Below are 43,025 nucleotides of genomic sequence, written 5' to 3' on the forward strand. Positions count from 1 at the left end.
CGTTACCAGTGTATTTCACTTGCTCACGGATCGCTTTTTCTACAGTAGAAGCTGCTGCGATAACCTCAGAGCCGTTAGCCGCGATAACCTGTGCGTACACGTGACGAGGAGTACGGTGTACAACTAGGCGAGTCGCACCCAGTTCTGCAATCTTACGACGTGCACGTGTAGCACGACGGATGCGAGATGCTTTCTTATCCATAGTGTTACCTTACTTCTTCTTAGCTTCTTTAGTACGCACATTTTCATCTGCGTAACGAACACCTTTGCCTTTGTATGGCTCAGGCTCACGGTAAGAACGAATGTCAGCCGCAACTTGACCAACTAGCTGCTTGTCAGCACCAGTGATCACGATTTCAGTTTGGCTTGGACATTCAGCTTTAATACCCGCTGGCAACTCGTGCTCAACTGGGTGTGAGAAGCCTAGTGTTAGACCTACAGCGTTGCCTTTGATAGCAGCACGGTAACCTACACCTTTAAGAGTTAGCTTCTTAGTAAAGCCTTCAGTAACACCAACAACCATGTTGTTAACTAGAGCGCGAGCAGTACCTGCTTGAGCCCATGCGTTAGCAACACCTTCTTTAGGACCGAAAGTCAGGTTATTTTCTTCCTGAGCGATTACAACTGCGTTGTTAAGAACGCGAGTTAGTTCGCCTTTCGCACCTTTTACAGTGATTTCTTGGCCGTTTAGTTTCACCTCTACGCCAGCTGGAATAGCGACAGGTGCTTTTGCAACACGAGACATAGTCTACTCCTTATTAAGCTACGTAAGCGATGATTTCACCACCAAGACCTGCTTTACGTGCAGCGCGGTCTGACATAAGACCCTTGGAAGTAGAAACGATAGCAATACCAAGACCACCCATTACAGAAGGAAGTTCATCTTTCTTCTTGTAAACACGTAGACCTGGACGAGAAACACGTTTAAGTTGCTCGATTACTGGTTTAGCTTGGAAGTACTTAAGTGTAACTTCTAGCTCAGGTTTTGCTTCGCCTTCAACAGCGAAGTCAACGATGTAACCTTCAGCTTTTAGTAGTGCAGCAATTGCAACTTTAAGCTTTGAAGAAGGCATTTTTACAGCAACTTTGTTTGCTGCCTGACCGTTACGAACGCGGGTCAGCATATCCGAAATCGGATCTTGCATGCTCATATGATTTACTCCAAATGATTAAGTGGCAATTACCAGCTAGCCTTACGAAGACCCGGAATCTCGCCTTTCATGCAAGCTTCACGAACCTTAATACGGCTTAGACCGAACTTACGTAGGTAACCGTGTGGACGACCAGTTTGGTTGCAACGGTTGCGCTGACGTGATGCACTTGAATCACGTGGAAGAGATTGCAGTGTAAGAACCGCGTTCCAACGATCTTCTTCAGATGCGTTTACATCGCTGATGATAGCTTTTAGCGCTGCACGCTTTTCAGCGAACTTAGCTACTAGCTTCGCACGTTTTGCTTCACGTGCTTTCATTGAATTTTTAGCCATAACAGTAACCCTTCACCTTACTTACGGAATGGGAAGTTAAAGGCAGCCAGCAGAGCACGGCCTTCCTCATCAGTACCAGCAGACGTCGTAATAGTGATGTCTAGACCGCGTACTCGATCAACTTTATCAAAGTCGATTTCCGGGAAGATGATTTGCTCGCGAACGCCCATGCTGTAGTTACCGCGACCGTCAAAAGACTTAGCGCTAACACCACGGAAGTCACGTACACGTGGAAGAGCGATGTTAATTAAACGCTCAAGAAAATCCCACATACGTTCGCCACGCAAGGTTACTTTACAACCGATAGGGTAGCCTTCACGGATTTTGAAACCTGCAACAGATTTGCGCGCTTTTGTGATAAGTGGCTTTTGACCAGAGATCGTTGCCATATCAGACGCTGCATTTTCTAGCAGTTTCTTATCGTTGATTGCTTCACCAACACCCATGTTTAGGGTGATTTTCTCGATTCTAGGGACTTGCATGACGCTTGTGTAACCGAACTGTTTGGTCAGTTCAGCGACTACAGACGACTTGTAGTAATCATGCAGTTTCGCCATAGTAGAACTCCAAATTACTTCTATTAGTTAGAAACGGTTTCGCCGTTAGACTTGAAGAAACGAACTTTTTTGCCGTCTTCAAAACGGAAACCGATACGGTCAGCTTTACCAGTAGCTGCGTTAAAGATAGCCACGTTAGAAACGTCGATAGCTGCTTCTTGCTCTACGATACCGCCTTGGATACCCATAGCTGGAACAGGTTTCTGATGTTTCTTAACTAGGTTGATACCTTCAACGATAACTTTACCAGTTGCTAGAACCTTAGTTACTTTACCTTTCTTGCCTTTGTCTTTACCAGCAAGAACGATTACTTCGTCATTACGACGGATTTTAGCTGCCATTTCTACGTGCTCCTTACAGAACTTCTGGAGCCAGTGAAACGATCTTCATGAACTTATCGCCACGAAGTTCGCGTGTCACAGGACCAAAGATACGTGTACCGATTGGTTGCTCAGTATTGTCGTTTAGCAATACGCAAGCATTTCGGTCGAAGCGAATGACAGAACCGTCAGGACGACGTACGCCTTTACGGGTGCGCACTACCACCGCCTTCAGAACATCACCTTTTTTAACTTTACCGCGAGGGATTGCTTCCTTCACAGTAACTTTGATGACGTCACCGATATGTGCATAACGGCGGTGAGAGCCACCCAGAACCTTAATACACATTACGCTGCGTGCGCCTGAGTTATCAGCTGCGTCCAGCATACTTTGCATTTGGATCATGTTAGTGCTCCGCTAAATATTAATAACTAGACCCATCACGGGTCGGGCTGCCTCTTTAAAAGGGACGCGAATTGTACCACCCTTTTTTGTGATTGGGTAGTCAAAAAATAAACGGCTCCAAAAATATTTTGGAGCCGCTTTAGTTTCATAGAATTAACGAGATTAAATCTTCGCCTTTTCTAGAACTTTTACCAAAGTCCAAGACTTAGTCTTAGACAGTGGACGACACTCTGCGATTTCAACTGTGTCGCCTAGGCCACACTCGTTGTTCTCGTCATGTGCGTGTACTTTAGTCGTACGTTTTACGTATTTACCGTAGATTGGGTGTTTTACGAAACGTTCGATAGCAACAGTGATAGACTTGTCCATCTTGTCGCTAACAACACGACCTTGTTGAGTACGTTTTACTTCGCTCATTATGCGCCTGCCTTCTCAGTCAAAACAGTTTTCACACGTGCGATATCACGGCGTACAGCTTTCAGAGTATGAGTTTGCTGTAGTTGACCAGTCGCAGCTTGCATGCGCAAGTTGAACTGTTCGCGTAGCAAATTCATTAGCTCAGCGTTAAGCTCTTCAACGCTTTTCTCGCGTAGATCTTGTGCTTTCATCACATCACCTGCTTAGTTACAAATGTAGTTTTGAAAGGCAGTTTACGTGCCGCAAGACGGAACGCTTCACGTGCCAATTCTTCAGGTACACCACCCATTTCGTACATAACCTTACCAGGTTGGATTTGGGCTACCCAGTACTCAACGTTACCTTTACCCTTACCTTGACGAACTTCAAGTGGTTTTTCTGTGATTGGTTTGTCTGGGAACACACGGATCCAGATTTTACCTTGACGCTTAACGTGACGTGTCATTGCACGACGTGCCGCTTCGATTTGACGAGCAGTTAGACGACCACGGCCAACAGCTTTAAGACCGAATTCGCCGAAGCTTACATCAGTACCTTTAGCTAGACCACGGTTACGACCAGTCTGAACCTTACGGAACTTAGTACGTTTAGGTTGTAGCATCTGTCGACTCCTTACTTACGGCCTTTACGCTGCTTCTTAGGCTTGTCGCCTTTAGGCTCTACAGCGTTAGCTGCTGGCATACCACCTAGGATTTCACCTTTGAAGATCCAAGTTTTAATGCCGATCACACCGTATTGAGTGTGAGCCGAAGAAGTTGCGTAATCAATGTCAGCACGTAGAGTGTGTAGAGGCACACGGCCTTCACGGTACCACTCTGAACGTGCGATTTCAGCGCCGCCTAGACGACCGCTTACTTCCACTTTGATACCTTTAGCGCCTAGGCGCATTGCGTTTTGTACTGCGCGCTTCATAGCACGACGGAACATAACACGACGCTCTAGCTGAGACGCGATGCTGTCACCAACAAGTTGCGCATCTAGTTCAGGCTTACGTACTTCAGCGATGTTAATTTGCGCTGGTACACCTGCAATTTTAGCTACAGCTGCGCGTAGCTTCTCAACGTCTTCACCTTTCTTACCGATAACAACGCCTGGACGAGCAGTGTGAATAGTCACACGGATGCTCTTAGCAGGACGCTCGATAACGATACGTGATAGAGACGCTTTTTTCAGTTCACTTGTAAGGAACTGACGTACCTTGAAGTCGCCGTCTAGGTTGTCAGCGAAATCTTTGGTGTTAGCAAACCATGTAGCATTCCAAGGCTTAACGATGCCTAGACGAATACCATTTGGATGTACTTTTTGACCCATTGCTTACTCTCCTAGTCTCTAGCGATCTGCTACAACAACAGTGATGTGGCTTGAACGCTTCAAGATACGATCCGCACGACCTTTAGCACGAGGCATAATACGCTTCATGGTTGGGCCTTCATCTACAAAGATTTTTGCGACATTCAGATCGTCAATATCTGCACCTTCGTTGTGCTCCGCGTTAGCGATAGCAGACTCTAGAACTTTCTTAACTAGTGCAGCAGCTTTTTTGTTGCTGAACGTTAGGATTTCTAGAGCTTGGTCAACAGATTTACCACGGATTAGATCCGCAACTAAGCGAGCTTTCTGAGGCGAAATGCGAGCAAAGTTATGTTTAGCAATTGCTTCCATTATCTACTCCTTAGCGCTTCTTAGCTTTCTTATCCGCAGCGTGACCGCGGTAAGTGCGTGTTGGTGCGAATTCACCCAGTTTGTGACCGATCATTTCATCAGTTACAAATACTGGTACGTGCTGACGACCATTATGGACAGCGATGGTCAAACCGATCATCGTAGGGATGATCATTGAACGACGGGACCAAGTCTTAATAGGCTTTTTGTCTCCGCTTTCCACCGCTTTCTCTACCTTCTTCAGCAAGTGTAGGTCAATAAAAGGACCTTTCTTGAGAGAACGTGGCATGGCGATTCCTCTTTATATAGATTACTTGTTACGACGACGTACGATGTACTTGTCAGTGCGTTTGTTCTTACGAGTCTTGAAGCCTTTAGTAGGCATACCCCAAGGAGATACTGGGTGACGACCACCAGAAGTACGGCCTTCACCACCACCATGTGGGTGGTCAATCGGGTTCATTACAACACCACGAACCGTTGGACGGATACCGCGATGACGTGATGCACCTGCTTTACCAAGTTCACGTAGCATGTGCTCAGAGTTACCAACTTCACCGATTGTTGCACGGCCTTCAGAAAGAACTTTGCGCATCTCGCCAGAACGTAGACGGATAGTTACGTACGCACCGTCGCGAGCAACGATTTGAGCGTAAGCACCAGCCGAACGAGCTAGCTGACCACCTTTACTAGGCTTAAGTTCAACGTTATGTACTGTTGAACCTACTGGGATATTACGCATTGGTAGAGTGTTACCAGCTTTGATTGGTGCATCAACACCAGACTGAATAACATCACCAGCTACAACACCTTTAGGTGCTAGGATGTAGCGACGCTCACCGTCTTTGTAAAGAACTAGAGCAATGTTTGCGCTACGGTTTGGATCGTATTCAAGACGCTCAACTGTCGCTGGAATACCATCTTTAGTACGTTTGAAGTCAACTACACGGTAGTGGTGCTTGTGACCACCGCCGATGTGACGTACTGTGATACGACCCTTGTTGTTACGACCACCGTTCTTAGAGTTTTTCTCTAGAAGAGGTGCGTATGGCTTGCCCTTGTGTAGGTCAGCGTTAACAACTTTAACAACGTGACGACGACCAGGGGAAGTCGGCTTACATTTAACAATAGCCATTTTTAACTACTCCTGTTATTCCGCGCCGCCAACGAAGTCAAGATCTTGACCTTCTTTCAAAGTAACGTACGCTTTCTTAACGTCGCTGCGGCGACCTTGGCGTAGACCTTGACGTTTGGTCTTACCCTTAGTGATAAGAGTATTTACAGACTTAACTTCAACTTCAAATAGCTTTTCTACAGCTGCTTTGATCTCTTTTTTAGTCGCATCTTTAGCTACTTTGAAAACGATAGTGTTAGCTTTCTCAGCTGCCATAGTTGCTTTTTCAGAGATGTGCGGTGCACGTAGAACTTTTAGGATACGCTCTTCAGTGATCATGCTAGCATTTCCTCTACTTGCTTAACTGCTTCTGCAGTCATTACAACTTTGTCAAACGCGATTAGAGATACTGGATCGATACCAGCAACATCACGTGCGTCAACTTTGTATAGGTTACGAGCAGCTAGGAATAGATTCTCATCTACTTCGCTAGTCACGATTAGAGCGTCAGTTAGCTCAAGCTCTTTAAGCTTAGCAACTAGCTCTTTAGTCTTTGGTGCTTCAACTGAGAAGTTATCAACAACGATTAGACGCTCTTGACGAACAAGCTCAGAAAGAATGCTCTTCATAGCACCACGGTACATTTTTTTGTTTACTTTTTGGCTGTGATCTTGTGGTTTCGCAGCAAAAGTAACACCACCTGTACGCCAGATTGGGCTACGGATTGTACCAGCACGCGCACGGCCAGTACCTTTTTGACGCCATGGCTTAGCGCCACCGCCAGAAACTTCTGAACGTGTTTTTTGAGCACGAGTACCTTGACGAGCACCTGCTGCGTACGCAACAACTACTTGGTGTACAAGAGCTTCGTTAAACTCACGTCCGAAAGTAGTTTCGGAAACAGTTAGTGCATCGGCACCTTTAACCATTAGTTCCATTACTTACTCCTGAGACGTTATGCTTTAACAGCTGGTTTAACGATCACGTTGCCGCCAGTTGCGCCTGGGACTGCACCTTTAATAAGAAGCAGGTTGCGCTCAGCGTCAACACGTACGATCTCTAGGTTTTGAGTCGTTACACGCTCAGCACCCATGTGACCTGCCATTTTCTTGCCTTTAAATACGCGACCTGGAGTCTGACATTGACCGATAGAACCAGGAGCACGGTGAGACAATGAGTTACCGTGAGTCATATCTTGAGTACGGAAGTTCCAACGCTTAACAGCGCCTTGGAAACCTTTACCCTTAGATGTACCAGTAACGTCTACTTTCTTAGTTTCGTTGAATAGTTCAACAGTTAGTTCTGAACCAACTTCGAACTCTTCGCCGTTTTCTAAACGGAATTCCCAAAGACCGCGACCAGCTTCAACGCCAGCTTTAGCAAAGTGACCTGCTTCAGCTTTGTTTACACGGTTAGCTTTCTTAGAACCAGCTGTAACCTGGATTGCTGCGTAGCCGTCAGTTTCAAGAGTTTTCACTTGAGAAACACGGTTAGCTTCAACCTCAACAACTGTTACTGGGATAGAAACGCCTTCTTCAGTAAATACGCGGGTCATGCCCACTTTACGACCGATTAGACCAATCATACTTCTAATCTCCCTTAACCTAGGCTAATTTGAACGTCAACGCCCGCAGCAAGGTCTAGACGCATTAGAGCATCAACAGTCTTGTCTGTTGGCTCAACGATGTCGATTAGACGCTTGTGAGTACGGATTTCGTACTGGTCACGTGCTTTCTTGTTAACGTGTGGAGAGATAAGAACTGTGAAACGCTCTTTACGAGTTGGCAGTGGGATTGGACCACGAACCTGTGCGCCAGTGCGCTTAGCTGTTTCAACGATTTCCGCTGTAGAAGCATCGATTAGTTTGTAATCGAAAGCTTTTAGGCGGATACGGATACGTTGGTTCTGCATGAGACAGAGCTCCAAATTTAATAAATTACACAAACAATATCGCCACTCAAACTCGTCAAGACGAGAGAATGCCGATTGATTTATGTGAAACCGTAGCATCCAAGATTAGGACGCATTGTCAGTTAATTTTCGATTAACTATCCCTATATGCCAAAGTCACCTTTGAGGATAGTTTTTCCGAAGAAAAGATAGCTAATTGTATTAACCGCGAACATAAGCTGAGTATACATTACCTCACAAATCCTTAGATTTGCTCGCTCCTCACTGCTCATTGGTTCACAACTGGCTTAACCAGTGCGCTGCATTATACAGATCACACTTTAGGTTGCAAGCACTGAGTGAAAAATAATCGGGAATATTTCAAACCCTATACATCCCTCTTCGCTTGGTAACCATTAAAGTAAATTACCACCTTCTAAAGAAGGTGGCTTTGTGTGAGCCCCCTAAAAGGGGGCCTTTGTTTAGTCCAGCGCCAATTGCTGCTGCTCTACTCGCTCTTGCTTCTCTTGATGTCTTACATATCGGCGTATTATTTCTTCATTGATTCCAACACTATCGACAAAATAGCCTCTTTGCCAAAAGTGATTACCCCAAAGCCTGTTCTTCCTAAGGTGAGGAAACTTGATTGTATCTACTCATGTTATTTGTCCTCTTTGACTTCTGGAAAAATCAAAGATGCATTTAGCATGAGTAGATTTACAGGCAAAGCCGAGGCGGATGATAACCACCTACTGAAGTAGGTGGTTTAGGGCTGAAAACAAAAAGGACGCCGAAGCGTCCTTTTCTAAACTGTAATCGTAATAGCGGCTGCTATTATTTCTTACCGCTTGATAGTGCACCGAAACGCTTGTTGAAGCGATCAACACGGCCGCCTGTATCAACGATACGTTGCTTACCAGTGTAGAATGGGTGACACTTGTCACATACGTCTAGGTGGATAGACTCTTTACCTAGAGTAGAGTTGAACTCAAAAGAGTTGCCGCAAGAACAAGTCGCTTTTACTGCTTTGTATTCTGGGTGGATACCAGCTTTCATGGGATAACCTCAATAGTAGGCCGTGTCGCTATACGAATCTAAGCCGCACACCACACGCAATTAATAATAAAATGGGATACCGCATCAACTAATTGCCGAAGCCATATCTCAAGGCGCGATATAGTAAAGAATCACATTGCTCGGATCAACACATTTGACAACTTTTTCGCCACTTTTTTAGCCAGACTAATCATAGAGGCACGATTCACGCTGAATCATATTGCTTTACTCGAATTTCCATACCGATTTTAATAGACTCTCATTTCCTTTCCCTCTTTTTAATAGCTAAAAATTTATGCGCCCAACCATTGCTAGAGTGGCATTACCCGTTCCGCTCGACAAACAATTTGATTACGCCATTCCGGGGCACCTGTTTCCGATCATTGGCGGGCGCGTATCCGTACCTTTTGGACGTCAAACGTTAGTTGGCATCGTCACCGCAATGGTAAACCACTCCGACTTTCCTAAAGATCAGCTTAAGCCAATCAAAGCGGTATTAGACTCCCAACCGATATGGCCAGAGACGCTTTATTCTCTGCTAAATTGGTGCAGCCAGTTCTACCAATACCCACTTGGAGATACGCTACACAATGCGATGCCAGCAGCTCTACGTAAAGGAAAGCCTGCAGATTTTGCGACGCTACAAGAGTGGCAAATTACCGAATCCGGTAAAGACAAGCTGATGCAAGGGCTTGATCGTCGGGCCGTGAAGCAACAAAAAGTTCTGCAAATCCTGGTAGACGGAGCCGTACCGCACCAAGAATTTGTAGAGCAAGAGATCGCCTCAACAGTGCTGAAATCGGTCGAAGAGAAAGGTTGGATTGAGCGAATTGAGAAAATGCCAACGATTTCAAACTGGCCTCAGCAAGTCGAAAACGACGTCGACAAACCCAAACTTAACCATGAGCAGGCGTTAGCCATCGCCAGCGTCAATAGCCAAAGTGGTTTTGCCTGCTATTTATTAGAGGGCGTAACAGGTTCTGGTAAGACCGAGGTTTACCTCAATCTGATCAAGCCAGTGTTGGAAAAAGGACGACAAGCGTTAGTTCTGGTGCCAGAGATAGGCCTGACACCACAAACTATCAACCGCTTTAAGCACCGCTTTAACGTGCCGGTTGATGTTATCCACTCAGGATTGAATGATACCGAACGTTTAAACGCTTGGTTATCGGCTCGTGATAAAGCGGCTGGAATTATCATCGGGACACGCTCCGCCCTACTGACGCCATTTGCCGATCTCGGCATTATTATTGTCGACGAAGAACACGACTCTTCATATAAACAACAAGACAGTTTGCGCTACCACGCTCGTGATGTTGCTGTAATGCGTGCGCACAAAGAGCAAGTGCCTATTGTGTTGGGTTCTGCGACTCCGGCTCTTGAAACGCTGCACAATGCGTTGACGGGTAAATATCATCACCTGACACTAACTCAGCGTGCAGGCTCAGCGGTGCCGACCACCAATAAAGTACTCGACGTAAAAGGTCAGTATTTAGAAAGTGGATTGTCTGCGCCACTGATTGCCGAAATGCGTAAACACCTAAAAGCGGGCAATCAGGTGATGCTGTTTCTTAACCGCCGAGGTTTCTCCCCAGCCCTAATGTGTCATGAATGTGGCTGGATAGCCGAGTGTAAGCGCTGTGATGCCTACTACACCTTTCATCAATACAGTAACGAAATACGCTGCCATCATTGCGGATCTCAGCAACCTGTAATTCATCAGTGTCAGGGATGTGGTTCCACTCAGTTAGTAACAGTCGGTGTCGGCACAGAGCAGTTAGAGCATCAATTGATGCAACTCTTCCCAGAATACAAAGCCATTCGTATCGACAGAGACAGCACCCGCCGCAAGGGCAGCTTAGAAGATGCCCTTGAATCGATTCGTAAAGGTGAGTTCCAGATTTTAATTGGTACCCAGATGCTTGCTAAAGGACACCACTTCCCCAACGTAACGCTGGTTGCCTTGTTGGATGTGGATGGCTCTTTATACAGCAGTGATTTCCGGGCATCTGAACGCCTCGCGCAGCTTTTTATTCAGGTTGCGGGGCGGGCTGGTCGTGCGAGTAAGCCTGGAGAAGTAATTTTGCAGACTCACCACCCCGAGCACAGTTTGTTACAAGCACTGCTGCAAAAAGATTACCGCCACTTTGCCATGACCGCATTAGAGGAGCGGAAATTAGCGCAACTGCCTCCCTACAGTTACCTGACTCTATTTAAAGCAGAGGCAAACCAAAGTGAGGTAGTCGAAGACTTCCTGCGCCAAGTTCGTTTTACGCTGGAGTCTCACCCACTGTTTGACGACACTTGTATGGTACTTGGCCCGACCCCCTCACCTTTGGCTAAACGGGCGGGCAAATATCGCTGGCAACTCTTGCTGCAAACCCAACACCGGTCATTAATGCAAAAGTTATTAACCAGTGCCAAACCTGCTATTGAGTTGTTACCTAATGCCAAGAAAGTACGTTGGAATTTAGACATAGAACCACAGGATCTCAGCTAGCAAACGTTTAGCTATGTAATGAATTACCTTTTAATGTGATACATATCACGTTGTCATTGTGGATTTTGTTAAACAGACCGTAACTTTCGCTATAGAAATGAATAGACTATCCCAATTAGTAAAGTCTTAAGTGCTTTGCAGAAAAAGACTTTAAATGAACACCATAGCGATTCCCCAAATTTGAAGTGTTGTTCTGGTAATAAAGACGTACTTTACTCGGCAAATAAACACCAGAAATGTGATGGTAAAGTGCGAATTTATCTGTACTCAATAACAGTAATTTCACTACAGGGAATAACGTCACCTTGGCGAACAATTTGAGAGGTTAAAAAACTATGGCGACAATGAAGGATGTTGCCCAGCTTGCGGGAGTGTCTACCGCGACGGTATCTCGAGCATTAATGAATCCGGAGAAAGTCTCCTCTTCAACCAGAAAAAGAGTTGAAGACGCGGTACTCGAAGCAGGTTATTCACCAAATTCATTAGCGCGTAATTTACGACGAAACGAATCGAAAACCATTGTTACGATCGTTCCTGACATCTGCGACCCTTACTTTTCCGAAATCATCCGTGGTATCGAAGATGCAGCGATGGAGCACGGCTACCTGGTTTTACTTGGAGACAGTGGCCAGCAGAAGAAACGCGAAAGCTCATTCGTAAACTTGGTATTTACAAAGCAAGCAGACGGGATGCTGCTACTTGGTACTGACTTACCGTTTGATGTGAGTAAGCCAGAGCAGAAAAACCTGCCACCAATGGTCATGGCGTGTGAATTTGCGCCTGAGCTGGAACTGCCAACCGTTCATATCGATAACCTGACTTCTGCCTTTGAAGCGGTCAATTATCTGACTCAGCTTGGCCACAAACGTATTGCGCAAATTTCAGGTCCTGATACCGCGGTATTGTGCCAATTCCGTCAGCAAGGCTACCAGCAAGCGCTGCGTCGTGCAGGGATCAATAAAGACCCACAATACAGTATTGTCACCGAGTTCTCTTTTGACGGCGGAGCAAAAGCAGTGCGTAAACTGCTGGAACTAGCGGAACCACCAACCGCGATTTTCTGCCACTGTGACACGATGGCAATCGGCGCCATTCAAGAAGCGAAAAAACTCGGCTTCCGTGTACCACAAGATCTATCGGTCGTAGGTTTTGATGACATCAATTTCGCGCAGTACTGTGATCCACCGTTAACGACTATCTCTCAGCCTCGCTACGAGATTGGCCGACAAGCGATGCTAATGATGTTAGAGCTTTTAAAAGGCCACGATGTGCATTCTGGATCTCGTCTTCTGGAGACTAACCTGATTGTGCGCGGAAGTGCGGCGCCTCCTCAGCGAGCGTAAGCTTTTCTCGCTAAGAGCAGTTAAGTTTCTGTCCATTAAAAGCAGCACTCATTTGGTGCTGCTTTTTTATATGTATCTATCAAGATTAGAGAAACAGGGTGTTTTCTCAACTCGTTCTGGATTAACATATTTGGAAGAATTCTTGATGACCAGAAATGACCGTGGCAAACAAAGATTATGTAAGAAGGGGGCGTGGTACCCCAAAAAAGTCGACAAAAAAACAGCCTTCAAGAAAGAAACCTTGGCGTAGTGGTCTACTGGCAATCGTGCTAGTGGGTGGTTTTGGCTATGGGCTATATTTGCTAAACAATGATCCAGAGCCCCAGCCACAAGTTGTGCAGCAATCAACGGCTCCAGTCAGCAAGCCTAAGGCAAAGACAGATTTACCTCCCCCACCCGAAGAAAAATGGGAATACGTAGAATCTCTCCCAAATCGCGAAGTGGAAGTGGTCGCCAAAGAGATTCAAGTCTCGAAAATCCCTTACATCATGCAGTGTGGCGCTTATAAGACCCAGGCACAGGCAGAAGAGCGTAAGCTCGCCATCGCTTTCCAGGGCTTAACCAGCAAAATTGTTAAGAAAGAAGGCAGCTCTTGGTACCGGATTATTCTAGGCCCATACAAATTTAAGCGCGATGCAGAGAAAGATCGCCATAAATTGCAACGCGCTAAAATCGAGCCGTGTGCGATTTGGAAAGAGAATTTCTAGCGATAAAGTACAACCTGGGGCCAGTTTAATCGGCCCTAGGTCACTAGAAACCTACTCCACCGAAACCCCATCCTTTAATTTCCCCTTGAATCCCCTTTTCCTATCCCCCATATACAATATTACTTCCAAAGAGAAATAATTAAGAGGTCGACTGTGACTACCATTGTATCTGTACGTCGAAATAATAAAGTCGTCATCGCGGGTGATGGCCAGGTATCTCTAGGCAATACCGTAATGAAAGGTAACGCGCGTAAAGTTCGCCGCCTTTACAACAATAAAGTACTGGCTGGTTTTGCCGGCGGTACTGCGGACGCCTTCACCCTTTTCGAGCGCTTCGAAAGCAAACTGCAAATGCACCAAGGCCATTTGACCAAAGCCGCTGTAGAGCTGGCGAAAGACTGGCGTAGTGATCGCGCGCTTCGTAAGCTAGAAGCACTACTTGCTGTTGCAGACGAAACTGCATCTTTAATTATCACCGGTAATGGTGATGTGGTTCAGCCAGAAAATGACTTGATTGCGATCGGTTCTGGTGGTGCATACGCACAAGCAGCAGCAACGGCACTGTTAGAGAACACAGATCTGGATGCTCGTGAAATCGCAGAAAAAGCATTGAACATTGCGGGCGATATTTGTGTATTCACCAACCACAATCACACTGTAGAAGAGCTAGAATCAACTGCAGAGCTGGCCGCTCCAGCCGAGTAATCGTAACGAAGTAAGGAAAGAATATGTCTGAAATGACCCCTCGCGAAATCGTTCATGAACTGAACCGCCATATTATTGGTCAAGACAAAGCAAAACGTTCGGTTGCGATTGCTCTTCGTAACCGCTGGCGTCGTATGCAGCTTGAAGAAAGCCTACGTGTCGAAGTTACACCTAAAAACATCCTAATGATCGGTCCAACTGGTGTTGGTAAAACTGAAATTGCACGCCGCCTCGCGAAGCTTGCAAATGCGCCGTTCATTAAAGTAGAAGCGACTAAATTCACTGAAGTAGGTTACGTTGGTAAAGAAGTAGAAACCATCATCCGTGATCTTACCGATGTTGCAGTGAAGCTCACTCATCAACAAGCGATGGAAAAAGTAAAATTCCGCGCTGAAGAGCAAGCTGAAGAGCGTATTCTTGATGCACTACTGCCACCAGCTCGTGACAGCTGGGGACAAGCAGAACAGAGCGATGATAGCTCACACACTCGCCAGATTTTCCGTAAAAAATTACGTGAAGGTCAGCTGGACGATAAAGAGATTGAAATCGATGTCGCCGCGCCGCAAATGGGTGTCGAGATCATGGCGCCTCCTGGTATGGAAGAGATGACCAACCAACTTCAAGGTATGTTCCAGAACCTAGCGGGCGATACCAAGAAGAAGCGCAAGCTGAAAATCAAAGATGCGATGAAAGCCCTTGCCGAGGAAGAAGCAGCGAAGCTTGTGAACCAGGAAGAGCTGAAAGAAGCAGCGATTTACAACGTTGAAAACAACGGTATCGTCTTCATTGATGAGATCGACAAGATCTGTAAACGTGGTGAAAGCTCTGGCCCTGACGTTTCTCGTGAAGGTGTTCAGCGTGACCTGCTACCTCTGATTGAAGGCAGCACTGTTTCAACCAAACACGGCATGGTAAAAACAGACCATATCTTGTTTGTGGCTTCTGGTGCATTCCAGGTCGCGAAGCCTTCTGACCTTATCCCAGAGCTGCAAGGCCGTTTGCCAATTCGTGTTGAACTTGAAGCACTAAGCAGTAACGACTTCAAACGTATTCTGACCGAACCTAAAGCGTCATTGACTGAGCAATACATCGCGTTGATGAAGACAGAAGATGTAGACATTGAATTTACTGAAGACGGTATCACGCGAATTGCTGAAGCCGCATGGACAGTAAATGAAACCACCGAAAACATCGGTGCTCGTCGTCTGCATACCGTTATGGAACGTCTGATGGACGAAATCTCTTACGATGCAGCAGAGCAATCTGGCGCTAAGTTTGTGATTGACGCTGCCTACGTGCAAGCTCGTCTGGGCGATACAATTGAAGATGAAGATCTAAGCCGCTTTATTCTTTAATAAGCACGCTAATCAACAAAGCCCAGAGATTTCACTCTCTGGGCTTTTTAGTTCTGCGGAGACAATTCAACATCAGTGTATTTGTGCAATCGCCGGCACTCGTGCTTGAAATGCTATTCTCATACTTCAAAATCCAGAACCTCGCTTTTCAACCAACCCTTAACTTCCTGACTCTCTTTGACTTGCTTTAGGTCAATAGCGCATCTGCTTCTTTATGCTTATACTGGACACATCGGTTACTAGCACGAAATATCCATGAAACAATCTCTACAGATCTGGCTCGACGCCGCTCGTCCCAAAACATTACCACTGGCATTAGTCTCTATTCTTACTGGTAGTGTGCTTGCGTATGCTGCGGGTCAATTTTCTCTGCCTATTTCCTTGATGGCGTTTATCACCGCGACTCTGTTACAGATCCTTTCCAATCTGGCCAACGATTATGGCGACGCAGTAAAAGGAACCGACAATGAAAAACGCCTTGGTCCACTGCGTGCTTTACAGTCTGGCGCGGTAACTAAAGAGCAAATGAAGCAGGCAATTGGCTTCAACATCGTGCTAACCGTCATTTCCGGCCTGATCTTAGTGTTTTACTCTTTGAGCTCTCTTGAAAGTATTCTCACCTTCATCGGATTGGGTATTCTTGCCATCCTCGCCGCCATCGCCTACACAATGGGCAGCAAACCGTACGGTTATGTCGGACTGGGTGATATTTCTGTCTTTCTGTTTTTTGGCTTGCTTGGCGTATCCGGTACCTATTTCCTGCATACCGGACATGTCGATACCACCCTATTCTTACCCGCTTTAGGGTGCGGCTTACTGGCCGTCGCCGTTCTTAATATCAATAACATGCGTGATATTGATAACGACCGTGAGTGTGGAAAACGGACCGTAGCCGTGCGCTTAGGACAACAGAAAGCCAAGCAGTACCATTTCATCTTATTAGGTGGTGCTATTCTCGCTTTCGCTGTTTACCTGCTTATTCAGGACAAACCGGTTTGGATCAGTCTGCCATTCTTATTAAGCATTTATTTTGTCGCCCATCATGGCAAAGCCGTTTGGGAAACCGAAAAGCCTGCACAGATCGCACCTATGATGCCAGTGATCGTAAAATGCTCGCTGGTTACCAACGTTTTATTTGCAACAATTGTGGTAGCTCAAACTCTGGTAAGTTAAAAAAGGATTGTCATTGCATTGACTTAATGCCCAGATATACTCAAAGACAACCAGTTTCTGTTTAGAAAGGTACGCTATGGAATACAATACCTCAGCACTCTGTGATATTTACCTCGAGCAGGTAGATGTGGTTGAACCAATGTTCAGTAATTTTGGCGGTCGCGCTTCCTTTGCCGGACAAATCACCACCATCAAGTGTTTTGAAGACAATTCTCTGATCCGTGAAACGTTAGAGCAAGATGGCTTAGGTCGCGTGCTGCTAATTGACGGCGGTGGTTCCTTACGCAAAGCCCTTGTCGACGCAGAAATCGCAACCATCGCAGAAGAAAATGAGTGGGAAGGCATTGTCGTATACGGCTGCGTTCGTGAAGTCGACGAACTGGAAGATATGAACCTTGGCATTCAGGCTCTCGCCTCTATTCCTGTCGGCGCATCTAGCCAGGGTATAGGTGAACTCGACGTACCGGTGAACTTTGGCGGCGTTAGCTTTCTACCAGAAGACTACATTTACGCGGACAGCACTGGCATCATTCTGTCTCCAGAACCGCTCAATATCGACCTAGAACTGGACGAGGAAGTTGAGGAAGAAGAGTTAGAGGAACAAGATCCTAGGCTTTAGCGCTTTTCCCTACACCAAATACACAAACACCCGCTTATAGCGGGTGTTTTCAATTCTGGACAGAAAAGTAGAATTATTCCACTTCTTCCATTTTGCCAAGTAGTGCACGAATGCGCTCTTGCCACTGCGCGTGCTCTTGCTGTGCTTGCTCAGCTTTTTGCTCAAGCTCTTCACGTTGCGTGCGAAGCTCGTTTGCTTGTGCTTCTAGCTTTACTTTATCTTCTTTCAGCTCTTCAACTTCCATTTGAAGAAGAGTGATTGTGTCAACTGCAGTTTGAATTTTAGATTCTAGTTGTGCTAATACTTCAAAAGACATCTTGGCCTACCTATGTTGTTCCGTTGGGATGATGCACGAGACAGGCGCGCACCTTACCTATATGAGGTTCATTCTACTCAGCGTTGCGACGAGAAACACTCACTATATTCGATATTTTGCATCATTCGGTTAAAAAACCGGCGCAATCTCACTAAATGCTGACTTTTCTGATCACCGAAGCATTTTTGAGCAAGGTATTTGCCTCTCGCCACGAGAAAAACGCACTCAGTATTGATCAAATTCAACTTAACCAAAGTAAAAGCTCGGCAAAAACGCAAACGTTTAACACTCGTTATGGTAAAATCGCCGCGCAAATTCTTCTTCCCTCTTGCTTACTTGGAGACATCATGAAACGTGATTTAGCAATGGCATTTTCCCGTGTTACTGAAGGTGCAGCACTGGCTGGTTATAAATGGCTTGGTCGCGGCGATAAAAACGCAGCGGACGGTGCAGCCGTTGAGGTTATGCGCACACTACTGAACAAAACAGAAATCAGCGGTGAAATTGTTATTGGCGAAGGTGAAATCGATGATGCACCAATGCTGTACATCGGTGAGCAAGTGGGTATTGGTGGCGATGAAGTCGATATTGCAGTCGATCCTATCGAAGGCACACGCATGACGGCCATGGGTCAATCAAATGCTTTAGCGGTTCTCGCGGCCGGTGAAAAAGGCAGCTTCCTTAAAGCACCTGACATGTACATGGAAAAACTCGTGGTTGGCCCAGGTGCAAAAGGCGTTATCGATTTGGAGAAGCCTCTAAAAGAAAACCTAGAGAACATCGCCAAGGCCCTGAACAAAACTCTAGACACTTTAGTTGTGATCACGCTGGCTAAGCCTCGTCACGACAAAGTGATCGCAGAAATGCAGGCAATGGGCGTACGTGTATTTGCTGTGCCAGACGGTGACGTGGCTGCTTCAATCCTGACTTGTATGCCAGACAGCGAAGTCGACGTCATGTACTGCATTGGCGGCGCACCAGAAGGCGTAGTTTCTGCGGCGGTCATTCGTGCACTAGATGGTGACATGCTTGGCCGTCTACTTCCTCGTCATGAAGTAAAAGGTAATACAGAAGAAAACCGCATCTACGGCGCAGCAGAACTAAAACGCTGTGAAGAGATGGGTGTGAAAGCAAACGTCGTGTTGAAACTGGAAGACATGGCATGCAGCGACAACGTTGTTTTCTCCGCGACAGGCATCACCAAAGGTGATCTGTTAGAAGGCATTACTCGCCAGGGCAATATCGCGACAACAGAAACCTTACTCATTCGTGGTCGCTGCCGCACCATCCGTCGCATCAAGTCGATCCATTACTTAGAGCGTAAAGACCAAGAAGTGCGCGATATTATTCTTTAATAAATATCAGAGATTTTAGGGCCTGGATAAACGGCCCTAGAATCTCGCTTATCTCACCAAAACTAAGTCAACACTTTTCTTTACAAAACCTATCGCGCATAATATGTCATGACATATAAATGGTGGGAATATGAAAACCGTAGATAGGATATTGCAAATCGTTAAGCGTGACGGCTCTGTCACGGCAAAACTACTCTCTTCTGAACTTGGAATGACCACCATGGGTGCTCGCCAGCATCTGCAAGGTTTAGAAGATGATGGCATCCTGTCTATCTACGACGTCAAAGTCAAAGTCGGTCGCCCGACCAGACACTGGGCTCTCACTCAAAAAGGCCATGAGCAATTTGCCGACCGCCATGGTGAACTCACCGTACAATTCATCGAAGCGGTCGAACACATCTTTGGTAAAGATGGCCTCGAGAAAGTGACCTCTGAACGCGAAAAGCTCACGTTACAAAACTATCGCCTACATCTTGAGCAATGTGACACGCTGGAAAGCAAATTGAAAACGCTCGTCTCATTACGAGAACAAGAAGGCTACATGGCAGAACTAGAGCAAGATGAGCACGGTTTTATCTTAATTGAGAACCACTGCCCTATTTGTAAAGCTGCTACACGTTGTCCTAGTCTCTGCCAGTCAGAGCTAAGTGTGTTCCAAGCACTACTTGGCGATGAAACTCGTGTGGAACGCACTGAGCATATCATTAGCGGCCAGCGACGTTGCGTATACCGTATTCAAGCGTAGGTAATGATTAGAAACACGCTGCTCCTGCCTACAACTCACCTATGAAAATGCTCTCTTATATCTGAGACTACAGAGTCATTTCGCCGTTCTCCCCTTCTCCGTGATATACGCTTTTAATATCGAAGTGTAACTATCCGTATGGATTGGGAGACAAACGATGGCCAATCTGCGTACTCACAAACCGCAACCTCTGCCCTCTTTCGACGAACTGATGCAAATGGCACAAGATGACCCGGAAGCTTTTGAGCAATTCCGACAAGATAAGGCCCGCGAAATGATAGAAGGCGCATCGAAAAGCATGCAGCCACGACTTTGGGCGCAGCAGAGCCATATAGACAGAGTGATCAACAACTGTAAAAACCCAAATCATGTCAACGTGGTATTGATGAATGAACTACAGAAACAAGTGATGAAGTTCAGAGAAGCGTTGCAAGGAACACCACAACCTGAAAAGACACGTAATGTGGTTCAATTCAGGTCAATGAGGGACAATGACGATTATTGTTGATGACTCTCGGATCCTGTAATAATCGCCCTTAAACTTACCAATACGCTCACTCGTCGTCCTAGCGAGCAGCATCATTTATCCAACCGGATCAGGACCGTACTTATTAGGGCCTTTCGTTCCTTTTAATAAACCACATTCAACCAAAATCCATACGCCACAAATTAAAGATATAGAAGCAATGAACAGTTGCGGCGTAGCCGACTCTTGTGAAACTGGACTCGTCATTGGTGTAGCGAGTCGGCCCAAAACCAAAGGAATATTCAGCGCTAACCAATAAATCGATTTATCACGGTCATGCCAGCGCTTTGTGGTAATTGCGAGATCAGGAATAAGCATGACCAAGAGAAAAATAGGCAGCAGAAGGTGAGAAAAAGCCGGAAACAGCTGATTGATACCCACACCAAAACCTAAGATAGAAACGTAATAGATAATGTTCCATATCCAAAACGTTTTACGCCCGATGCGTCCTCGAAAAGAAAACAGTAGCTCTTTAGTCAACATTCACAATTACCCCGAAAATAAAAACTCTAGATTAGCCGAGCCCGTTCACTTTAGGAAGGAACAACGTAAAACTAAAGACACGAGAAACAAGCTGTTTCTATCAATTCACTACTTTTTGAAAACTCTCCACATCCATATCGCGAATGTTCACCGTTAAGCTATGAACATGGCTGGCTTGCTCTTGAAGTACAACCATTAAGTCTCGGGATAACGCACGTTTTTGTTCTGACGTTCTCCCTGCCAGTAACTCAAAGTTTACATGGATAAAATCCAGACTGTCGCCTTCTTCACCTATTAGCCAGTTATGACAGCGGAGTGTTCTTGACTTCACTGATGCCAATTCAAAAAGCCCGCAATCCAACGCTGCTCTATGTAAATCTTCTAGTAAACCTTGAACGTTGACGCGCTCTTCCACTGAGTTCGAATACTCTAAAACCAAATTTGGCATTTTGATTCCTTTCTACAACATTAAAATCCAGTGCGTAGTAATACCAATCCAAGCTGCAATTTCCGAGGAATGAACTATCATTCTGTCTACGTGATCACCAATCGATTGCTTTTGATAAAACTGACAGAAACAAGTGCTACGCTGACCAGATGTACAAAGCCGAACAAGACATGATACCAATCATGATCTGTTCAAATTATTCTGTTATATTCTTTCGTAGATTTTTTACATTAATCATTAATAGATAATACGGAGATATTCCTATGCGTCGTCCTGTAGTTATGGGTAACTGGAAACTAAACGGCAGCAAAGCGATGGTAACTGAGCTGCTAACTGGTCTTAACGCTGAGCTTGAAGGCGTTGAAGGTGTTGACGTAGCAGTAGCTCCACCAGCACTTTACATCGATCTAGCAGAGCGCGTAATCGCAGAAGGCGGTAACAAGATCATTCTAGGTGCGCAAAACACTGACCTAAACAACAGCGGTGCTTTCACTGGCGACATGTCTCCAGAAATGTTGAAAGATTTCGGTGCTACTCACATCATCATCGGCCACTCTGAGCGTCGTGATTACCACAACGAATCAGACGAGTTCATCGCGAAGAAATTTAACTTCCTTAAAGAAAACGGCCTAACACCAGTTTTCTGTATCGGTGAATCAGAAGCTCAAAACGAAGCTGGTGAAACTGAAGCAGTATGTGCTCGTCAAATCAACGCAGTTATCGACGCTTACGGCGTTGAAGCTCTAAACGGCGCAATCATTGCTTACGAACCAATCTGGGCAATCGGTACTGGTAAAGCAGCAACAGCTGAAGATGCACAACGCATCCACGCTTCTATCCGTGCACTAATCGCAGCGAAAGACGAAGCAGTTGCTGAGCAAGTAATCATCCAATACGGCGGTTCTGTTAAACCAGAAAACGCAGAAGCATACTTCTCACAACCAGACATCGATGGTGCTCTAGTTGGTGGTGCTTCTCTAGACGCGAAGAGCTTCGCAGCAATCGCTAAAGCAGCGGCAGCAGCAAAAGCTTAATCTTGTTTTAAACAAGACAAATAACAAAGGGATGCTCAATGCATCCCTTTCTCTATCTCGGTTCAAAACCTTCACGCACCAACATCAAACTACCAAATAAAACACCTTCAAAGGTACAGGGCTTCAAACTTATCGATTTTTTTACCGTAAGCCTCTAACTCTTCAACTGTTTTTTTTCTTCTTGATGAAGACGTGCAAGTTTTTCCTTAGAAATTTCTTAAACTTACGATTAATCTTCTTATGCATTAGGTAAGGGATAAAGTCCGATACCGGAATAAACTCTGTATTACCAAATCCATCAATCAAATAGAGTGTAATAGCCCCTTCAGACTGCCGCACCAACAAGTTCGTCAACACTAAATCGCTTGGTATAACTCGGTTCTCGATCAAGTAATCTTTTAGAATTCGAATCTCCAGCAGCAAATGATCGATATCGAGTTCATTCCCTTGCTGCACAATATATTGTGTAAGGTTTAATGAAACTGACAGGTCCTCGTCCAAAACCACTTGCTGCTTAAAGCCAACTTGAGTCTCTGTTGTCACCTTCCCCAAAAATTCTGGGATATGCGTGAACTGAACGCTTTTCTTTTTTAGTCGCTCAAAAAACTCAATTTCTCGATAGGTTTGCTTCGCGGCGTCTTTCTGGCTCAACTTAACACATTGAGCAGGATTGGAAGGGTTTTGAAAACAAACTCGCTCTGCACCTTTACCGATAACCGTCCAGTTTTGGAATTCATGATCTGATTGCATCTTTAACCTTTACATGTTTTCTCTTGTAATCGACAGCAGGAAAGCGCTTACGTTGTATTTACGAGAGGAACTCTTTGAACTTAATACTAATTGTACCACGAACTTGAAAAACTGTGACGAGTCGCTCGCGTCTTGGTAAGATAAGCCTCGACCTAGCTCATCTCCTCAACACCGTCATTCCGAGAAGTTCCTGCAACATCAGGAATATCCAAACAGAAAGTAAACTAATGCAAATACACTTAACAACAGCTAACTATTTCCGTATATCCTAAACTCTCCTTATTAGCCCTTTAAGGTGGCAATGTTTTTCGGTGCTAACCTCATCGCATTTCGTTACTTTTCCAACTTATTACATCTAATCTACGGAAGCATAAGCCTTACTCTTTCACTGCCTGCTCGCCTATGCTGAATAGTTAAGGAGAAAGCATGACGACACCAATATCAGACATCGCCAGTGTGATCCATCATGGCGGAAAGCATACCGTTACTGGCTCCTGTCATGAGCTTAAGCTCGCCAATGGCAGTATTTTGATTGATTGTGGACTATTTCAAGGCAAGGACTTCAGCTTTGGTGGACGCAATGCCTCACTGAATATCGAGTTTCCTATCGAGCAGATAAAAGCTCTCGTTCTCACTCACGCTCATATAGATCATATTGGCCGACTGCCTTGGTTACTGGCTGCTGGATTTAAAGGGCCAATCTATTGCACGCAAGCCACAGCGGAACTCGTTCCCTTAATGCTTGAAGACGGCTTGAAACTGCAACTCGGTTTAAACTACCACCAGCGAAAACAAGTCCTCAATATCATCAAGAAACAACTCAAACCTTTTGATTATCAGCAGTGGATAGAACTCCCTGTTCTCGCAGATGTTCGCTTTCAGCCCGCAGGTCATATTCTGGGTTCCGCCTATGTTGAGTTTAAACTGTCAAATGGTGAAATCGTCGTTTTCTCTGGAGATTTAGGACCATCGAATACGCCACTTTTACCCGATCCACACCCTCCTAAAAGAGCTGATTACCTATTTATAGAGTCAACCTACGGCGATAAACAACATGAAGACATTGCGACACGTACAAAGCGTTTAAACAACATCATTGATCATGCGTTAAAAGACGGTGGTGTAATTTTGATTCCTGCCTTTAGTGTCGGTCGAACGCAGGAACTGCTGTTTGACATTGAGCAACTGATTAACCAGCATGATTTGGCATCTTCCTTGCCGATCATCTTAGACTCCCCTCTAGCAAAAGAAGTGACAAAAACGTATCGACGTTTTAAAACCTTATGGAGTCAGGAAGCAAAACAAAGATTAGACAATCAACGCCATCCACTTGCTTTCGAACAGTGTATTACAGTTGAAAGTCACACCGAGCATAAAGCCTTAGTAAACCGACTCGCTTCAACTGATGAACCCGCCATTGTTGTGGCCGCTTCCGGAATGTGTGAAGGCGGTAGAATCGTCAACTATTTAAAAGCACTACTCCCTGATAAGAAAAATGATGTGCTATTCGCAGGTTATCAAGCTCAAGGCACGTTAGGTGAGGCGATACAAGCAGGCAATTCAGAGATTGAGATAGATGATCAAGAAGTCCAAGTTAATGCTCAGATTCATACTATTTCTGGTTATTCCGCCCATGCAGACAAAAGTGATTTACTCAAGTTTATTACTGGCATTCCCACACAACCAAAAGCCATTCATTTGATTCATGGGGAAGATGAAGCCCAACAAGTATTGGGGAAGGAGTTAGAGAAGAAAGGATTTACGGTGGTTTATTGATGTATGAGGTTATAGGGCCTAGGACTTAAGTACCTAGGCCCCAACGTAATTAAGCTACCTTCTCGGCAGGCACTTCTTCAACCTGGTTTTTCGAAGGTTTGTTGTAAATATTCTCGAAGCAGTAATTTGTCGCCTCAATATAACCTTCTACGCTACCACAATCGAAACGCTGACCTTTAAACTTGTACGCCAATACGCAGCCGTTCTGTGCCTGCTGCATCAGCGCATCCGTGATTTGAATTTCGCCACCTTTGCCCGGCTCAGTATTTTCAATTAATTCGAATATATCCGGAGTCAAAATATAGCGACCAATGATCGCCAGATTACTTGGTGCGGTGCCCGGCTCTGGCTTTTCAACCATATTGTCGATGCGGAAGATGTCATCTTTGATCATCTCACCCGCAATCACACCGTATTTATGCGTCTCTGTTTCTGGGACTTCTTGTACGGCGACAATCGAACAGCGGAACTGCTTGTACAACTCAACCATCTGCGCCAGCACACCTTTGTCTTCGTTAACACACAGGTCATCGGCCAATACCACGGCGAACGGTTCATCTCCCACAAGCTCACGCCCGGTCAGAATAGCATGACCTAAGCCTTTCATTTCGCGCTGACGGATATAGGTGTAGCTCGCTGAATCAATCAAACTACGAATATCATCTAGCAGCACTTCTTTGCTGCTGCCGCTGATTTGATGCTCTAATTCGTAGTTTTTATCGAAATGATCCATCAGTGAATGCTTGCCACGACCCGTCACAATACACATGCCGTCCATGCCTGCTTCAATAGCTTCTTCGACGCCATACTCGATGAGTGGTTTGTTGACCACTGGCATCATTTCTTTTGGCATGGATTTAGTCGCAGGCAAGAAACGCGTACCGTAACCCGCTGCTGGGAATAGACATTTTTTTATCATTTTTAATTACCAACTGAAAAAAAGCTCCACGGAAGGAGCCTTTAGCTTTAAGAAAATTGAAATTAATCGCTACCAAACAGGTCACGTGTATAGACTTTATCAGCGACGTCAGCCAGTTCTTCTACCATGCGGTTTGAAACGATCACATCAGCAGTCTGTTTAAACTCATTGAAGTCTTTAACCACACGGGAGTTGAAGAACTCCTCTTCTTGAAGAACAGGCTCATACACCAAGACTTCAATGCCTTTTGCTTTGATGCGCTTCATGATGCCCTGGATAGAAGATGCGCGGAAGTTATCGGAGCCGGCTTTCATGATCAGGCGGTAGATACCGACTACCTTAGGCTGACGTTTGATGACCGACTCTGCAATGAAGTCTTTTCGTGTGCGGTTTGCATCTACAATCGCACCAATGATGTTGTTGGGTACATCTTGATAGTTCGCCAGTAGTTGCTTGCTATCTTTTGGTAAGCAGTAACCACCATAACCGAATGATGGATTATTGTAGTGATTACCTATACGAGGGTCTAAACCAACCCCTTCAATGATTTGACGAGCATCTAGGCCATGCGCTTCCGCATAGGAATCGAGTTCATTAAAGTACGCAACGCGCATCGCCAGGTAGGTATTTGAAAACAGCTTAACCGCTTCAGCTTCTGTTGAATCCGTAAACAGGACTTGAATATCTTCCTTTACTGCCCCTTCAACTAACAAACCTGCGAAGGTCTCAGCACGCTCACTACGCTCACCAACAATAATACGAGATGGATGAAGGTTGTCGTAAAGCGCTTTACCTTCACGCAGAAACTCTGGTGAGAAGATGATATTTTCGCAACCTAGTTCTTGCTTGATACGAGCGGTATAACCGACCGGTACCGTTGACTTAATGACCATTACCGCATCGGGATTAATGGTCATCACATCGTTGATCACCGCTTCGACTGAAGAGGTATTAAAATAGTTAGTCGTCGGATCATAGTCGGTGGGTGTCGCGATAACAACGTACTTGGCTTCGCGATATGCCGATTCTTTGTCTGTCGTGGCAACAAAGTTGAGTGGCTTATTCGCGAGAAAATCTTCGATTTCCGCATCCACGATTGGGGATTGCTTGTTGTTTAGCAACTCAACCTTTTCGGCAATGATATCGAGCGCTACAACTTCGTGGTTCTGCGCTAACAGCATGGCGTTCGACAAGCCAACATAACCGGTACCTGCTACTGCTATTTTCATCGTTTAATCCTTACGTAATCTCTACTTAGAGCATATCAGAATCGGCAAAGTGCGACTAGCGTTTGCGTCCGCAAAGCCGCGGTGGTCTCGCGGGGGGTGAGGTTTTTGCAAAAAGAGCCCCCAAAGGCTTGGGTACATTAGCCCCCTTTCAAAGGCCACTCAACAACAGCCTTTAAATTCAACTACTTAACAAAAATCCCATTTTACCCTGAGACAACTTTCTGCCTCAAAATGGCCAATTGAGACAGGTCTTGTTGACCAAACACTGAGATGAAAACCCGCCTTTTACCCCGCGTCACTCGCGTTTACCACACGCCTGCCCGCGGCGTATCCACCGGAAAAAGCGCCAGAGCGACCGCGCTCAGAGTGAGAAGTGAGAAGTGAGCGTCATCGAACTTTTCTTGACAATCGTAGTTCATTGTTTATTCTGGATAAATGGGCAATCGTTTACCGTTTGCTCTGTCAAAAGAAACACATAAGACAAAACGGCGGGCAATAACCGCTCGCCCTAAAAAACAAAATGGCTGGCATTAACTGCCGCCCTAAAAAACAAAATGGCTGGCATTAACTGCCGCCCTAAAAAACAAAGCGGCTGGCATTAACTGCCGCCCTAAAAAACAAAACGGCTGGCATTAACTGCCGCCCTAAAAAACAAAATGGCTGGCATTAACTGCCGCCCTAAAAAACAAAACGGCTGGCATTAACTGTCGCCCTAAAAAACAAAATGGCTGGCATTAACTGCCGCCCTAAAAAACAAAACGGCTGGCATTAACTGCCGCCCTAAAAAACAAAATGGCTGGCATTAACTGCCGCCCTCAAAACAAAACGGCTGGCATTAACTGCCACCCTAAAAAAATAAAGCCTGCTATCAGGCTAAAACTTGTTGTCGGTGGCGGTTTGAGTGATCAAACAGAGCCGTCAGCACTTGGTGATTATGCTCATGGCATACCAAGTCGGAGGGGAGTCCAGGCTCCAGGAGGACGATGGTCGCGTCATGTCGTTTTCATCAATGAATAAATAATGAATCGTGATCCGCACTCTTGCGACGTTCTCTCACAAGAACGGTGCCACGTCGGAGACGATATCAACCCACCCCCTTGCCTATTCAGGTCGGCGTTTTCGACGCTGAACGCCGTCTTGGCACGAGTGGGGGCATGAAATCATTAAATTCGGATTGTCGTCCTAAAGGTCAGCCGCAACATAGATGTTGAACGGTGTGCTGCGCCTATGGAATGACAGTCAATGAAAACGCCAATTCTTTGGCGCTTGCCAACAGAAACGCCTAACAGCTCGCGCTCACGGCCTACAGAGGCTTCAAGAAATTGAGGTTTCGACTCAACGAATTCAGCGCCAATGCCGCTGAACCTAACTCTAATCAAGTTGATGAAAACTTGAACCTTCAGCCGCCTCATAAGATGGCGGTCTGCAAGCGATCCGGGCACTTGTGAACCCTTCACTTCACAACACACGCTCGAACTCGGAACTGAGCTGCCGCCTTTGACGGCAGACGATAGCGTTCCTCACTCACACTACGACTGTATTTTTTGATCGCCTTTCGCGAGGCTTCGCATTGCCTGTCGCAATGTCCGTCCGCGTATGGGTTTCGATCGCCTTTTTGTCATTAAGGAACCGATATGTCATATCAACAACATGAAAAAAAACGTCATCGGGCCGCCAATTCAGGCGGCGTGCCAATTGACGCCTATCGCGCGAGCCTGACACTGGCCACCGCGATGAATGAACTTCGCCCCAAAGCGCGAGGCAAACGCCCTCATTCAAGCACCGAATTGACCCTGTTCCACCTGTACTTTATCTACCTATGGATCACAGGCAGCCTCGAAGGGTTAACGGATGCAAAAGATATTCCAACGCTGGAATTAGTCACTGCGGCCGCTGACTGCCATGCGCATTGCCTGCGCCGAATTCGAACAAATGGCATTTCGTGGATCGAGTACGCCGTTGCCTATCCCTGTCAGGCCGGCACGCAATACCTCTGGCAACCGTTCCCAAGCGCGCTCAATCCCCTGTTTAGTTATTGGCTGACTCACCATGACGATGACTTGGCATTAACCCAAGAGCAAAAACAAGCACTGTTTGGGACACTCAAGGGGCGAAAGTGGCGGGCTCCAGCCCCCCTTCGCCACCACCACATGCTGCGCAAAGACCGCTTATTCTCGTACTTATCTCACGAAGCCAGCATCGACCCGTTTTTATCCACCCCGGCCAAAACCATATTGATCGGCCAGGCACACCATGGCAGTGCGATTGCCTATCAAAAACTGAGCAGCAATCACATTCGTTATGAGATTTTTTGCGCGCACAATCGATATTTAGGCCGTTTGGCCAGTGCCATCAATGAAAACCAACTTAGCCCGTATTGTGAATTAACCACCCCAGGCCGGCACTCCGCACACCCACTATTGAGTCAGACGATGACATTACCGGCCTACCTACAGCAAACGGGTGCGATCTGTGCCTATCACATGGAAATCACCGAGGGGACGCGCACTTATATCGAGATCCCCGCGACCTATTTTGGCTCTCATAAAGCGCTGGCGATGTCCGATCTCAACGTGTTTTTTCACTACCTACACACACAAGTGGCATCGCTCGCCCCGTTGAACCGTCACGATGACGAAGCGCTGCGACATTACCACAATGCAAAAGCATTGGAGCTGTCACTGCTCTTCGTTCTGCTGACGGGCACACGCCCGACCCACCACATCTCCATCAAACGCCAACACTGTTTTGATCTGCGCTTTGCGCTGATCAAAGACAAGGGGCGTTATCGCAGTATTGAGCTGTGTGATCACCTTAAAGAGAAAATTCAGCAATACCAAGTGCTGCAGCGTCGCACCCTAGACGCCCTTGAGCCGACGTCGTCCAACGCCAATCGACTGCTCTGGTATTGGATTAATGACGCCAACTGCACTCAACCTTGCCGCGCCAAACAACTGCGTCAGTTTATGGTGCAACACTGGCAGGCGTGCTTTGCCCAAACCCCGTCAATGACCGCGGCCAAATCGGTCGTTCCCTACCAGCTGCGCCACTCCTTTGCACAGCACGCGCTATTGGCCACCAACCCAAGACTGACCACGCAGCAAGTGGATAGCCTGATGGGACACAGCAACGTTGGCGAGCATTTGGGTGATCACTACAGTTTCTCTGCGGTTCATCACGTACTTAGCCATCATCTGGCGCAGTGGGCTCAGGCGTTGCAGCTTGACTCTGGCTCATCGATGGCACAACAGGAGAATTGAACATGGCCCATCCCGCTTTAAAGCACACCGGCGCAAAGCCGCTACATTCAGAGACGCACACGGTCGCGCAATTTTACGCGCAGCAATCGCTCAACCACGCACCATTAGACGAGCTCAGTGAGATCTTAAACAAAATAGACACATACAGCACGCACACCAGAGTACTTGAACAGTCTGAGTTAGCCGCAATGAATCACGACATTCACCTCATCCCCTCGGGGAGGCAAAGCGTGCTTAAGCAAGCGAGAGATGAAGTCTTACTGTATCTCCAGCAGCTTTGTGGTTGGCGTCTACCCGAAACCAAAACAAAGCAGTTTATTGACCACCAACACAATTCAATGGTGGCGATTTATCAACACAGTGAAATCGCCCACCTCATCTATCGTGCATATTGCCAAGCGCTGCCATTGCACGTCATGCAGCGCTCAGACATTAACGTTGCTTGGGTAGCGATCACATTAATGATGGACGTGGCACCGCTTCCCTTACACTATTGGGGCGAGCGTCTTATGGACCCAGAACCACTGGAGTGGGTGGACGGCATGCTGACCATCAGAATTACGCACCCCAAAAAGCTGTCCTATTTTGACGATGATGAACCGGTAAGTTTTACGCGCTACGCCATCCCCCCATTGGCAGCGAGAGCTTTTACCCACTGGCAGACACACGCACCACTCAACACCACAGAACACAAAGAGAAGAAACTGCTCGACGCCTTAAACCAGTGGCTGGTTGGTTACTATCCTGACCAACGTCCACTGAGTGCCCTCAACTGGCATCGAGCTTTACAAGCGTTATGGCTCCATCGCTACCGCTTACCCCCAGAAGTGCTCAACGACTTTTCCGATCCGCTGCGCCATGTCAGCCCCAGATCCCATGGCATTGCCGCATTGAATCGTCAGCAAATGGAGCACATCTTTGCTGAGCACGATCTGTGTTCAAACGAGATGGAGGGGGAACATCGAGCCAAGCGATCATTTCGACATTGGCCACATAAGACGCTGCTTAAATTCATTGACGGCCGCCGCGCAACGAGGCCCGCCCAGCCGCCATTCGATCGCCACAACCTTCTGCCTCGACTGGTGTATGACTATGTAGAAGAGCTGCACCGACTGGGCGGCGTAAAAAAAGGCACCCTGGCGGCGAGCAGCATTACACGCTATGCCAATGTGGCCACAGACCTTGTCTCACACCCGCTCTCCTATGAGGTTGCCACGCAAAAAAATACGCTTCAGGCGTGGGCGAACACCGTATATGGCGCATTACGAGACGAGCAATCCCAATGGTTTATGTATCGCTTTTTCCGATTTTTGACCCAGCAGGCGCTCACCTCTGAGCTGGATCTTCGAGTCTTTGACAAACCAGTTCGGCCAACAAAAGTGGATGCGTTGTCGCTGGGCGCAGAGGACGTTCACAGTCTGACGACAACCCTGTTGTCTGGCGGCGGCTCTCCATTGCAACGGCTATTCAGCAGTGTGGCCACGTTACTCGGTTATTATGGTGGCTTACGGCGAGGCGAAGTCCTGCGGCTCAGGATGAAAGATATTCGCTGTACTACCAGCAAAGGGGCCCATTTTGATGTTCGGATCACCCGTACCAGCGAAGGAGGTCCCAAAGGGGGGAAACCTCGTTGGGTGTACATGGTGCTCCCCGAGGCCGCGGCCAAGCTCATTCGATTGGTGATGTCACTCAAGCAAACCTGTCAGCCCAAAACGCCCTTTCTTGGTTTCATTGGTGAAAGCAAAAGTTCTCGTGAACGCCATTACCTTAAGCCGATATCCAAAGCCCTCAAAGCACGGTTTGGTAAACGCGCCCGATTTCATCACTTGCGCCATGCAGGGGCCACACTACTCTATCGCCAAGGGCTTCACCTTGCATGTGGACGTTTCAGCGAAGCCTCGATGAAAGGCGTTGAGCAGTCCATTACCACCCATTTGCTCGCAGAGTCCATGGTGAACGCCAGATTTCAATACTGGTTACAAGGCCGAGAATTTGGGCAAGTGAATAATGCGCTGCTGTTTGATGAAATTGGTCGCCAGTTGGGACACCAATATTATGCAACGACCCGACTGCATTATCTGCATGGCATGGAGTGGGTCACCCCATTTTTTGTGCCTCAACAGCGCCGCTATAGTCGTGCTGAGCTGCGCTATATCTTAGGTCTGTCCCCCCTCTCCAATGATGTTTCCCGCATCCTCACATCATTGGTGCCTGAATATGCCACCCTCTCGGTACCAGAGAAAAAGTCGTATCACCCAATACTGACTCATGAGCAACTCAACGGATTATTGATGGGACGGCTGAATGTCAGCAGGGTCTCCATGCCTCACCCCAACACCGACACGCAGTTCAATGATAACGATTGGATAACCCTATGGAATCACACCACTGAGCAACAAGCATTACGTTGCGCCAATCCGCAGCATGCCGAATTTATGTGGCAGACTCAGGCTTGCCTGCACATGTTGCACACTGGCCAACAGACGTTTGCCGCCATTAGCAAGGTGTGGCAAACATTCGGACAGCACAAACCGTTTCTCATCGAGAAAACCGCCCTCTCCGCGCTCAAAACACTGGGGCCTTTAATGCTGACACAGGCGCACACCTTCATCTTTGAAAGTCCGTGTAATCAGAAAACACAAAAAGCGCTGAATGCGCTTCGTTCAATCGGTATTGATGCTCCGCTCCATATGACGCTTCATCAAAACCGAAAACGCCTGGACAGTAAAAAGTGGGCGTTCATCCAACATCAGCTACTTAACTCCGGCGACACGGCAGAAAAACGCATCCACAACACAGGGAAAACCTACCTCACTTTGACGTTATCTGTGCCCAATCTCCCACTCGCTGCGCGACATGAATTTCGCCAGTGGTGGACACGTCATACTCAACCAAACTTATAAGGATAGCCGCATGAAAACATTAACTTTCCAACCTGAAACCCATGAAAGCATCACACACTTCACTCAACGCATCAGACATGGCGATCCCAACCCCTTTATTACGCTGGTGATCAGCCATCATGCTGACATTTCGATGATTGGCGGACCGAGCAGTGATCTCTGCCAAGTCACGATCCCCAAAGAAGACAATCCGGAACTTCCCGCAGGCTTCTGGTCGTTCAGCGCGACCGCCTTTCGCCAATACTGGCAAGGACAAGCAACAAAATTGCAGAAAAAAGAGCCCATCACACTCAAGGTCATAGATACACGCACTCCCTCCCACCTGACGCTCGAGGGGATCACTGACCTGAACTCGTTTCGCTATGCCGAGTCGCAACCTGCGTGTGAGCACCACCTCGCGTTTTATAACGCCATCAACACCAAATCCACGCGTACCTTAAAAACGGACCAAGCCATTGCAATCCTCAACACCGCTGAAACCTATGTGCCCTATCAAGTGTTTGAACTCAGTAAAGAAGACCGTATGGTACGCATTGAACGTGACAATGACATCTTGCCTTTTCCACTGCCTGACACGTTAGACGTGGACTTCAATATGACGTTAACCCCCGAGGCCATGGCATCAATGGCGTATTTGGCCCACTCGACCCACAAACCGACGCTGTCGATGTATTTAGATGATGAACAAGCCATTTTTAGCGATGGGATCACGACGCTGAGCCACTCACTGGCACCACTGCGCGCCTATCGTGAGAAACAGCAACAACACTACGAGCTGGAAGCAAAAATAGTGATCAATATCTTTGAGTTCAAAAAGGAGCTTCAAGACTTTAAAAACATTGAAGAAGTAAGTAAGGCTAATCAGGCGCTTCTTTATATTGCTTCTGAGAACGTTTATCTAGGCGCACTCTCAAGTGCGGGCAGCGTTATGCGTCTGCACACAGCGGATATTAGCGTCACCCACCCACACGTTTATGCCGTGAACCTCAATGCCATCACTAAAGTAAAAATTAAAGATATTACCGGTGCAAAGGCAATCAAGCTGACTGTGTTGAAAAATACGCATGGTGAGCGAAAGTTGGGGTTTCATAATGATAAAGACAAAGAACACCCCTATGTTAGCGTGCCGTTGGAATTGGCGACCTCAAAACTGGCTGAACTGAAGCAGCGTATTGAGGCCGAAAAAGAGCTTGAGCAGGATCTCTCTGGCAAGCAAGCCGATATGATCGGCTTTGATGATGTTTGACCGTTTTGTACCTGATGAAAAATAATGGGGCGCAAACACTGGACAAACATCCAGCTGCAACTATAGTATTAAGTGACCTTTCATCCAATAAAGGGGGATTGATTTCAATTTCCTTTTATTGGACTGAAGACTTGAGAGGTGCCGAGGTTTCTCGGGATTTCGAAGAGAGAAAGACAAGCAGTTGGGATAGGAAGGCGGCAACCTCCCTACCCCGTACCGGCTGCGCAGCGTTTAACCCACCCCAGCCGATGGCACGATTCTAGCGAATTCCATCGGTGAGGGACAGATCTATTTAGCGATCTGACACCGATGGAGACCACTATGGCTCATATTCGCATCCGCCCTAACGGGCGCATTCAATTCGATCTGCACTTGTACGGACAGCGTTTTCGTGAAGGCACTAAGCAGATGGCCACCCCAAAAAACCTCAAGATCGCGCAGGCGACCCTGAAACAAATGAACGCGGAAATCGATTTAGGGACATTTCAGTACCGCGATTATTTTCCGCACAGCAAAAAAGTCGCCACTTTTGAGGCGCTGCAACGCGCCAAATGCCCCGATCACCTTTATCCTTTTTTTGATGTCTACGCCAAGCAGTGGTATGAGCGCCAAAAGGCCAACTGGAAACCCAGTTATCAACGTGTGGTCTGGAACACCTTAGAATGCTACCTCCTCCCTGAGTTTGGTAACACACTGGTATCCGAAATCAGCCTGTCTCAAGTGGATTTCTTTCGTCAGTTTTTGAAAGAGTGCACCAAAAGCGGTGGCTCAAGAAAACTGACCAACAAACGCATTAACAATATTCTCTGGCCATTGATTGCCATCGTCAGTTTGGCCGCCGAAGAGCTCAAATTTGATTACCCCTTTCGCCGTTATAAATCGCTTCGAGAAGAGAAGGCCGAGTCCAAACCGCTGACCGCTGAAGAAGTGCACCACTTTCTGGCGTGTGTGGATGCGCACTGGCGAGATTATTTCCAGCTACGATTTTGGACAGGCATGCGAAGCTGTGAAGTACACGGACTGTGCTGGGAGCACATTGATTTTGATCACCGTCTGATCCGAATACGACAAAATCTGGTCAATGGGGCTGTATGTGATGTGAAAACGCCGAAATCCCGACGTGATTTAGTCATGAACGATACGCTTTATGAGCTGTTCCTACGCCAAAAAAACAGCCCTTATACCAGTGATACGTTTGTGTTCACCAATAGGAAAGGCCAGGGCTTAGACACCCACTGGGTGAGTAAAAAAATTTGGCATCCAACGCTTGGCAAAGCGGGGCTTAAAAAGCGCCGCGCCTACGAAACCCGACACACAGCTGCCGTGCTCCATATTGCTGCTCATGAGAACCCACTTTATATCTCTCATATGCTTGGGCACAGTGATACTCAACTCTTGTTCGACGTGTATGCGCCTTATGTCGCTAACGCTTCTCGTATTGATGGGCAAGCGTTCACTGCCATGATGTCAGGAGGCGCACAATGACGATCCTCACCTTTGAGAAACCCGAGCATTTTCTGAAAAGCCTCACACAACACCAACAAATCGCCGCTTTTGCGCTCGGGGGGCAGAACCCTAAAGTTTATGTACATTTAAAGGCAACTGGGATACCTCAAGCACTCGCACACCAACAGGCGATTGAGAGGCTAGCGAACCATTTCTATCAAACACTCAGGTACAAGCCCGATTGTCAACGTGCACTGGATCGTCATCATGCTTTGGTTGTTGAGAACGTGCCTATCATGTGTGAGGATGTCGAACTGCACCTAAAATACCCTGAGCTTCCGCTCGTCAAATATTACTCTGCGATCCAATATGCGAATAATCAAGTGGATATCATCGAAATTTGGGATCGTCATTTCAGTCTGTCTCGGGCGTTATGCTTTGCCATACACCACAAGCTCATAGAGCCTAAATCGCAAATTGGGTATACCCATGATATGGTGCTTGTTGAATTGTCAAACCAAAAGCAGAGCTTTTGTTATATTCAAAACAGCGTACCCCTTTGTTTTCATGTCGGGCAATTTCAATATTTACAATTACCCTTGCCCTGGACTACATCCCTCTAACAGGACCGTACGTATGGGTCTCGTATACGGCTCATGCATACTCCATATCACCTCGATTGGAGGCACTATGCTAATCTTAGGATCATGTGTTGTGCGCTTTGTGGGAACAGTTTGTTGTTTTCAACATTGTTGGTAACTTTCATTGCAGGATTTGGCATTCTGACTATTAGCCAGTGACGCCCTTGCCATTCGGATTACCTTTCCTTTGGTCACTATGACTCCACTTTCTTTCAAATGGAGGGTGGGTGTAGCTTTGCTGGGCAAACAACGACGAGGGCTCCCACATGGGAGCCCTCGTATTGATGTTGCATTTTAACTAGCCTTTGCCACAGGTCACGTATGTAAACATCGCTGTTTCCCAAAATTGCGATTTTCTTCGTCTATTCGTTCATACACTTTTCCCATAACAACAAAAATTGAATATTGGCAACTTATCACTCCTAACCCCTACTGAATAAGATAATTAGATAGATACTTCAAATCGAGCTTTTGGAGTTATAGAATTTGAGCTAAAATTAGTCGATATAATGAAAATAACCGTTGGCTAAATTATGTTCCTCGAGCTTAGTTTTATCTTTTTTTCTTCATTAACAACTCTATTCTTGATGCGAAAAATAGCAAAAAGAATTGGTCTTGTAGACAAACCAAATGCCAGAAAACTGCATGATGGTGCAATTCCTTTGGTAGGTGGGATTTCCATTTGCCTAGTGCTGGCGCAGTACTTAACTTTTAGGCCTGAAGCAATCGAACATAGCTGGCTGTTCTTGTTATGTATTGCTGTCCTTACTTTTGTCGGTGCCGTTGACGATAAAATAGATTTGAGCTTTAAAGTTCGTATGGGAGTTCAAGCCATTTTATCGATTATAATGATGAAAGTTGCTGATATTGAGCTACATAGCTTAGGCAATTTGTTCGGAATCGGTGAGATATCATTAGGTTTGGGGGGGACATTAGTTACCATTCTGGCTGTCATTGGAGCGATTAATGCGTTTAACATGGTGGATGGTATTGATGGCTTGTTGGGTGGACTATCTATCGTAACTTTTGGTGCCATTGCACTCTTGCTACAAGTAGACAGTCAGCACGGTTTAGCTTACCTATGCGTTGTCATTATTGTAGCGATGCTGCCTTATATCTTTATGAACTTGGGAGTACTGGGACGAGAGCGTAAGGTATTTATGGGAGACGCCGGTAGTATGATGATTGGCTTTACTGTCATTTGGTTACTTTTAGGAGTAAGCCAAACGGAAGGCACTTCACTTATGCGCCCAGTAACTGCACTTTGGCTTATTGCAGTACCATTAATGGACATGGCAGCAATTATGATTCGCCGAGTTAGAAGAGGCGATTCCCCATTTAAACCGGACAGAGAACATTTGCATCACATTTTCCAGCGTTTAGGCTTAGGCCCAAGACAAACGCTAGTTGCTATATGTTTGATCGCCGCAATGTATGCGTCATTCGGAATTTATGGTGAGGCAACAAACATTCCTGAAGTAATAATGTTTATGCTATTTATTGCCTGCTTTATAGTTTACTCTGTTGTCTTGGCGTATATCTGGAAAATAACTCGCTTTATCCGTGCTAAGTTAGGAAAGGACACCCGCGTAAACGATACTTCTTTTGCAAAATAGTGCCGCCCCGCTTAGAAGCCCGGCGCGCTCCGCCCAAAAACCTCGCTACATAAGTGGGTTAGCCCGCCCCTTGTTTTAGGGTGAGACACAATTGTCCGCCAATCGCAGCGTTTGAGACAGATGCGCCGCCCTCAAATCGGGGGCCTCCTGGCGATCTCTCTATGCTCCTAACGTCCCCAGCAAAGGAAAGCGCCCAGCCCACCTTTTTTTGCCACAATCTCTCAATATTGAAGCCACTTTTACTCACATATGAGATCAATCGCACATTACCTATACAATTATCCCCCGTTCCTCCCTTGACGAAAAACCCACCAATGCGCCTATAATAAAACCCAACATATTGAGCTCGAAAGACAAATAACACACCATATATAGAATCAAACAGTCCTCTAAACATACCAGTGGCCCAAAAGCACCGCGTGACGATGTGAGACGCTTTCTCCTCCTTTTGGACTCTGGACGCAACAGGCTTGGTATTGGACAACAAGAGGCAATCGATGAGAGACTCAGAGCAACGAAAAAAAGCGGAGCGAAAACGAAACGCAGGAGGGGTCGCCCCGAATGCGAAACGTCACGCCTTAAAGCTGCTGGCCGCCATTATACGTCTCAAGCAGCGATTCTCCGTTCAGGTTGCCCCCCACCTTGATGCCAACCTGACCAATACCGAGAAAATCTCTCCGCTGGACAGAGCGCTGCTGCTCTTTCTCTACCTGTGGCTGATCAATCGCTTGCCTCATTGCCACTCGATTGAAGATATCCCCGATCTTCGCTTAGTCAGTGGCCGTGACGATTGCGACGCGTATCGCCTGAGAAAGATACGAAAAACCGCGCCCAGCTGGGTAGAATACGCGATGCCCCATCGCACACCGCAAGGCACCGAATGGCGCTGGCAGCCCATCCCAAACGGTCTCAATCACTGGTTCGTGGGTGCCCTCGCCCACACCAAGGCGAACAGCCAGGCGTGGCACATGAGTGAGGATGAAAAACGCGCGTTCTTGAGATTTCTTCAGACAAAATGGCGCACGCCCGTTGCCTTAAAGGGGTACGACATGATGCGGCGCGATCATTTTTATCACTATATTGACTCAATGCTGCATCGCGATCCGCACGTGTCTGTGTGCACCAAATACAGCGCACTTCAGGACAAGTCGCCGCATCATAATAGCGCGCCCGCTTATCAGAGCAGTAATACCAACGCCGTTCGTTATGAGCTTTTTCATGCCCAAGGTCGCTATCTTTCTCGGCTACACCAAGCCATGCCGAGTGACTTACTGGCGCTGTTTTGCGCGCCCGAGCCCGTCACCGGCAACGATGCGCCGCTGGTCAAAGCCCAGTCATCGGTTCCTGCCTATTTGGCCACGCCCGGAGAGATTGTTGCCTTTCGCTACGCGATCACTGATTCGACGCGCGAGTATCTTCCGATACCGGCTCAGCCGATTGGATCGACTCGACAGCTTTTGGTTAATGACGTTCGCCAATTTTTCGCCCGACTTGCCAACCAAGGCCGAGCACTGGAGAAAAAAAGACACACCACCGCCTCACTGCGTGAGCTTCACAACTTCCGCGCTTATGAACTGGCGCTGCTACTGATCACGCTCACAGGGACTCGGCCCACCCACGCGATTTCGCTTGAGAAAGCGCTGTGTTTTGATCGGCGTTCAGCGCTGGTGTTCGATAAAGGCATTTATCGAACCTTGTATTTATGCCCCGCCTTTGAACGTACCCTCCGTCGTTATCTCAGCCTACAGCGCCAGCTGGCCGACATGACGGGGATTGTGTTGGAGAGCCCCTACCTTTGGCTTACCGTGACCGAGGCGATGAGCATTGCGCACCTCAATGCCCAATCACTTCGCCAGTTTATGAGTTCAACGTGGCAGAGCGTGAACCCGAGCGAGCGTGTCGTGCCTTATCAGCTTCGCCATTTTTTTGCCCAGCATGCACTGAACTCGCTTGATCCTGTATTAACCGCCGGAGACATCGATAGGCTCATGGGGCATGCAAATTTCGGCGAGCAGCTCGGCAGCGATGTGCTGTTTCCCGCCAAGCAGCGCAAGCTGCACCGCTTTCTCGATAAGCTACCCGATTTTTTGCACCTATCTGAGCCGATGGAGGAGTACGATGTCACACACCACGCTGCGCGCTGACGCGATTACCGAGTTCCATGATAATTTGGGGTTGCCATGCGCCGCAAAAGCGGATCTTTGCTGGGTATGTGAACAGATTGAAGCGTTTGAATTACCCACGCGTGCGCTCAGCGTGCCGCAGCTTAACGCTCTCAATACTCGTATCCGTCAATTTGTCACCGGTCTTCAGCGCCACCTCAAGGCAGCGCTCGATCAAACCCTGCATTATCTCAAAGAGCGTTGTGAGTGGGAGCTACCGGCCGTACAAACGCCCGTCTTTAAGGATACCCAGCAGCAATGGCTGCTCTCCATTCTCAAACAAAGCGCGGCCGCCAGTTCGCTCCTGCACGCCTATCACGCGCAGCGAGACTCTTTTGTGCGTGAGCGCTGGGAGGAAATGGGCTGGCTTTTGCTTGTACTTAACATTGAGGTGGCGCCACTGCCCCTACTATATTGGCAGCGCATCTTAACCTCTCCCGAGTCCATTGAATGGTTTGAAGGCCGCATGACACTCACCGTGGAACACACGCAAGCACTGGCCAACTTTACCAGCAAAGAGCAACCGAGCTTTACGCGCTATCCACTGAGCCTCGTTGCCTACAAAGTCTTACTATCCTTTTATCTTCACCCTCCCTTTAAACACCTTACGACGACAAGCCTCACGCGTGCGCTCAATGCCTGGTGCGAAGGCGTGCCCTATTGCATGCCGCCAAGATCAGACCAAGACTGGCATAAACTCTTTCAGGCCATCTGGTATCACCATCACGCCCTTCCCGTGCCTCTTTTGCGTGATTTTAGCGATCCTGAGCGTCACGTCGCGACACTTGAGTGTGCGCATCAAAGGCAGGCACGTGCGTCCACAAAGGCCTCAACGCCGTCCCCCAGCGCGCGGGTTCCCCTCCTATCAACGCCTTCAGAGGGCAAAGCCAGCTCCCCTACTTCCCCTTCCCGTTCATGGCCACACAAAGCGCTTATTCGTGCCTTAAAGCAGCAAAGCAAGAAAAACCGATTGCCGCCCACACTGGGCAGTGACAATGTCCTGCCATGGTTTTTTTATCATTTTGCGGACTCATTGCATCGTGAAGGCGGCGTCATCAAAAAGACGCTTGGGGCCGACACCATCGACCGTTATACCAACTTTTATTCGCAGCTTTCGCCTTTGTCACTCAAAGACGCCAGCGATCCTGAAGCACTGCCTCGCTGGGCTCGTGATCAATTTGAACGGATAACGGACAAGACGACCCCTTGGCATCTCTTCAATTTTTGGTCGCGGTAGGAATGGCGTAACTATTCACCCAGGAGCTATTGACAGCAAATTTATGTGACTGAGTTAACTTGATCCCACATTCAACTTGAGTGATCTTTTTGTGGTGGCAATCTGGAGGTATGAATAAGAAAACATTACCTCCACCGCCAGATTTCGATTCGCCTGAAGAGGCGAAAGACATCATCCACTTTTTATGGAATAAGCTGGCAGAGCTTGAAGACCGACTAAATCAAAATAGTCGAAACTCTTCTGTGCCATCATCTCAACAACCCCTGCATAATAAAGCTAAAAATACTTCGCCAAATCGGAAGAAATCTGGAAAAAAGCAAGGAGCTCAACCAGGTCATAAAGGCCATCGCCGACTGCTTCATCCTATTGAAGAGAGCGCCTCGGTTGAGCAATATTTACCGAATAAGATATGCCACTGCGGTGGGTGTGTTATCCCAAATAGAAAACCTTATAAACGACACCAAATCTTTGACTTGCCAGATATCTCATACACGCTTGTTGAACATCAAATCTTTAAAGGCGAGTGCGCATGGTGTGGTGATAAGCATCAAGCGGAGCTTCCAGAGTCTGTGCCCGATGTTCAAATGGGGCCAAATCTACATAGCTTTATCGCAATCCAAGCGACGCAGCACCACCAAAGCATAGGTAAAATACAATCTATGCTGAAAGACGTCTTCCAGCTTAACTTCTCAACAGGTGCAATATCTGCGGCGCAAGGACGAGTCACTGAATACTTAGCTGATACTCATACTCAAATCCATGACACAGTAAAAGCATCTAAACTGATTATGGCTGATGAGACTTCACATCAGCGCAATAATGATAAACGCTGGATGTGGGCCGCACTCAGCAATAACGTAGCCTTTTTCCAAATTAACAGCGGAAGAAACCAACATGCTGCCAAACGACTACTTGGTGAAGCGGTTTCACACCTTTTAGTGACTGACCAATATTCTGCCTACAAATATATCGACGAATCTAAGCGCCAATTATGCTGGGCTCACATATTAAGGAACGTCATCGCTATCGAGGAAAGCGTTTGTCCTGAAAACCAAAAAATCGGAGAAAAACTCGCTTTAATCGCTCATAGCGTATTCAGGTGTCATCACCGATATATCGAAGAAGAAATTACCGAAAGCCAATATTACCGCCGACTCAGGCGGTTACGAAAGAGCTGGCTTCATTGGCTCAAATTGGGTAGTTATCAATGCTCAAAACGATATCGAGGTAGATGTCGAAATCTCATCGCTGATGATGCTATGGTCTGGCGGTTTATGGACGACTCCGAGTGCCCGTTAACAAACAACGCAGCGGAGCGAGTTCTCCGTAATTACATACTGATGAGGAAGTGTTGTTACGTGACTCGCTCATATCGAGGCGACCAGTTCCGCGAACGAATGTTCTCGCTGATAGAAACAGCCAAACTTCAGCAGGTCTCTGCTTATAAATGGCTGCGTGAAATCGTCGAACATCACATGTTGAAAGTTGATTATCAGGCGCCACAGGGAAAGATTACGAAACCCCTTGCCCTGCAAGGACTTGCGAAAGGTAGCTGTTGCTACGGTTCGCTTTTTTCTGCTTTCTTTTGATCCCAGCTTTGAAGCTGGTTTCTTCCGTCAGCAG

The 43,025-nt window shown here is 47.0% G+C and carries 45 protein-coding genes and 2 pseudogenes (1 of these 47 only partly in view); 21 read left to right on the forward strand and 26 right to left on the reverse strand.

The window, feature by feature from the left end; genetic code table 11:
• The 20 genes and pseudogenes from rplR to rpmE form a co-directional block, all read right to left on the reverse strand.
• On the reverse strand, positions 1-202 hold the 5' portion of the coding sequence (rplR, locus tag NL643_RS06580; RefSeq protein ID WP_005379568.1) for a 50S ribosomal protein L18. 152 nt of this gene lie to the left of the window's left edge; the window shows 202 of its 354 coding nt (coding positions 1-202); the start codon lies at positions 200-202; the stop codon falls past the left edge of the window.
• A 9-nt stretch (positions 203-211) separates the two neighbouring features.
• Positions 212-745 carry a 50S ribosomal protein L6 gene (gene rplF, locus NL643_RS06585; protein WP_005379570.1) on the reverse strand — a complete coding sequence of 178 codons (534 nt, stop codon included), beginning with the start codon at positions 743-745 and terminating at the stop codon, positions 212-214.
• Positions 746-758: 13 nt separating this feature from the next.
• Positions 759-1,151: a 30S ribosomal protein S8 gene (gene rpsH, locus NL643_RS06590; protein WP_005379572.1), complete on the reverse strand. Its 393-nt coding sequence runs from the start codon at positions 1,149-1,151 to the stop codon at positions 759-761.
• 29 nt (positions 1,152-1,180) lie between these two features.
• Complete coding sequence (gene rpsN, locus NL643_RS06595; protein WP_004410442.1) at positions 1,181-1,486, reverse strand: 30S ribosomal protein S14; 306 nt, start codon at positions 1,484-1,486, stop codon at positions 1,181-1,183.
• Between the two features lie 17 nt (positions 1,487-1,503).
• Entirely contained in the window at positions 1,504-2,043 is a 540-nt protein-coding gene (rplE, locus tag NL643_RS06600; protein ID WP_005379573.1) for a 50S ribosomal protein L5, read from the reverse strand.
• Between the two features lie 23 nt (positions 2,044-2,066).
• On the reverse strand, positions 2,067-2,384 hold the full coding sequence (rplX, locus tag NL643_RS06605; RefSeq protein ID WP_005379574.1) for a 50S ribosomal protein L24: 318 nt from the start codon (positions 2,382-2,384) through the stop codon (positions 2,067-2,069).
• Positions 2,385-2,397: 13 nt separating this feature from the next.
• Complete coding sequence (rplN, locus tag NL643_RS06610; RefSeq protein ID WP_004410450.1) at positions 2,398-2,769, reverse strand: 50S ribosomal protein L14; 372 nt, start codon at positions 2,767-2,769, stop codon at positions 2,398-2,400.
• Positions 2,770-2,931: 162 nt separating this feature from the next.
• Positions 2,932-3,186, reverse strand: a complete 255-nt coding sequence (rpsQ, locus tag NL643_RS06615) for a 30S ribosomal protein S17 (RefSeq protein WP_005379575.1) — start codon at positions 3,184-3,186, stop codon at positions 2,932-2,934.
• The gene (rpmC, locus tag NL643_RS06620; RefSeq protein WP_005379576.1) at positions 3,186-3,377 is read right to left on the reverse strand and encodes a 50S ribosomal protein L29; all 192 of its coding nucleotides are present in this window, start codon (positions 3,375-3,377) and stop codon (positions 3,186-3,188) included. Before rpmC ends, rpsQ begins: the two co-directional genes overlap by 1 nt.
• Positions 3,377-3,787, reverse strand: a complete 411-nt coding sequence (gene rplP / locus NL643_RS06625; RefSeq protein ID WP_005379577.1) for a 50S ribosomal protein L16 — start codon at positions 3,785-3,787, stop codon at positions 3,377-3,379. Before rplP ends, rpmC begins: the two co-directional genes overlap by 1 nt.
• Before the next feature lie 11 nt (positions 3,788-3,798).
• Positions 3,799-4,497, reverse strand: coding sequence for a 30S ribosomal protein S3 (rpsC, locus tag NL643_RS06630; protein ID WP_005383161.1), 699 nt, complete (start codon positions 4,495-4,497; stop codon positions 3,799-3,801).
• A gap of 18 nt (positions 4,498-4,515) precedes the next feature.
• A complete protein-coding gene (gene rplV / locus NL643_RS06635; RefSeq protein WP_005383164.1) occupies positions 4,516-4,848 on the reverse strand; it encodes a 50S ribosomal protein L22 in 333 nt (110 codons plus the stop codon).
• Positions 4,849-4,858: 10 nt separating this feature from the next.
• Positions 4,859-5,137 carry a 30S ribosomal protein S19 gene (rpsS, locus tag NL643_RS06640; RefSeq protein WP_004394525.1) on the reverse strand — a complete coding sequence of 93 codons (279 nt, stop codon included), beginning with the start codon at positions 5,135-5,137 and terminating at the stop codon, positions 4,859-4,861.
• A gap of 21 nt (positions 5,138-5,158) precedes the next feature.
• Positions 5,159-5,983, reverse strand: coding sequence for a 50S ribosomal protein L2 (rplB, locus tag NL643_RS06645; protein ID WP_253644119.1), 825 nt, complete (start codon positions 5,981-5,983; stop codon positions 5,159-5,161).
• A gap of 15 nt (positions 5,984-5,998) precedes the next feature.
• Positions 5,999-6,301, reverse strand: coding sequence for a 50S ribosomal protein L23 (gene rplW / locus NL643_RS06650; protein WP_004398471.1), 303 nt, complete (start codon positions 6,299-6,301; stop codon positions 5,999-6,001).
• Positions 6,298-6,900 carry a 50S ribosomal protein L4 gene (gene rplD / locus NL643_RS06655; protein ID WP_005379556.1) on the reverse strand — a complete coding sequence of 201 codons (603 nt, stop codon included), beginning with the start codon at positions 6,898-6,900 and terminating at the stop codon, positions 6,298-6,300. Before rplD ends, rplW begins: the two co-directional genes overlap by 4 nt.
• Before the next feature lie 17 nt (positions 6,901-6,917).
• Complete coding sequence (rplC, locus tag NL643_RS06660; protein WP_005379555.1) at positions 6,918-7,547, reverse strand: 50S ribosomal protein L3; 630 nt, start codon at positions 7,545-7,547, stop codon at positions 6,918-6,920.
• A gap of 14 nt (positions 7,548-7,561) precedes the next feature.
• Entirely contained in the window at positions 7,562-7,873 is a 312-nt protein-coding gene (rpsJ, locus tag NL643_RS06665; RefSeq protein WP_004410492.1) for a 30S ribosomal protein S10, read from the reverse strand.
• 461 nt (positions 7,874-8,334) lie between these two features.
• Positions 8,335-8,496: pseudogene (locus tag NL643_RS06670) on the reverse strand (transposase); the annotation flags it as partial.
• Positions 8,497-8,686: 190 nt separating this feature from the next.
• Positions 8,687-8,908, reverse strand: a complete 222-nt coding sequence (rpmE, locus tag NL643_RS06675; RefSeq protein ID WP_005379546.1) for a 50S ribosomal protein L31 — start codon at positions 8,906-8,908, stop codon at positions 8,687-8,689.
• A gap of 295 nt (positions 8,909-9,203) precedes the next feature.
• Between rpmE and priA the strand changes: the two genes are divergently transcribed.
• The 7 genes from priA (at position 9,204) to rraA (ending at position 17,310) form a co-directional block, all read left to right on the forward strand.
• On the forward strand, positions 9,204-11,408 hold the full coding sequence (priA, locus tag NL643_RS06680) for a primosomal protein N' (protein WP_253644120.1): 2,205 nt from the start codon (positions 9,204-9,206) through the stop codon (positions 11,406-11,408).
• Positions 11,409-11,743: 335 nt separating this feature from the next.
• Positions 11,744-12,751: a DNA-binding transcriptional regulator CytR gene (gene cytR / locus NL643_RS06685; protein ID WP_014230660.1), complete on the forward strand. Its 1,008-nt coding sequence runs from the start codon at positions 11,744-11,746 to the stop codon at positions 12,749-12,751.
• Between the two features lie 161 nt (positions 12,752-12,912).
• A complete protein-coding gene (locus tag NL643_RS06690) occupies positions 12,913-13,458 on the forward strand; it encodes an SPOR domain-containing protein (RefSeq protein WP_014230659.1) in 546 nt (181 codons plus the stop codon).
• A gap of 153 nt (positions 13,459-13,611) precedes the next feature.
• A complete protein-coding gene (hslV, locus tag NL643_RS06695; RefSeq protein ID WP_014230658.1) occupies positions 13,612-14,163 on the forward strand; it encodes an ATP-dependent protease subunit HslV in 552 nt (183 codons plus the stop codon).
• Between the two features lie 23 nt (positions 14,164-14,186).
• Positions 14,187-15,518, forward strand: coding sequence for an HslU--HslV peptidase ATPase subunit (gene hslU, locus NL643_RS06700; protein WP_014230657.1), 1,332 nt, complete (start codon positions 14,187-14,189; stop codon positions 15,516-15,518).
• Between the two features lie 255 nt (positions 15,519-15,773).
• Positions 15,774-16,691: a 1,4-dihydroxy-2-naphthoate polyprenyltransferase gene (locus NL643_RS06705; protein WP_014230656.1), complete on the forward strand. Its 918-nt coding sequence runs from the start codon at positions 15,774-15,776 to the stop codon at positions 16,689-16,691.
• A 76-nt stretch (positions 16,692-16,767) separates the two neighbouring features.
• Entirely contained in the window at positions 16,768-17,310 is a 543-nt protein-coding gene (gene rraA, locus NL643_RS06710) for a ribonuclease E activity regulator RraA (protein ID WP_014230655.1), read from the forward strand.
• Between the two features lie 73 nt (positions 17,311-17,383).
• Here rraA and zapB read toward each other — a convergent pair whose 3' ends face one another.
• Complete coding sequence (gene zapB / locus NL643_RS06715; RefSeq protein WP_014230654.1) at positions 17,384-17,626, reverse strand: cell division protein ZapB; 243 nt, start codon at positions 17,624-17,626, stop codon at positions 17,384-17,386.
• Positions 17,627-17,973: 347 nt separating this feature from the next.
• Between zapB and glpX the strand changes: the two genes are divergently transcribed.
• The 3 genes from glpX to NL643_RS06730 all read left to right on the forward strand — a co-directional run bounded on the left by glpX (position 17,974) and on the right by NL643_RS06730 (position 20,234).
• On the forward strand, positions 17,974-18,981 hold the full coding sequence (gene glpX, locus NL643_RS06720; RefSeq protein WP_025532746.1) for a class II fructose-bisphosphatase: 1,008 nt from the start codon (positions 17,974-17,976) through the stop codon (positions 18,979-18,981).
• 130 nt (positions 18,982-19,111) lie between these two features.
• Positions 19,112-19,726, forward strand: a complete 615-nt coding sequence (locus tag NL643_RS06725; RefSeq protein ID WP_025532745.1) for a metalloregulator ArsR/SmtB family transcription factor — start codon at positions 19,112-19,114, stop codon at positions 19,724-19,726.
• Between the two features lie 157 nt (positions 19,727-19,883).
• On the forward strand, positions 19,884-20,234 hold the full coding sequence (locus NL643_RS06730) for a DUF3135 domain-containing protein (RefSeq protein ID WP_025532744.1): 351 nt from the start codon (positions 19,884-19,886) through the stop codon (positions 20,232-20,234).
• 75 nt (positions 20,235-20,309) lie between these two features.
• On the opposite strand, the gene NL643_RS06735 is transcribed toward NL643_RS06730, so the two are convergent.
• Positions 20,310-20,735, reverse strand: a complete 426-nt coding sequence (locus NL643_RS06735) for a DUF805 domain-containing protein (RefSeq protein WP_025532743.1) — start codon at positions 20,733-20,735, stop codon at positions 20,310-20,312.
• Between the two features lie 100 nt (positions 20,736-20,835).
• The gene (locus NL643_RS06740; RefSeq protein WP_025532742.1) at positions 20,836-21,183 is read right to left on the reverse strand and encodes a 5-carboxymethyl-2-hydroxymuconate Delta-isomerase; all 348 of its coding nucleotides are present in this window, start codon (positions 21,181-21,183) and stop codon (positions 20,836-20,838) included.
• Between the two features lie 263 nt (positions 21,184-21,446).
• On the opposite strand from NL643_RS06740, the gene tpiA reads away from it, so the two are divergent.
• Positions 21,447-22,217, forward strand: coding sequence for a triose-phosphate isomerase (gene tpiA, locus NL643_RS06745; protein ID WP_014230647.1), 771 nt, complete (start codon positions 21,447-21,449; stop codon positions 22,215-22,217).
• Between the two features lie 162 nt (positions 22,218-22,379).
• On the opposite strand, the gene NL643_RS06750 is transcribed toward tpiA, so the two are convergent.
• Complete coding sequence (locus NL643_RS06750) at positions 22,380-22,967, reverse strand: YrbL family protein (RefSeq protein WP_229651917.1); 588 nt, start codon at positions 22,965-22,967, stop codon at positions 22,380-22,382.
• A 426-nt stretch (positions 22,968-23,393) separates the two neighbouring features.
• Here NL643_RS06750 and NL643_RS06755 point away from each other — a divergent pair, with 426 nt between their 5' ends.
• Entirely contained in the window at positions 23,394-24,743 is a 1,350-nt protein-coding gene (locus NL643_RS06755; RefSeq protein ID WP_253644121.1) for an MBL fold metallo-hydrolase RNA specificity domain-containing protein, read from the forward strand.
• A gap of 49 nt (positions 24,744-24,792) precedes the next feature.
• Here the strand turns inward: NL643_RS06755 and galU are convergent, their stop codons facing one another.
• Both galU and NL643_RS06765 read right to left on the reverse strand, forming a co-directional pair.
• On the reverse strand, positions 24,793-25,662 hold the full coding sequence (gene galU / locus NL643_RS06760) for a UTP--glucose-1-phosphate uridylyltransferase GalU (protein WP_025532740.1): 870 nt from the start codon (positions 25,660-25,662) through the stop codon (positions 24,793-24,795).
• A gap of 62 nt (positions 25,663-25,724) precedes the next feature.
• Complete coding sequence (locus NL643_RS06765; protein WP_025532739.1) at positions 25,725-26,891, reverse strand: nucleotide sugar dehydrogenase; 1,167 nt, start codon at positions 26,889-26,891, stop codon at positions 25,725-25,727.
• 1,634 nt (positions 26,892-28,525) lie between these two features.
• Between NL643_RS06765 and NL643_RS06770 the strand changes: the two genes are divergently transcribed.
• From NL643_RS06770 to NL643_RS06810, 9 genes and pseudogenes are all read left to right on the forward strand, one after another.
• On the forward strand, positions 28,526-30,151 hold the full coding sequence (locus NL643_RS06770) for a site-specific integrase (protein ID WP_253644122.1): 1,626 nt from the start codon (positions 28,526-28,528) through the stop codon (positions 30,149-30,151).
• Positions 30,152-30,153: 2 nt separating this feature from the next.
• Positions 30,154-33,054: a site-specific integrase gene (locus tag NL643_RS06775; protein WP_253644123.1), complete on the forward strand. Its 2,901-nt coding sequence runs from the start codon at positions 30,154-30,156 to the stop codon at positions 33,052-33,054.
• Between the two features lie 10 nt (positions 33,055-33,064).
• The gene (locus tag NL643_RS06780; protein WP_253644124.1) at positions 33,065-34,300 is read left to right on the forward strand and encodes a hypothetical protein; all 1,236 of its coding nucleotides are present in this window, start codon (positions 33,065-33,067) and stop codon (positions 34,298-34,300) included.
• 321 nt (positions 34,301-34,621) lie between these two features.
• Positions 34,622-35,785, forward strand: coding sequence for a site-specific integrase (locus NL643_RS06785; RefSeq protein WP_253644125.1), 1,164 nt, complete (start codon positions 34,622-34,624; stop codon positions 35,783-35,785).
• The gene (locus NL643_RS06790; RefSeq protein ID WP_253644126.1) at positions 35,782-36,369 is read left to right on the forward strand and encodes a hypothetical protein; all 588 of its coding nucleotides are present in this window, start codon (positions 35,782-35,784) and stop codon (positions 36,367-36,369) included. Before NL643_RS06785 ends, NL643_RS06790 begins: the two co-directional genes overlap by 4 nt.
• A 551-nt stretch (positions 36,370-36,920) precedes the next feature.
• On the forward strand, positions 36,921-38,003 hold the full coding sequence (wecA, locus tag NL643_RS06795; RefSeq protein WP_253644127.1) for a UDP-N-acetylglucosamine--undecaprenyl-phosphate N-acetylglucosaminephosphotransferase: 1,083 nt from the start codon (positions 36,921-36,923) through the stop codon (positions 38,001-38,003).
• 497 nt (positions 38,004-38,500) lie between these two features.
• Entirely contained in the window at positions 38,501-40,147 is a 1,647-nt protein-coding gene (locus NL643_RS06800; RefSeq protein WP_253644128.1) for a site-specific integrase, read from the forward strand.
• The gene (locus NL643_RS06805) at positions 40,122-41,402 is read left to right on the forward strand and encodes a hypothetical protein (RefSeq protein WP_253644129.1); all 1,281 of its coding nucleotides are present in this window, start codon (positions 40,122-40,124) and stop codon (positions 41,400-41,402) included. The genes NL643_RS06800 and NL643_RS06805 overlap by 26 nt, the downstream gene beginning before the upstream one ends.
• Positions 41,403-41,512: 110 nt before the next feature.
• Positions 41,513-42,862, forward strand: a pseudogene (locus NL643_RS06810) (IS66 family transposase); the annotation flags it as partial.
• Between the last annotated feature and the right edge of the window lie 163 nt (positions 42,863-43,025).

Origin of the sequence: Vibrio sp. Y42_MX_L11 (assembly GCF_024181785.1) — a bacterium.
GTDB classification, from domain to species: Bacteria; Pseudomonadota; Gammaproteobacteria; order Enterobacterales; family Vibrionaceae; genus Vibrio; species Vibrio diabolicus.

What these genes read in the sequence shown, in the direction of transcription:
- rplF (WP_005379570.1), bottom strand. Translation starts at nt 745, where the DNA reads ATGTCTCGTGTTGCAAAAGCACCTGTCGCTATTCCAGCTGGCGTAGAG.
- rpsH (WP_005379572.1), bottom strand. Translation starts at nt 1,151, where the DNA reads ATGAGCATGCAAGATCCGATTTCGGATATGCTGACCCGCGTTCGTAAC.
- rpsN (WP_004410442.1), bottom strand. Translation starts at nt 1,486, where the DNA reads ATGGCTAAAAATTCAATGAAAGCACGTGAAGCAAAACGTGCGAAGCTA.
- rplE (WP_005379573.1), bottom strand. Translation starts at nt 2,043, where the DNA reads ATGGCGAAACTGCATGATTACTACAAGTCGTCTGTAGTCGCTGAACTG.
- rplX (WP_005379574.1), bottom strand. Translation starts at nt 2,384, where the DNA reads ATGGCAGCTAAAATCCGTCGTAATGACGAAGTAATCGTTCTTGCTGGT.
- rplN (WP_004410450.1), bottom strand. Translation starts at nt 2,769, where the DNA reads ATGATCCAAATGCAAAGTATGCTGGACGCAGCTGATAACTCAGGCGCA.
- rpsQ (WP_005379575.1), bottom strand. Translation starts at nt 3,186, where the DNA reads ATGAGCGAAGTAAAACGTACTCAACAAGGTCGTGTTGTTAGCGACAAG.
- rpmC (WP_005379576.1), bottom strand. Translation starts at nt 3,377, where the DNA reads ATGAAAGCACAAGATCTACGCGAGAAAAGCGTTGAAGAGCTTAACGCT.
- rplP (WP_005379577.1), bottom strand. Translation starts at nt 3,787, where the DNA reads ATGCTACAACCTAAACGTACTAAGTTCCGTAAGGTTCAGACTGGTCGT.
- rpsC (WP_005383161.1), bottom strand. Translation starts at nt 4,497, where the DNA reads ATGGGTCAAAAAGTACATCCAAATGGTATTCGTCTAGGCATCGTTAAG.
- rplV (WP_005383164.1), bottom strand. Translation starts at nt 4,848, where the DNA reads ATGGAAGCAATTGCTAAACATAACTTTGCTCGCATTTCGCCTCAGAAA.
- rpsS (WP_004394525.1), bottom strand. Translation starts at nt 5,137, where the DNA reads ATGCCACGTTCTCTCAAGAAAGGTCCTTTTATTGACCTACACTTGCTG.
- rplB (WP_253644119.1), bottom strand. Translation starts at nt 5,983, where the DNA reads ATGGCTATTGTTAAATGTAAGCCGACTTCCCCTGGTCGTCGTCACGTT.
- rplW (WP_004398471.1), bottom strand. Translation starts at nt 6,301, where the DNA reads ATGATCACTGAAGAGCGTATCCTAAAAGTTCTACGTGCACCGCACATC.
- rplD (WP_005379556.1), bottom strand. Translation starts at nt 6,900, where the DNA reads ATGGAACTAATGGTTAAAGGTGCCGATGCACTAACTGTTTCCGAAACT.
- rplC (WP_005379555.1), bottom strand. Translation starts at nt 7,547, where the DNA reads ATGATTGGTCTAATCGGTCGTAAAGTGGGCATGACCCGCGTATTTACT.
- rpsJ (WP_004410492.1), bottom strand. Translation starts at nt 7,873, where the DNA reads ATGCAGAACCAACGTATCCGTATCCGCCTAAAAGCTTTCGATTACAAA.
- rpmE (WP_005379546.1), bottom strand. Translation starts at nt 8,908, where the DNA reads ATGAAAGCTGGTATCCACCCAGAATACAAAGCAGTAAAAGCGACTTGT.
- priA (WP_253644120.1), top strand. Translation starts at nt 9,204, where the DNA reads ATGCGCCCAACCATTGCTAGAGTGGCATTACCCGTTCCGCTCGACAAA.
- cytR (WP_014230660.1), top strand. Translation starts at nt 11,744, where the DNA reads ATGGCGACAATGAAGGATGTTGCCCAGCTTGCGGGAGTGTCTACCGCG.
- hslU (WP_014230657.1), top strand. Translation starts at nt 14,187, where the DNA reads ATGTCTGAAATGACCCCTCGCGAAATCGTTCATGAACTGAACCGCCAT.
- NL643_RS06705 (WP_014230656.1), top strand. Translation starts at nt 15,774, where the DNA reads ATGAAACAATCTCTACAGATCTGGCTCGACGCCGCTCGTCCCAAAACA.
- rraA (WP_014230655.1), top strand. Translation starts at nt 16,768, where the DNA reads ATGGAATACAATACCTCAGCACTCTGTGATATTTACCTCGAGCAGGTA.
- zapB (WP_014230654.1), bottom strand. Translation starts at nt 17,626, where the DNA reads ATGTCTTTTGAAGTATTAGCACAACTAGAATCTAAAATTCAAACTGCA.
- glpX (WP_025532746.1), top strand. Translation starts at nt 17,974, where the DNA reads ATGAAACGTGATTTAGCAATGGCATTTTCCCGTGTTACTGAAGGTGCA.
- NL643_RS06725 (WP_025532745.1), top strand. Translation starts at nt 19,112, where the DNA reads ATGAAAACCGTAGATAGGATATTGCAAATCGTTAAGCGTGACGGCTCT.
- NL643_RS06730 (WP_025532744.1), top strand. Translation starts at nt 19,884, where the DNA reads ATGGCCAATCTGCGTACTCACAAACCGCAACCTCTGCCCTCTTTCGAC.
- NL643_RS06735 (WP_025532743.1), bottom strand. Translation starts at nt 20,735, where the DNA reads ATGTTGACTAAAGAGCTACTGTTTTCTTTTCGAGGACGCATCGGGCGT.
- NL643_RS06740 (WP_025532742.1), bottom strand. Translation starts at nt 21,183, where the DNA reads ATGCCAAATTTGGTTTTAGAGTATTCGAACTCAGTGGAAGAGCGCGTC.
- tpiA (WP_014230647.1), top strand. Translation starts at nt 21,447, where the DNA reads ATGCGTCGTCCTGTAGTTATGGGTAACTGGAAACTAAACGGCAGCAAA.
- NL643_RS06750 (WP_229651917.1), bottom strand. Translation starts at nt 22,967, where the DNA reads ATGCAATCAGATCATGAATTCCAAAACTGGACGGTTATCGGTAAAGGT.
- NL643_RS06755 (WP_253644121.1), top strand. Translation starts at nt 23,394, where the DNA reads ATGACGACACCAATATCAGACATCGCCAGTGTGATCCATCATGGCGGA.
- galU (WP_025532740.1), bottom strand. Translation starts at nt 25,662, where the DNA reads ATGATAAAAAAATGTCTATTCCCAGCAGCGGGTTACGGTACGCGTTTC.
- NL643_RS06765 (WP_025532739.1), bottom strand. Translation starts at nt 26,891, where the DNA reads ATGAAAATAGCAGTAGCAGGTACCGGTTATGTTGGCTTGTCGAACGCC.
- NL643_RS06770 (WP_253644122.1), top strand. Translation starts at nt 28,526, where the DNA reads ATGTCATATCAACAACATGAAAAAAAACGTCATCGGGCCGCCAATTCA.
- NL643_RS06775 (WP_253644123.1), top strand. Translation starts at nt 30,154, where the DNA reads ATGGCCCATCCCGCTTTAAAGCACACCGGCGCAAAGCCGCTACATTCA.
- NL643_RS06780 (WP_253644124.1), top strand. Translation starts at nt 33,065, where the DNA reads ATGAAAACATTAACTTTCCAACCTGAAACCCATGAAAGCATCACACAC.
- NL643_RS06785 (WP_253644125.1), top strand. Translation starts at nt 34,622, where the DNA reads ATGGCTCATATTCGCATCCGCCCTAACGGGCGCATTCAATTCGATCTG.
- NL643_RS06790 (WP_253644126.1), top strand. Translation starts at nt 35,782, where the DNA reads ATGACGATCCTCACCTTTGAGAAACCCGAGCATTTTCTGAAAAGCCTC.
- wecA (WP_253644127.1), top strand. Translation starts at nt 36,921, where the DNA reads ATGTTCCTCGAGCTTAGTTTTATCTTTTTTTCTTCATTAACAACTCTA.
- NL643_RS06800 (WP_253644128.1), top strand. Translation starts at nt 38,501, where the DNA reads ATGAGAGACTCAGAGCAACGAAAAAAAGCGGAGCGAAAACGAAACGCA.
- NL643_RS06805 (WP_253644129.1), top strand. Translation starts at nt 40,122, where the DNA reads ATGTCACACACCACGCTGCGCGCTGACGCGATTACCGAGTTCCATGAT.